This is a genomic window from Aquibaculum sediminis (assembly GCF_040712085.1).
GTDB lineage: Bacteria > Pseudomonadota > Alphaproteobacteria > Kiloniellales > DSM-21159 > Aquibaculum > Aquibaculum sediminis.
Genome location: NZ_JBFCVK010000001.1, coordinates 56,109 through 113,256 on the forward strand (window position 1 = coordinate 56,109; position 57,148 = coordinate 113,256).

Consider the following 57,148-nt stretch of genomic DNA (forward strand, 5'->3'; position numbering starts at 1 on the left):
TTGTAGACTGGCACTACAACCGAAATCAGGGGTTGGCTGTCGAAGGATTCGATTGCCTGCTGCGCTGCTTCGGCGGACAGCACCGGATGTGTCTCCAGCCACAGAGCGTAGTTCCCGCCCGCGCTGCGGCGCTCGAAGGTTTCCGCGTAGTGCGCCAGAGCCAGATCACGCCAGTGAACATCCAGCTCCTTGGCTTGGCGCCGCAGCACCGGCAGCACCTCCTGGGGGCACAGGCCGTGCCACTGAGGATGTAGTCTGGCGAGCCGTCGGCTGAGGCGGTCCCGAGCAAACCAAGGCGTCACCCAGACAAGCCGGAAATGGATCAGGCTGAAGCAGCCCTCCCCTTCCATGGGATCGATACGCAATCCCCGCAACCGCGCCGAAAGGAACAGCAGTCGCTTGCCCATTTGCCCGCTGCTCAGACATAGGCTGACGCTCGCCTCTTCACGAAAGCCGCGGCCCGTATCCGGATAGAGTTTAACGACTGCTTTGGGCTGGTCGTGTTCCAAGGCAACTTCGAGCATGTGCCAGCCCCAAAGCCCTTGCCCTGGTGCGAGAAATTGGGGATCCTCCCCGGCCGCTCGCCACTCAAAATCCGCTGCTCCACCCTCTGCGCGATCGAGTTGGTGATGCGGCTGCAAAAGCGGCATCGGCAGAAGCACCAGCGGTGTCCTGTCCAACCAGCGGGATCTTCTGACGAGCCGGATGTAATTCTGCGCGTTCATCCCGCCTCTTGCCTGGGAAGTGTCCGCGGCTTCCAAGGGAAGCGCTGGCCGGTCTGCGCCACCCGGCACTGTACTCGGTCATCTGCGGAAAGCGTCACCGCCAGTTCGAAGCCAACGTAGCCACCGCGGGGGGGCTGCTGCCGACGGAGTGGAGGGCGCAGATCGACGGCGAGAAGCGCGGCAACCTGCTCGTCGTTGATCGACACCTCCACCTCCACTGGCTCCTCGCTGTTACCCGCCCACCAAGCACAGCCGGAGATTCGGTCGGGCTTAAGCGCGTCGAGGCGAGCATGCGCCCAGGGCTTGTCCTCTTTGAAAAAGTGATAGCGGCTATCGAAAAGCGTCACTGCCTGAGCATAGAGGGCGAGGTCGCGCCGGTTCAGGCGCTTGAGCTCCGCCTCGTCCCTTGGCGAGAACTCATGCACCGCTTGAAGGCTTTGTTTGCCGCGATTGTCGGCGCGCAACGCAATCTCGGTGCCGAAATGCGCGTTGAGCAGTTCCAGACTTCTAGCGTAGCGCTCAGTCAGGCCCGCAAAACCGATCGTCTCGATTTCGATTCCCTGCAAAAGCTTGCTCTGGCGATTCTGCATCGTAGGGCGTGAGTAGAAATCCTCGAAACTGCCCTTATAGTCGAAATGACGGACAAAATGGCCGTACTCCGAGGCGATCCTTTGTAATGGTTCGCGCAAAAAGGTGAGAGTTCGACCAGCCCCGAAAAGAGCAAGAAAGCGACCGACCCCGACATGTCCGCCGATCATCGCGGTGTCGCGCTGATGGCAGGCTAGCTTGAAGCCCCAGAAGTCCTTCGTCTCGCCGTAGAGGAGGTCCTTAACGAGTGGGTCCGTCACTGAGGAGTCTGGACCGTAGTCGTAGACGATGCGCTCTCGACCGAAAAACTCTTCCGCCCCCAACCGAAAGCTAGTCCCGGCAGTTTTCGGCACGTGAACAAAGAAAATCGGTGACATCAGGTCCATTGCTCCAAATGAGGCACAATTTCTTCACTTATCAATTCTGGCGGTTTGGTGAATTGCCGGTTTCAATCTCTTTACTTGAATTCCTGTAATGACAGCGGCATCTGTCATGGGGTTGTCATCCCTTGCCGAAGAGACTGAAGCGACCATTCTTCCAGGCTTTCCGGCCCCCCTTGTTTCCGTCGAGCGCGTCAGAAGCGTTCAGAGAGTTCACTGACTTTTTCTTGGTCGCAACCTGTTCCGCAATGACATCAAGTTGCTCCGAAGTAAAAGTGTAGGCCCCGTCCGGGATGCTGTCCTGGGTCGGGCGAATATCACGCTCCCTGCTGTACTGCACGGCCTGGGGCAGTCGCTCGTTCACGGCGGCTATGTCGTCACTCAACCGATTCCAGAGAGCAATCTGGGCTTCGAGGGGGGGGCGCATGTCATCGGACTTGATGTCGGGGCAATTGTTGCAGAGGGCGTCGGCAAGCGCGTTGCCAGCCCCACTTCCAATCTGCTTGTTGATCGCTAGAAGCAAGGCAATCTCAGATCTTGTCATGGAGCGATTGACTCTATCCGCAGGGGGAGTCGACAGCAAAGCTGTATCGATTCCCAGCCATTGAGCAGTCACACCAAGGATGCTCCGCTTTTCCACAGAATAATTGCGGACAGTGACTTCTGCTCCCAATTCTGAACAGAATTCCAAGGCTGACATGACTCGTCTTGGCATATTATAGATGTCTAGGTGCTCAATTAAACTGGTCGCGCTGGACCGCCGCTTTACTGTTTGCTGATAGACTGAGCAGCAGTGCTCCACTGGATCCCGGATGAACAGCAGGATGCATATCTTGTCTGGTGATATTTCGGCGATTCTTTTCTTTATCAAGTCCCTTCCCTGCTTGCGTACGAAGTGACCAAAAAGCCCCTCTCCGCTAAAGAAAAGATTCGTATCGCCTCCCCGCCGATACTCCAGAAAAACCCGTGTGTTACCTGATGATATTTTCCCCTCTGCGGCGGCCTCAGCGTTCTTTGGAAGGGGATAGGTAATGCCCAACGCTCCCAGCGCTTCTGCGCTTCGCGCAAAGGTCGACTGAAGATAGCTGCTTCCGGTCTTTCCGTGACCTATGTGCAGGAACAGTTTTCGCATCGCTGATCCCCCTCCCGTTCATCCCCCAAACCCAAGCCTGCCGCGTGCCCTTTGCCGACGCCATCTCTGCCCTGATCCGGTTCGGCGGCGGCGGTACCGTTGATGGGCTTGAGGCGACGCCAGGCACGGTGCCGGAGCGAGTCCAGCTCGACCCGCTCTCCAGCCCCCCCCTGTTCTGGAGCGGCCGCTTCCTAATCCTTGGAATCAGAGAGACGCAGGCTGATACGCTTGGTCAGAACCGCCTCCCCTCCCTTCTCGCGCTCGACCTGGCGGATCTGGATGCGGCCGAGGCCCGGCATCCGAAGGCGCGCTTCATCACGCTCATTCAACTCCGCGGCGAAGGCTTGCAGCACGCGGCGCGTGAGGACACCCAACTGTCGATCACTCAGCGCCTCGCCGAGATCGGGATGCGCCTGCTTCATGCGTTCAACAAGAGCTTCAGGCTTGAGCACTTCCATCTCGGAAGCCTCGGTGCCGCTGGCATCATCATCACTCATCGTGACCATTCCTTTTCTGAACAGGAGACTTGGGCGGTGGTGCCCACTCTTTGAGGATCTACCTCAAATGACTAATCATAATGGCTTAAGCTTCACGCCTCATTCAACAAATGTCAAACCTACCATCGCAACATCATGACAACTATCATATCATCAACAATCTGCGTACCCGAATATCTCGAAATCCCTTTGGTAAATCTTAAAGAGTCGCCTCCTTATGTTCTCCGTTACAAAGTTCTCGTGACTGAGTGCACCGATATCGAGAAGATTTGCCGGGGTCGCACCGAGGTATTCAGCTACCCCGGTTGCCACAGGTGTTTTGTTTGCGGACGCATCGAGGTATTTTATGCCAGTTTCCTCGCACATTCTTTTCATATCTGCAGGGAAATTCTCCACCTTTGCCACGACATCATAACTGCCTCTCTTTGCTCCCGGCGGCGCCTGAGTGTCCCAGTGCGGGTTTATCTTCTGAAGTTTTCCACTGTCTCGCAAGTGATGTTGCAGCTCTATAGCATCCACAAATTCTTCAAAACTCAGATCGTTGGTTTTCGGGTCGCCACCGAAGTGTGCGCGATGAAACAAGAACAATTCCCGGGAAAAGGATTCCATCGTTTCAAGCGTCACTGCTTTCTTGCGGTGTATGACGAACTTGTTGAGGTACGCGCTGATCGCACGATCGACAGGATGGCGTGTTATTACGACAGTCCGGTAACCCGCTCGTATAAAGGGCCGGCATTTCGCCCAGCGCAAACTGTTTCGGAGATAGTGGCGATTCCCCCTACCGAAGTTGAATGCGAGCGTCCGAAAGAGCGTTGTGCAGGCACACTTTGGTGACCAGAAGTAAATCGTCTTGTTCTCTTCAGAAGGGAAACCGCGTCTCGCCACCCTTACTCTCCCACAACATTTTGCTCCTGTTATCCACCAAACGTCGCCGCATCCCGGAAGGCCATCCCCTGCCCGTCCTTCTCCGACACCCGCGGCGGCTGGCCGCCGACCAGGGGCCAGGCGATGGCGAGGTCGGGGTCGTCCCAGCGGATGCAGTACTCGTCGCCGGGGTTGTAGTAGTCCGTGCACTTGTACTGGAACTCGGCCTCCTCGCTGGTCACATAGAAGGCGTGGGCGAAGCCCGGGGGGACCCAGATCTGTTGCTTGTTCTCGGCGCTGAGCGTCGCACCCACCCAGCGGCCGAATGTGGGGCTGGGGCGGCGCAGGTCCACCGCCACGTCGAAGACCTCCCCGCGCGTCACCCGCACCAGCTTGCCCTGCGGCTTCTCGAGCTGGTAGTGCAGGCCGCGCAGGATGCCGTGGGCGGAGAGGCTGTGGTTGTCCTGCACGAAGGTGTAGGCGCCGCAGTGCGCCTCGAAGTCCGCCTGGCGGAAGGTTTCCATGAAGAAGCCGCGCTCATCGCCGAAGACCTTAGGCGTGAGGAGGACGACGTCGGGGATGGCGAGGGGGGTGAAGTTCATGGGATTCCGATCAGACAAAGAGCATAGGGGATACTAACCTTTAGAGGTATAGGGTCCAAGCCTTCCTATCCCCCTTGCCACACCGGCGCTCGGTCCAGTTCTGCGCCGCACAGAACGATCGCCGATTGCGTTCAGTGGTGTTGCCCGCTTTCTACCCTTTTTCCCTCAGCCGCTGCACAGTGCGATGGGCGCCGCACCACATGCGGTAGTACATGCCGGCCGCCTTGGCCATGGCCTGCTCATGGCGCATGGCTTGCCGGTGCGCGGACAGCGCCTCAAGTCGCGCCTCGTTGGTCTGCGTGTCCTCAATGCGTTCCAGCAGTGCCAACAGCTGCGGGCGCAGGCGATAGCGGGCGCGCTGGGCATCCGGCAGGTCCCGCACAAAGGCGATGCCGTTCTCATAGCCCTGCACCAGTTCCTCGGCGAGTGCATCGGGCGCCAGTTGCGTCCGGGTGCAGCGCCCGGAGTAGTTGAACCAGCGGGCACGCTCCCAGTTCTCGGCATCGAGCCAGCCCGGTCCGCCGAAGTGATCATACACAAAGACCGGTGTGCGCGACGCCAGGCAGTAAGGCACGGTCTTGCCAATCGTCACCACCGCGTCGGCTTCCAGCAGGGCCTTGGGATCGAGGCGACGCCAGTGGTCTCCTCCCCGGCCGTAGTGCGTCACGGCGATGCCCTGCTCGCGCAGAAGCGTGATGGCCGCACCTAGCTCCTCCGGCAGATGGTTGCTGACCACCAGCAGATGCTTGAGTTCCGGGCGATAGTCCCGCTCCGCCCTCCAGAAGCGCGGCGGCGCGGCATTGTCGAACAGGCGGACCTTCTCTTCCGGCAGCCCCTCCGCGGTGAAGTAGGCCCGCGCTTCTTCGGAATGCAGCCAGATCTCATCGGCGAGCAGCGGCTCATGCACCAGGCCGGGCTGCGAAAGCGGGAAATTGAGATCCACGTGCAGGAACACGAAACGGGTTCGCGGCCGCATAGCCTCGCTTGGCTCATAACTCAGCACCGGCGCAATCTGGTTGATCACCATCACCAGATCGAAATCCAGAGCGTTGATCTCGTCGCTGGCCACCACGGTCCGGGCACCAGTGCGCTCGGCGACACCCTGCATAGGCTGGCCGAGGAAGTTGGCGCAGATCTGCACCTCGTGCCCGGCCTGAAGGAAAAACTCGGCAATTTCCTGGATAACCAGTTCGGACCCAGCAATCTCCTGTAAATGGTTGGTGCCCAGCAGTATTCTCACAGGCCCGCCAGCCGCTTCTCCCAGGCCCAAGCGTGACGAATGATGGTCTCCAAGTCGCTGTAGCGGGGCTGCCACCCCAGCTCCCGCTTGGCGCGTGTGGCGTCGGCCACGAGGCGGGCCGGGTCGCCCGGCCGGCGCGGGCCCTCCTTGACCGTCAGGAAAAAGCCGTCCTCCGCCACCACCCGCTGCGCAGTCTCGATCACCTGCTGCACCGAGAATCCTTGCCCGTTTCCCAAGTTGTAGGCATGAGCGCCCTGCTTGTCTCCACTGATCAACGCGTCCAGCGCCAGAGCGTGGGCGGTGCAGAGGTCCTCCACATGAATGTAATCGCGCACGCAGGTGCCGTCCCCCGTAGGGTAATCCCGGCCAAAAACCGTGATCGAATCGCGACGACCGGACGCCGCCTGGAGGATGAGCGGAATGAGGTGAGTTTCCGGGTCATGGCACTCTCCCAGTTCCCCTTCCGGATCGGCGCCACAGGCGTTGAAATAGCGCAAACTTACGGAGTTCAGGCCGTGGGCGGCATGAAAGTCCCGCAGCATGGCTTCCACCATGAGCTTGCTGGCGCCATAGGGATTGATAGGCCGCTGCGGATGCGTCTCGGCTATAGGTACTTGTTCCGGGTTGCCAAAAGTTGCAGCTGTGGACGAGAAAATAATGTTCTGAATCTTATGACGGGTCATCATTTCCAAGAGATTAAGAGTGCTAACTACGTTGTTTTGATAGTATCGGCCGGGATGTTGCATCGACTCACTGACAAGGCTTAACGCTCCAAAATGCATCACGGCGTCGACACAATGCGCACTAAATAGCCGTTGAAGCAACTCACGGTCACCCAAATCGCCAACCACTATCTCGCCGTACCGCGCAATTTTCAAACAACCAGTGGAAAAATTGTCCAGAACCACCGGTAAATGACCAGCGCGGATAAGCCACTTCGCCACGTGGCTACCGATGTAGCCGGCACCCCCGAGCACAAGAACCTTCATCCGCTTAGCGTCCATTTGTTCAACCGCATTCGCGGCTTTTGGCAGTTTGGATCATATCGCTGAGGCGCCTTTATGAGGCTGAATTTTATTAGGCTTAATAGCAAACGGGATTTATCGGAGAGATATAATACTTCGAATGTCTGCTGACGGGTTCCAACCAAAAGGGTTAGCATCGATCAGCGCATTAAGGTCAAGCTTAATTTTCCGTCCATCGAACGAGACAGCCGATACGATATCGGCGCTCGTCAAGTCAGCAGCCCCCATATCAAAGCGAACAGGATGCTTGACCTTATCCACGGATATTAGATAGTCCCAGTACTTAAACGTACCCCCCCAAGGCGACTCAGATTCCAGCCAAGCATTTGGAATGCCATAGGCGTCTGCCAAAATAAGCCCATGCAACGAGGAAGATACTATTCGTTTGCATGAGCAAATATCTTTCACAGTATCTTCAATAGCATCTGTGTTAAGATCTATAACTTTTATGTTTGTTTTTGATAAAGACTTACGCCACTTTTGCTCAGAGTGCCTTATGATCACTCCCACATCGTGTTTTTTCTCTATTTCCGGTTGGTAAAACAAGGGAACAAGTAGTCCTGGATCTCCGTAAATGTCGGGACAATGGCCTCCGGCAGTCAGAATCTTATTACGAGTTAATGGCCCACGTACAGCTAAGTACTTAGCTCTCTTTTCCACACGTTCTTTCTGCTCAGTGCCAAACGAACCTACACCCCAAACAATGGAAGTAGATCTCACGTGACCTAAGATTGACCCCACTACTACATAATGGACGCATGAACGGTTCTCCTTTATAAACGTAACTGGCCTACCCGTCATCCGTTCTACGAGCCACGGGGCTAAAAGATCGCCAAAATTAACGCGCAGGTCCCAATAATGAAGTGGAACACACTCAATCGTTTTAATCATCCAGTCACCACTCTTTCATGGTTTATTTGATGCCCTTGCAGTAGGCAAACACACATCTAGCGGCGCTAAACGAACTAAACGATACGCCGTTCTTAACGAACTAAGGCCTTAAAAGTCGGAAGATCGTCAAGATAGGTGGTTACATAGTCCACCCCATACTCGACCATTTTTTGTAATTGTTGTTCTGGACCATCAAGATCATAATTTGTTCCGCCTTTTAGAATAAACAATAAACATCGAAGATTGTTTTGTTTCAATTTACGCATTGCTTCCGCGTACTTCGCATCCACACTTGGGACTCGCAACATCACCCCGTCCAGCCCCATCTCACTGACTTCATTTAGCAGTTCGTCAGAAACCTCATTGACAGCCACATGGCTTTTCCAGAGGAGCACGCTTCTTGGAAAAAGCTGCACCAAGACCTCTGCAGCTTTTAAGCTGTATACGCAGAACAGAAACCTACTTTCATCTATTCCTGCTCTCTCGATACACCCCTTCAGGTGAATTAACTTTTCAGGCGAAATACGCGGATCAATCAGTACATCCATATGCTCAATAAACGAAAGGGCTTTTTCAAATGTTGAACCAAATATTGCCTCCCCGTCATACAGACCAACTTGAAACTTCTCAATTTCCTCAGCCTTGGACCGAGAAACCACAATTTCACCGCCGGCGCCGCGCAAACGTGCGTCATGTGATAACACGGGAATGTTGTCGGCCGACATTCTAACGTCCAATTCCACAGCATCAAAGCCGCATTCAGCCGCCCGCACTATCATCGGTACAGAGTTTTTCGGAGGTTGATTGTGCTGTCTACCAACACGCTGCCCCCAACCCACAAAGCAGATGCGCTTCAATTGCTTACGCCACTCATTATTTCTTTGGCCAAACGCGGCCCGAGTTTGCGGCAATGGCGACTTAACTCGTACGATAGGCCAATGCCATTCATGGTACGGATCTGGGTACTTCCAGTTGTCTCCGTAACGTTCAGCCAGAAATGCCTCTGGATCGGCTGGCGCCGGAACCTCACAGCCCAGAAGGTGAACATTGCTTCGGGGTAACATAATGCTTAAAGGAATGGAGCGAAACTTGCCCTTTTCCATCATCAAATGCAAATAATCTCCCTCTCTCCAACTTGGAAAAAGGTCGAGAGAAACATGTCCAATCTTCGGATGGAAATTCCATTGTGGTCGTGTGCTAGAGTATATGCCCTGTTCTTCGAGGCACTTAATGATACCTACTTTTCTCTCTAAAGCTTCCACTTTACTCGATGAACCATCAAAATATAAAATATCTACGTCATCATCATGATTAAGAAACTCTTGATTTCGCACAGCGCCAAGCAGCGTGCCGTAACAAATCATCGGGTTAATGTTAAGTTTATCAAGTATAGGCAACAGCTTTCTTAATCCATCCAAATAGTGCGCGCTATTACTTTTCAATTTTGACATGTGCACTTGATGTTTCGAAATGACCCATTTCGGCCTACCTACTTCAGCATTGCCCACATTGCGATTCAGGGTATCTTCAAGTCGCAAAATACGGCTATCACTCTGCAAAATACTACTAAGATCCTTCAATCGTTTCGTCGAAAGCGTTGTAGAACTTCCCCGCAATTTTCGAACTATCTCCGCGCATATAATGAGGTCGTAATCGCTTGGGCACCGTTCCGGCTCGAACATGGGCAATAGCTGAACAAGACGCCTGACACTCCACTCACACGCGCCCGATTCCACTGCTTTAGCCACTCGCACTTTTATATCCAAAAGTGGCAATAATTCAATATCCCCAATATTCAAACCCGCGAACTTCATAAGTTCATTGAGCATGCTAATCAGTCGTGAATCGGTCACATTCCTATACTGGTACACAGATTCGGATCTGCGGTCGCAAACCATGTGCAGATGCCGCGCTCGAACCGCCAATGGACCCTGCCGGTTAAGAATTTCTATCCGTGCTATGTTCTCGGGCGACTTCAATTGAATATCAAGGGCAGGTCTAATAGAACGTGCTGAATGCAGCATTTTCCCGCTGATAAATCTTTCGAACTGCGCGTTGTTTGTTTCATGCCCATACGCGGGGTAAATAGAAAAAGAACTTATTTGATCGCGAGGGCACTCTTTCCCATCCTCACGGTATATAACAATTCGCCCAATATTTAAAAATTCCGGCTGATTGGAATCGATGCGTATCCTAATTCGATCTATACTATCATTTATATTACATACTAAAGAAAAATCCTCACTGCTTCCAAAATAACCAAAACCCGGCAGAAAACTCCTCTGCCATTTCTCTGCTAACGCCCTAATAGATTCTTTTTTCAATGCTATTAATCCTTTTTCAACCCAGACTACTAATAGCTTTCTGCTAACGATTTACTGCGTTGTTGTTATTACCTAAGCAGCGCTTTATCTCTGTAGATGATACCCCCTCGGTACGAGAAAGGTAGATCACCTTGCAGAACTTGTTTAAGTGATTGAACTTTCCGATCCAGTCGTCTCCCATTACAAATATGTCTGCTTCGTACTTTCTTACGTCATCTACCTTCTGGTCCCATGCGCTTTCGGGAAAAACATGGGTGACGCATCTTAAAGCTTTCACAATCTCTGCGCGATCTTCAAAGGGCATTATACTTGTTTTGCCTTTAAGGGCGTTAAACGCATCCGTAGAGATTCCAACATACAACTGATCCCCCAACCTCGAAGCTCTTTCTAGTAAACGTACGTGCCCCACATGAAATAAATCAAATGTGCCATATGTAATTACAGTTCGCATTGTACCACCCCTAGTGATTTATTGTCATCCTTTTCAGGATGCGGTTGCTATTTTTAATCTCTGGTTATATGTTAGAAATTTAGCGCATTTTTCTTGCATTAAGATACTTCGATCGGGGCACTAGAGTCACATTATGAATATAACGCAGCTCGTTTTATATTATGCATTATTCTACTCCACGTACCCCCACTTTTCCATCTCACCACCGCATATACTGTATATTCTTTCTATATCCTTATCACCTAAAGTCGTATACTGTTGTGTTGAGCGCTCGGGGGAGTGTTCATTAAAGTATCTTTCCAGATTACCTGCTATTTTTTCGCCTAGGAACGCAGCGAGAGCGTCGGAAACACGCGAGGGATTGTTAGTTATATCATTTTGATCTACTTCAATGTAACAATTTTCCTCGATTTTTTCTTTAATTCTCCCCCATATTTCCATAACCTCTACCCACTGCTGCGCGTGTTCTTCTAAACTAAGATGCGGAAACTTTGCCAGTCTAGATACTATATTTTTATATGGAGATCTTTTGCAGAAGATAAACTTTGCTTCGGGCCATATCATCCTTATTGTCGGTACCGATAACAACATATTTCGTCCAGGCGTTTTATCTACAAAGTAAGCGCCGGGTTGCCAACTGGCATATAGATCTTTAACTTGCTGCCCTAACTTAATAATCAAAAGCGCAGGGCTTATATCATATATGAATGTGCCGTAATCTTTGCGCGTATGATACGTGGAGAAGAATTTATTTACTGTGTCTTCAATTTGCTTAACTAAAAAAAGAAAGTGATGCTCACCGTAATTCTTGGCACCTAGTGTTGTGCGCAAGGCATTTCCCACTGCGGTTGTTCCAGCCCTCGGCGACCCAACAACGAATAAAGGTTTTGTACGAACTTCATCTTTTAATAAAGCTATATCCCATAAACGTTCTGGCAATTTATTATCCAAAATTAAGACTAGGCGCAAAACATATTCAGTACTTTTCAGAAACGTTAAACGAACAGAGATCGCGTAGCGGGCATTCTCCGCTTGCTCGATAGTGGTAAATCGATCGGATACATCTGGACTTGAGGTAAACGTTATCGGAATACGCTGAAGGATCCTTCCGCCTTGTATGACTTGCAGTTGAAGGTCAATTTTCTGGAATTCTGCACTCGAATCCGGAACAACCCACCCGGACACCTTTAATGTGCTATCAAAAAAGAAATAATCTGCTACTGGTCCCCGGTAAAAATGCTTTCCCGGGAAATCATGTGCATAGTTGAACATGTAAGACCGATAACGAGCGGGCGTATTACTATCAGGACGCGGGCCTTCACTACCTTTAACCATCTAATGCCCCTCGTAAGTTCTTGTATATTGCAGTGTGTCTCTCTGTAATTTGTTCTACACTCGAATATAATGGTATGGTCTGGTAAAGTTCGTTGAATTTATTTGCTGAAGACAAAGCGTTCGTTAAAAGTGCTGCCAGCGACACACTATCGTGATTTCTGTAGTTAAGCCCCCCCTTCCCTGGCTTCACCTTCTCCGCCATTCCACCTATATCGGGCACGATAATCGGCCTCCCAAACTTGAATGCCTCCTGAATCACCAGAGGCGAGTTCTCCCACCAGATCGAGCCCATCACCACCCAGTCCACCTCTGCCATCAGCCGACCCATTTCGTGCGGCTCGTAGGGCCCGTGCAGGTGGACCGTGCCCTTGAGTTTGCTCAAGAGGCCGTAAACCTTCTCCTGGAACTCCGGTGTCTGCTGGTCCAGCGCTGAACCGAAGATATCCAATGTCACCTGCTTGCGCAGCTTCTTGGGCAGGCGGGCGAAGGCCTCGAGGATGATGTCTACGCCCTTGTAGGGATTGATCTGACCGAAATAGGCGAAGCGTGTCCGTTGCTCGCCTTCGGCCAGCTCACGGGGCGGCACCGGCTCGCCCTCGGGCAGGCCATTCTCGATCACGGTGATGCGGTCGGGCTCGATGCCCCAGGCGACGTAGCGCTCCCGCAGGAAGTGGCTGGGCGAGATGAAGAGGTCGACCAAGCCGAAGAAGCTCTTGATCCAGCGCTCGCGCAGGAAGAAGTCCTCCTGGCTCATGTGCGGGAAACAGAGGTGGCACTCCCGCGGGCTGGATTGGTAGCAGAGGCGCCCGTCGGTCTTCACCATCTGGCCGTTGTTCATGCAGATGGCGATGTACTCGTGCAGGGTCACCACGATCCGCGCCCCGGGGCAGACCCGCTTGACCAGCCGGATGGTTTCGATGCCGATGTGCACATAGTGATGAAAGTGTACCACATCCGGCTGAACCCGTTCCAGGAACTGGGCGAGGTCGTTGTCGGGCCCAAGGTCGTTGCTGGACATCAGGTCGGGAATGCCGGCGTTACCGGCCATGAGGTAGTCGCGCTCCCCGATGGCGGCGAGGCTGGAGAACTTGTGCATCACCCGCTGATCGGCACGGCCGATGAACCAGGCCTCGTGCTCCGGGTGCTCGTTGATGCCCTGCCAGAGGTAATAGGCGGCCAGCTCGCCGCCGCCCTTGCTGAAGGTGGGGTGCGCGTGGGCGAAGATGACGACCTTCATGCCGCCGCCTCCCGGCCGACCCGAACCGTCATGGGATCGACGCGTTCGCCGCGGGCGATCTTCTGCTGATAGCGCCAGCCGTTGAAGAGCGTGATCAGCTGGCGCACGCCCGCGACGCTGTTCAGCGTCTGCGACTGCCGCTCCAGATGCCAGAGCCGCGCTTCGGGCACGACGTAGAGCCTGAGGCCGTGGCTGCGCAGACCGAGGCAGAGGTCGGAATCCTCGAAGTCGCCGATCACATAGCCCTCATCAAGGCCGCCAAGCGCCTCGTAGTCGGCCTTTCGCAGCATGAGGCAGGCGGCGGTGAGCAGTGGCTGCTCGTAAGAATCGTTGGGTCCCTCCCAGCGCTGCCCCATGCCCGGGTGGGAATTGAGCAGGAAGCCGGGCAGTTGCGGGTCGCGGCGCGGCTGCATGCCGGCGTGCTGGATGCTGCCGTCGCCGAACTGCAGCAGCGGCCCGACGGCGCCTGCGTCCGTGAGGGTTTCCAGAGCGGTTTCCAGGGTGGAGAGCCAGCCGGCCTGCTGCGGGATCACGTCGGAGTTCAGCAGCAACAGCCGCTCGCCGCGCGCGACACTGGCGCCGGCATTGTTCGCACCGGCGAAGCCCAGATTGCGGCCGTACCACACCACGCGGAAGGGCACGTTGAAGAGCCACTGATAGCGCGCGGCGAGACTGAGCGTCTGCTCCACCAGCGCCGGATCATCCACAACATAGATCAGGTCGCACTGCTGGAAATCGGGATCGTCGGCAAAGTGCGCCAACTGGTGGCGCATGAAGTCGCAGCGGCCGTAGAGCGGCACGATGACGGAGGTGGTGGGCGCCTCGGGTGGCTCTCCGAACTGGCGGCTGTCCAGCGTGTCCTCCACCGGCGCCGCCTCGGCCAGGCGCTGCTGGTTCACCGCTTCCAACGCGGCGCCCAGGCCGCCGTCGAACATTTCATAGAGGTAGTGATTAAGCTGCTCGGGATGCGGGATCATGCCCAGCATCTCCTTGATCAGCGGAATCCCCTGGGTGTCGCGCTGATCGACGGGCAGGCGCAGCCAGAGGTCGCCGCGTTCCGCATAGTGGAAGCAGATGGCCCGGGCATCGCCCGCTTCGGTGGCGAGCGGCACGTGCAGGATGAAGCCGCAGCGCCGCGGCACGCTGGGAAAGCGCTCGCGGTAGGCACTGGCCACGTCCTCGCGCACCAGGGACAGGAAGCTGCGCTTGACCGAGACCTGCTTGCCCCACTCGTCATGCGCGGTGATATCCAGCGGCTCGTGGTGCGGCGCCAGCTTCCAGCCGTAGATCAGCATTCCGGCCTCGCCGAGCGCAAAGACTCGGTCGATCGCCACGATGGACCGTTCCGGGTGCTCGACCTTGGTCGGCAAGGTGCGGCTCACGAAGGGGAAGACCGTCTCCCGCAGCTTGCTGAGACGGGTTGCGAAGACGGCATCCTGCCTCGGGTGACGGCAGGCCCGCCCTAACTGATGCATGCTGCTTGGAAACAGGTTTGGCTGGCGCTGAAGGTAACCATACAATTCCGGCCAGCCGATGCGCGTCACTGCCACTCGACTGCTTTCCCGCTCCCCATTGTGCCAAACGACCCGCAACTCGATTTGCTCGAGCGTTTGGCTGCTGTGGGGTGTGGCAACGATATAGCCCAGGGCCTCGTCGGAAGCTCTGGGAAAGGCCTCCCTAAGGTCCGGTCGCGGGTAGCGTGACAGCTGGCGCGTCAGGTTCGTCGACTGCCCTTCCGCTACCAGCCTGACGCGCTTGATCTCACGCGCCTTTGAACCGATCCAGCCGTTGAGCAGCAACACCTTGCCATCGATCAATAGCGCCTCATCGCAGCTGGCGAGCTGACGGACCTGCTGCACATCCTGGATCAACAGATCACCCACGGTGCGCGTAAGCTCGTGGGTATCGCCCAGCGCACCTTGGAGGCCTGCGTAGAGCAATGGCCCGGCACTCGATATGCATTGCTCCAGGGCGTCTTCAACCTCTAGCTGGGCAGTGACCACATCGCATGGCAGCAAGGCGTAACGCCGATCATCGAGCAGCAGCGCAACCTGATGATCGCTGGGAAACCTTGGTGCAATCAGAACGAATCCGTGCCGGTGGCTTTGATCTGCATCGCCGTGTGCCGCCGTCACGTCGGGGCGCTCTACGGGTAGCCACTGCACTCCGTCGGCGTCGACCGCGTCTGTTGGAAAGTGTCGCGCCGTGCACCCCTTCTCTAGGAGCTCGCCCAATTTCGGCAGAGCAGCAAAACCCTTTACATTACCTTCGGGATCGTAAATCCAACCCGCAACCACGAGGGCGCCGTCCTCGGTCTGCACCGCGGCATCAACATGCGCCTTGAGCGATGCAGCCTCCAACGACAGCACATCGCTGACTACAATACCGTCGTAGGGGACGCCGGAAGGCTCACCGGCTTCAGTCACTTGTAATACCACTTCCGTCATTCCCGCACTCTATGCCTTGGCGCTCTTGTTTATGCGCTTTAACCGCTTGGTTGCTAAAACCATTCAAATAAGGCGCAAGTTATCGTGCCATCCACGAGCGAATCACCTAGCCCATCCTTCGCCGACAGTGCAAGCCGCGCAGGATGGCGAGAGCAGAACTATGTCGGGAATGTAGAGGGTGAAAGTCCAAAGCGAATCAGCTCCCAGTCACCCGCAGCAGATAGCGCCCATAGCCCGTCTTCTTCAAGGCCCCGGCGCAGGCTTTCACCTGCTCGGCCGTGATCCACCCCTGCTGCCAGGCGATCTCCTCCAGGCAGGCGATCTTGAGGCCCTGGCGGTGCTCGATGGTCTGGACGTACTGCGCGGCCTCCAGGAGGCTGTCGTGGGTGCCGGTGTCGAGCCAGGCGAAGCCGCGGCCCAGGCGCTCCACGCGCAGGTCGCCGCGCTCCAGGTAGGCCTGATTGACGCTGGTGATCTCCAGCTCGCCGCGGTGGCTGGGTTCGACCCGCTTGGCGATCTCCACCACGTCGTTGTCGTAGAAATAGAGCCCGGTGACGGCATAGGGGGATTTCGGCGCCTTGGGCTTCTCCTCGATGGAAATCGCCCGGCCGGCGGCGTCGAACTCCACCACGCCGAAACGCTCCGGGTCCTTCACCAGATAGCCGAAGACCGTGGCGCCGCGCGGCTGCGCGCAGGCGCGCCGGAGCTGCTCGCTGAAGTGCTGGCCGTGGAAGATGTTGTCGCCCAGCACGAGGCAGACCGGGTCGTCGCCGATGAAGTCCTCCCCGATGAGGAAGGCCTGGGCCAGGCCGTCGGGGCTGGGCTGCTCGGCATAGGCAAAGCGCACCCCGAAATCCTCCCCGGAGCCCAGCAGGCTGCGGTAGGCCGGCAGGTCCTCGGGCGTGGAGATCACCAGGATGTCGCGGATCCCGGCCAGCATGAGCACCGAGATGGGGTAGTAGATCATCGGCTTGTCGTAGACCGGCAGGAGCTGCTTGGAAACGCCGCGGGTCACGGGGTGCAGCCGGGTGCCGGAGCCGCCGGCGAGGATGATGCCCTTACGGCGTACCTCTGGCCTGGCCTCGGCTGCCTTTTCGGTGAGGGGGCGGGTGGCGAGGCTCATGGCTGGCAGAGCTCCTGCAGGGTCAAGGCCAGCTGCGCCCGCCAGTCCGGCAGGGTGATGCCCAGTGCCTGCTCCAGCTTGGCGCAGGCAAGGCGCGAGTTCAGCGGCCTTTGCGCCGGCGTGGGATAGTCGGCGGTGGGAATGGGCGCGACGCCCTCGGGCGCGATGGCGAGGCCCTGCCCTGCCGCGGCGGCCTGGCGGAAGATCTCGCGCGCGAAGCCGCACCAGCTCGTCTCGCCGCGCGGCGCCAGGTGATAGAGGCCGGGGGCGAGCGCGGCCTCGCTGCCCTGTGGCCCCAGCAGGCGGTGCAGCGCCAGGGCGGAGACCTGGGCGATGAGCCGCGCCGGGGTCGGCGCGCCGACCTGATCGTCCACCACCGTGAGGCTGTCGCGCTCTTGCCCCAGGCGCAGCATGGTGCGCAGGAAGTTGTGGCCGCGGGCGCTGTAGACCCAGCTGGTGCGGAAGATCAGTTGCGGGCAGCCGCTCTGCTCCACCGCGAGGTCGCCGGCCAGCTTGCTCTCGCCATAGACACCGAGCGGGCCGGCGGCGTCCCCCTCCTGCCACGGCCGCTCGCCGCTGCCGGGATAGACGTAGTCGCTGGAATAGTGCAGCAGCCACTGGCCGCGCGCCGCGCTGTAGGCTGCGAGCTGCGCCGGCAACTCGGCATTCAGGCGATGGGCCAGCTCCGGCTCCGCCTCGGCCTTGTCCACCGCGGTGTAGGCGGCGGCGTTGACGATGAGATCCGGCTGATGCCGGGCCAGCCAGCCCTCCACCGCCTGCGGGTTCGACAGGTCCAGCTCGGCGCGCGACGGCGCCAGCACCTCGCCGAACAGGCAAAGCTGCCGCCGCAGCTCGAAGCCGACCTGACCACTGCCTCCCGAAAGAAAAAGCTTCATCACCTAACCGAAAAACTCCTGGAGCAAGACGCCGGAACAGCGAGCCTGCCCCAACCTGCGACCGAAGGCCCCCTGCGCTTGGAGGGGGCGCTCGGCCGGAAGGCACCCCTTGCCACAGACGTCATTGCGAGGAGGCCGGCAGGCCGACGCGGCAATCCAGGGCGGTTCGCCCGTGGCCCTGGATTGCCGCGCTCCCGCTGGTCGCTCGCAATGACGGGGGAGAGGGCGGGGTCGCTCGCAATGACGGTGGGCGGCTGGACGCTCGCAATGACCGTGGAGAGACTGTTGGTCACCATGTACCTCGGAAACCCCTCAGGCAGCGCGCCGCCCGGTGAGCCCCAGCCGCTCGCCCCGATAGCTGCCGTCGCGCACCCGCTGCCACCAGTCGCGGTTCTCGAGATACCAGGCGACCGTCTTGCGCAGACCGCTCTCGAAGCTCTCCTGCGGCCGCCAGCCCAGCTCGCGCTCGATCTTGCCGGCGTCGATGGCATAGCGCCGGTCATGCCCCGGCCGGTCGGCAACGAACTTGATGAGGTCCCGGCGGGACATCGGGGTCGTCATCTCATCCACGAGGTCGCAGATCGTATGCACGACCTCAAGGTTCGCCTTCTCGTTGTGGCCGCCGATATTGTAGGTCTCCCCCACCCGGCCTTCGCTGGCGACCTTGATCAGGGCGCGCGCATGGTCCTCCACGAAGAGCCAGTCGCGCACCTGCTGCCCGTCGCCATAGACCGGCAGCTTCTCGCCCTCCAGTGCGTTGAGGATCATCAGCGGGATCAGCTTCTCGGGGAAGTGATAGGGGCCGTAGTTGTTCGAGCAGTTGGTCACCAGCGTCGGCAGCCCGAAGGTGCGCCGCCAGGCACGCACCAGGTGGTCGGAGCCCGCCTTGCTGGCGGAATAGGGCGAACTGGGGTCGTAGGGCGTGATCTCGGTGAAGAGCCCCTCCGGCCCGTCGAGGTCGCCGTACACCTCGTCGGTTGAGATGTGATGGAAACGGAAGCCCTCGGCTTTCTGCGGCGCGCTCTCCTTGAGCGCCTGCCAGTAGCCCCGCGCCGCCTCGAGCAGGACCGAGGTGCCGACAATGTTGGTCTGGATGAAGTCGGCCGGCCCGTCGATCGAGCGATCCACATGGCTCTCGGCCGCCAGATGCATCACCACGTCGGGCCTGTGCTCGGCAAAGGCCCTTTGCATGGCCCGCACGTCGCACACATCTGCCTGCAGGAAGGTGTAGCGGGCATTGCCGGCCACGCTGTCCACAGAGTCCAGGTTTCCTGCGTAAGTCAGCTTGTCGATATTGACCACGCGGTGGCCGGTCTGGCCGATCAGTTCGCGCACCACGGCCGAGCCGATGAACCCGGCGCCGCCGGTAATCAGAAAGGTTTTCGACATTGTCCCCACGCTGCGAAGTTTGGCGACTGGGCAGTGCGTCCAGCCTCGGCTGTTCGCACTCACGCTGCATAGCAAGCCCTGAGCCTACCGCATTCAGTGTCGGCGTCTAGTCCAAAAGTGGTAGCCGATACAACTTTTGCGCACGCGTAAAGCCAGTGGTGCGCCTGCCGGCACCACTGATGGTATGAAGCGAAATAAAAGCGAAGAACCGGACCTCACGCTCCCTCCACCCAAGCGGGCAGATCGCTGAGCACCTGCTGCTGCGCTCTTCGCGCTGCATTCGCGGCCATTGCCCTGGCTTCACCTGGATGGTCGAGCAACCATTCCAGAGCGCGCTGCCAGCAGGCGGGATCGTCATCGACCAGCAGTCCGTTCACGCCGTCCTGAACGATGCCCTCATAGGGAGACTGCCTCGAGTACACCCCGACACCGCCCATCGCGGCGATGTCGAGAAACTTGATGGTCGATTTGCTGCGATTGAAGGGCGTATCCAAATGCGGCACCAAGCCGATATGCACGCGGCGGTTTGCGCGATAGGCCCGGAACCTGTCCCAGCGCAGCGGCACCGGACACTTCACCCGCGGCAGTTCCGCCAAGCAGTGCGGCGCGCGCTCGCCCAGCATGACCTCCAGTTCGGTGTCCTGCCTGATTCCGTGGACCGCCTCCAATGCCGGAGCGATGTGGCAAAGGTCGGCCAGATGCGCGCGGCTACCATGAAAGCCGATGAGCCAAGGCGACTCAGGGGACGGCCCCCTGTCGAAATGCGAGATGTCGTGGAGCGGAGCGATCAACTGCGGGCCCATGACATGCAGGTTGCGATGCCGCTCAGCGAACTGATGGGCCAGCACGGCGCTGCAGGTCACAACCGTGTCGGCCAAGGCCAGTAGCTTGGGCTGCAACGCCGCCGCGCGCGCCATGCGCCGGCGGTAGCTCTGCGGCAGCCTGCTATCCTCCGCCGCTGCCGCGAGGTCGTCATCAATCAGATAGACGATCCGGCCGAAGCGCCCTGTCGCCTGTTCCAGCCAGCGCAGCACCCGTCGTGGCAAGGTGCGGCACAGCACCAGATTTGCCCCCTCCTGCTTCGCCAAGAAACGCTGGACGAGCGGCCAACGCCACCCGCGGACGTCAAGCCGGTCAACCTCGTGATTCTGCGCACGAAGCAAGGGCGCTACTGAGTCGAGAAAGTAGACATCCTCAGTCGGCCGTACCCCATCGCTCAGCAACAACCAGCGCCGACTACTCACCTTGCCTCACCGCTCTTCCGAACCTGTTCGAACCATTATCATCGCAGATGCGAACTTTTACTCACCGGCAGCGAACCACTCCTCACCCGTCAGCAGTGCCGGAATGCATTGAGAACAAGCATTCGCAACAACCCCTTTTATTTTGTAAAACCGTCTAAAAATGTGTTATTACTTTAGCAGCTCTTGGGCGGGCACTTCACTGCTGTTTTAGTACTTACAATCACAAGAAACCGCCTTTCCCGCCCGAAAGAGGTAAATGATGGATCAAGGGCTGCAACCTGTCCACCGCCCTCCCACTGTCCCTACCGTGTGAAGACCCAAGCGGCCCCGTTCGTTTGGAGGGGGGCGCACCCATTCTCCTGTCATCGTCCTGGCGATTGCACCGGCTGTCATAGGGTCGCCCAGTGGCCGCTTGAGTCTCTCGGACACATTGTTGACACAGCCGTATGGTGCGATCGTGCGCCTTGTCAACACTTTGTTCCTTTTCTGGTTGCACTGCGACCGCAGCGTGTTCCATATTACCACCCGCATTGGACGCGAAGCGCAACATAGGCGCGCGCTTTACGATGCAAGAAGAGCCCTATCGATACATGATCTCTTCAGGGGGGTTGGCATGAGGGATGGAAACGGAGGGCCGCGCGACGGCTGCGATGCAGAGCGGGTGAGCCGCGCCGAAGCGGAAGCGGGCCTGCGCGAGCTCGGCTTCACCGCACAGGAAGCCGCCGACCTGGTGCACGCGCTGCAAGAGATCGAAGCCAGCAGCGACGACGCCGCCGAGCCGGATTAGCAAGGCGGGCGCCATTGGGGGCTGCCAGGCTCACTGGGCAACACCTCATAGCGCAGCGCTCGCCCGGCGAAGACAGGGCGTGCCAGGCCCACTCTGCCCGACGGCGGCCTATCCGCCGTGCCTCGCCCAGGGCGCGGCGAAAGCTGCCCCCCCCCTACCCCAACCACCCACCACCGCCGACACCACACCCGCGTCCCACAGCCCCTCACCATTCCCCACTCACCGCGCCCTGCAGGTCGTCGAGAAACTCCGATCCGGGTTCCACGCCGCTGACCAGTAGGCGGTCGCGGGCGCGGGTGCAGGCGACGTAGAGCAGGTGGCGTTCGGTTTCCTGCAGCGCCTCCAGGTCGGCGAGGTCGCCCACGGCTTGCAGGCGGTCCGGGTCCGGCAGCACGTCTTCGTCCACGGCCATCACCGCGCAGGCGCGGTATTCCAGGCCCTTGGCGTCGTGCATCAGGATGAGCGGGATGTCGCGGCTGGCCAGCTTTGCAGCCGCTCGAGCCCGTGGGATCTGGCCCGGGGCGCGCACGATCACCGCCAGTTCCGCCGGGGCCACGCCCTCGGCCAGGCGGGCGTTCAGCCAGGCGCCGACGGCGGCTGTCTCGGCCTCCGGGTCCTCGTGCAGCACCAGTTTCGGCTCCGGCCCCTCGAAGACCGAGACGGTGCCGCGGCGGCTTTCCACGGTGCCGTCCTGGTCGGCGATCTCGGGCGCGAGCAGGCGGTCGGCGGCGCTGCGGATCTGGTGCGAGGTGCGGTAGCAGACCTTGAGCACCGGGGCGCGGCCGCGGATGTCCAGCCCCAGCTTCAGCCAGGAAAACGGCAGATGGAAGATGCGCTGACCCAGGTCGCCGGTGAAGAACAGCGCCTCCTCCCGCTTCCCGCCGGCGGCGGCGAGAAAGCGGGCCTGGGCAACCGAGAGGTCCTGCGCCTCGTCGACGACGAAGTGGGTGTAGGGCAGCGCCAGGCCCGCTTTGACGGCGGTGGTCAGGCGGCCATAGAGGTCGGCGCGGGTGATCAGCTTGCGCGCGGCCAGCCAGTCGCGCAGGAACGCGAAGACCGCCCAGGCCGAGGCGCGCTGTTTCGGCCCCAGCCGCAGGTTGCGGCCGATGCGGGGCACGCCGGCATAGGCCTTTTCCTCTTGCAGGCCCCAGGCGTCGACCACCTCCTCCCACTCCTCGAAGAGGAATTCGGCCGAGTGCTCGCCGCCCAGTCCCTCCTTCTTGGCAGCGGCGATTGCCGCGCGGAGCTGCGCCGACTTGGCCAGGTTCGGCTGGCCGAACTGCGCGGCATAGAGCTCATAGGCGGCCTGATCAATGGCGCGCACCTGAAGGCGTGCGTGCAGATCCGGGTGGGCGGCCGTCAGCAGTTCGGCCTTGGCGCCCATGTTTTCGGCCAGGCGCTTGGAAAAGGTGGTGAGCAGCACCCGCGCCGCCTCATCCTCGGCCAGGCGCACCGCGCGGTGCAGGGCGACGATGGTCTTGCCGGTGCCGGCGCAGCCGGAGATGCGCGCCGGCCCGCGCCAGGCCCGCTCGACCGAGGCCCGCTCGACCGAGGCGCGCTGCACCGGGTGGAGGAAGACCGCCCACTTCTCGAAGGGGGCGTCGAGCGCGGCCTTCAACTCCTCCACGCCCTCCACGACACGGAAGCGGCGCTGGGCGTCGGGATGGGCGAAAGGGTCGCTGCCCGGCGCCGCCGGCTGCACGATGTGGTTTTCCAGCCGGCCGCCGGTGGCGAAGTCCAGCAGCGCCTCCGCCGCCTCGGCCGGCAGCTGCTCGCAGAGGGCGTCGATCTCGCTCATCGCGGTCTCGCGCACCGTCTCCAGCCAGGCGCTCGGCACACCGACATCGAGCAGCTGGTCGTCGGTGAGTGCGCGGAAGGGATGATGCCCCACTTCAGCCGGCGCTGGCGGCTGCGCCGTTTCGGCCGTGGCCCTCTCGGCGGGCGTTACCGGCACCTCGACGAACTGCATCGCGCCGGTCCGCTCATGCGGGATCAGGCGCTTGCGCTCGGCCCAGCGGTAGGCGGCGTCGTGGTGGTCCACATAGGCGAGCAGGATGCGCTCGCCCGCCTTGTGCAGGATGATGCGCAGGTCGAGGTTCACGCGGATCGACCAGAAGCCCTCGGCCTTGTCGATCCGGTGCATCTGCAGCGCCTTGCTCGTCGGATCGAGCTGCAGGTCGAAGGCGGTCAGCTTGACTTGCTTCTGCTCCTGGTTCGAAAGCCGGGCCAGCGCGTCGGTGAAGGTGGAGGCGTAGAGCAGCATTACGGACGCAACCTCATCTTACCCAGGCCGTCATTACGAGGAGGCCGCACGCCCCCCTCCCGCGCCATTGCGGGGAGGTCGCAAGCCCCCTCCCTCGTCATTGCGAGGAGGCGAAGCCGACGCGGCAATCCAGGGCCACAGGCAAACTGCCCTGGATTGCCGCGCTCCCGTCGGTCGCTCGCAATGACGAGGGAGGAAGGTTGGTCGCTCAAAGTGACGAGAGTGGAGCGTTGGCCGCTTGCAACGACGAAGGCCTGGGCTTTGCCGGCGCTGCATTGGGGCCACCCCCTCCCTCGTTTCATTACGAGGAGGCCGCAACCCCCTTCCCTCGTCATTGCGAGGAGGCGAAGCCGACGCGGCAATCCAGGGCCACAGGCAAACGGCCCTGGATTGCCGCGCTCCCGTTGGTCGCTCGCAATGACGAGGGCGGAGGGTTGGTCGCTCACAGTGATGCTGGTTGAGGCATTGCCGACGCTGCCTGGAAGACGGCAAAGCGCGGCGCATTGGCCCAGCGTTCTCACGCTCCGCCACCCTCACACCTCCATCACCTTCATCACTCCATCCCCCTGGTGGTTGATCACCTTCACCGCCACGCGCCCACTTTCGGCGTGTAGGAAGGGCGCGAGCGGCTGCTACACCCGCTCGATATTCCGCTCCAGACTGATCTTGAGCCGCGAGCCCGTCGCGGCGGCGTAGCGCTGCAAGGCCTTCATGGAGGGGCTGACCTGGCCGCCTTCCAGCTTGGCAACATAGGATTGCGAGGTGCGCATCTTGTCGGCCACTTCGCTCTGCGTCATGTGGGCTTCGGTGCGGGCGCGGATCAGCGCCTCCATGATCGAGAATTCGTCGGCGAGGGCTTCGTACCCGGCGCGCACGTCGGCGCACTGCATCAGGTCTTGCTTCAGCTCGTCCAGCTTCATCTCACATCCTCCACCACCCTCACACCTCGATCACCTTCATCACTTCATCCCCCAGGTGGTTGATCACCTTCACCGCCACGCGGCCGCTTACCGGCCGCGGGAAGGGGCGCGAGCGGGTGCGGTTGAGGCTGGACCAGGATTCCTCGTCGATCTCGGCTTTCAGCGTGGCCTTCAGCGCCTTGTAGGGGTCGTTGGCGCCGGGGAAGTAGGCGTGGCGCACCCGGAAATTTTCGTAGTCGTAGTCGGTGTCGAGGAACCAGACGGCGATGTCGTCGGCCTCGCCGCTTTCGATCTGCCCGCCCTTGTACATGTCCACGCCCAGCACCTCGAGCGAGAGGCAGTCGTCATCCTCCTCGTGCAGCGCGATGTCCGGCTCGCCGAAGACGGTGAAGAGGTTGCCCGCACCCGTGTTGGCGAGGTCGGACATGTGCAAGTCGGGGTTGATGCGCGCCTGCAGCACGGTCAACGGCCCCATGCGGTCGAACTCGCCGGCATGGGCATCGTAGTTGAAGGCGGCGGCGATCAGGAGGTCGAAGCCGGCCTCCGCCGCCTCGCGCGCCCCGGCGACGAGATCGGAGCGAGAGAGCGTGCCGTACTCGGGCCCGACCAGGATTGCTGCGCGGCGGGTGGGGCCAGAGCTCCAGGCTCTCGAAGACGAGGCGGTCCGCCTTGTGTGCCTGCTGCACGCCGGCCTTCTCGAGGTTTTCCAGGATCATCTGGACGAAGTCGGCGGTCTCGCCGCTGCCGTCCTTCTGCCGCCTGCCCTCTGCCGCCTCCAGCTCGTCGTAGAGGCTGTCGTCCACGTCCACTGCCGGCACGCGGTGGGGCGAGAGGCTCTCCACCGTGAAGGGCCCGGCCACGCGCACGCGCGTGTTGTCCTCGTAGGGCTGGTCGTAGAGGTATTCGTGATCGGCCTTGGCGGCGATCGATTTGTCGATCTCCAGCTGCCGCGCGATGCGCAGGCGCCACCACGCGGCGTGCAGTTCCTCGGTTTCCGGGTCGTCCCAGGGGTCGACGGCCTGCTCGGGCAGGGTCACAGATGGATCGAGTAGCTAGCCAAGAAAAACATTGTCTTGGTGCCACCGGATATTCTCAAGCGACGGCCTTAAAGACGATGATTTCGGAATTCGCAATTTGTGCCCCTTCAGTCGAAGGTATTCGTTTCCATTGTTGAACTCCGATTTAACGCGATCACTGACGACCATCCTCAGATCATCGTCGAATGTCGCATAGCCGGCGTCAAAAACACTGTGGATATCCTTCCGGAGCAGAATACCGTTGTTCAGCGCATGATTGCCCCCTTCTCCGAATGCCCTGATGTGCGCCGCATCAAGTGCAGGGAGCACCCGCCCTCCGGACAGGGCACATTCCCGACCATAGGCTTCAATAACTGCAACCCTAAAAGCACCTTGACCGAGCCTGGGGGCTATTCTCACCGGCGTCCCAAAATGAGATTCCCCAAAATTATAAGCCAGCGGTGCATCATCCATCTCCTTCTTCAGCGGATGCAGCGAAGCGGAAGCAGCTTGCAGCGCATCCCAGAGTTCTAAGCCATCGGGTTCGGAAGCATCAAAAATCTTGCCTACGACGATGGAATTCGACCAGGAACTTGGCTGCGGAATCCAGAGGTTCTCAGGAAAGAAAACAGGATTCACAACAATACGGCAGCCAATCGAATAATCTCGGCGTGGATCAGTGTCTTTGCGAAAGCGACCAATCCGCTGCCGCATTTCGCTATAGCTGGCGACACCATTCTTATATCCGAACGCTTCCCAAGCCAACGATACCGGTAGGATCGAAGCTTCGGCAAACACGCCGTAGCCCCCAATAGCGTTATGCGGACTTTTCAATTTGAACAAAAATAAATCCCCAGCCTCGACAGCGCGAAAATTAAACTTTCCGCTAGGCTGCCAGAAATTTACTTCATCTACATTGGGGAACTGATATAAGTAATCAAACCAATCAAAGTCCGTATTGGCTACCCAGAGTTTGAGCATCAACATTCCTCTTCCGGAGCAAACCGGTCGGCGCTCGCCACCTCGGTCAGCCAGATCACCGTCTCCACCGCCTCGATCTGGCAGAAGAAGGGCTTCTGGTTCGCGAAGGGATGGCTGCGCCAGTGACGCAGCAGCCGCGCGGTGGTGGGCGTGACCTGCCACTGGCTCTCCGGCAGTTCGCGCCAGCTTTCCACCGCAGAGCGGATGCCGTTGATGACCTCCGTGGGATTGTAGATCTCACCCGCCTCATCCGCGAGGAGGTCGGCCTGGGAGGATGTGCCGCCGCGCCGCGCCCGCGGCTTGGGAATGGGCGAGGTCAGCGCGCTGCGCCGGCGCCCCATCTCGACAATGCCCGTGGGCTGCCCCTGCTCATCGAGCTGCCAGTGCCGGGCGGGACGCTCGTAGGGCGAGTTCAAAATCGGCCCGGCAAAAAACTCGCTGCTCATCACGCCCCCCACCGCCGCCAGCCACAGCCAGGCGGTACTTTCTTATAGGACCTCTATACCCAATTCAGCAAAGACCATGCAACCAGATGCCGATGCAGCGCCCAATAACTCGCCCGGCGGATGCCCGGTGAAAGGGGGCTTGCAGGGAAGCCGGCAAGCGGCACCCTTGTGACACAACAAGCCCCATGCAATCAGAATTTGGCTGCGAACACGGGAGTTCGTGCCGTACAGTGATCAACTTTCAGGCGTAGGGCGCTGCCACAGAGCGAAAGCCAGTAAATGATCAAGATTCTCCACACGGCGGACGTCCACCTCGACTCGCCCCTGAAGTCGCTCGCATTGCGGGACGAGGAACTGCGCAGCCGGGTGCAGACGGCAACGCGCGCCGCTTTCTCGCGCATCGTGGATGCTGCGCTTGCCGAGGATGTTGCGGCGCTTCTGATCGCGGGCGACCTGTTCGACGGCGCCGAGCGCAGCGCGCGCACTGCAGCCTTCCTGACCGCTGAGCTTGATCGGCTGCGGGCACGCGGCATTCAGGTATTCTACGTCAAGGGAAACCACGACGCCGAGAACCCGATAACCGGGGAACTCAGCTTGCCCGACAACGTGCATGTCTTCGACGGGCGCGGGGGCAAGGTCCAGCTTGCGGATGATGTCTGGATACACGGCGTCAGCTTTGCCGGACGCCAGGCAATGGACAGCCTGCTGCCAAAGTATCCGGCGCCAGTCGCAGGTGCCGTGAATATCGGCGTGCTCCACACCTCACTGACAGGCGCGAAGGGTCACGACCCCTATGCGCCCTGCTCGGTGGGTGACCTGCGAGCTCACGGTTTCGACTACTGGGCGCTGGGCCATGTGCACCGCCGTCAGATCCATTCGGAAGCCCCCTGGATCGTTATGCCTGGAACGCCCCAAGGCCGGGATATCGGCGATGCTGGACCGAAATCCGCCACGCTCATAACCATCGATCAGCAGATAAGGATTGAGGAAGTCCCAACCTCTGTCATCGAATTCGTTGAAGTCGAGCTTTCGGCATCGGAAGCCGATGCCGATGACGCGCTCCGCGATCTGATGCGCGCGCGACTGCGCGAACTCAGCGAAAGCGTGACCTCTGATCTCGGCATAGTGCGCCTGGTGCTCACCGGAGACACGGAACGCCGTTGGCAGATATTGCGCGATCGGGATGTCTGGACCGAAACCGCCGCTCGGATCGCCCGCGAAACCGACCGGCTCTGGCTGGACAAGCTCGTGATCGACTTGTCTGACAGCAAAGCTCCAAGCCAGGGCGCAACCGACGAACTGGCCCGGATCATGGCAGCCATCCGGCAAGAGCCCGGATTTGCCCAGTGGTGCAGCGGAACCCTGGAAGAGGTGCTCGGAGAGCTCCCGCCACAGCAGCGCAAAGCGCTGGCGCCAGACGAACAGGCGCTGACGACGCTGAGCGAACGTCTTTCCGAGAACGGCGCGAAGCGGGTGCTGGCTCGCATGAAAGGCAGTGCCGACTGATGCGAATAAACGAGCTTTCTTTCGACCTCTTTGGACATTTCTCCGCCAAGTCCTTTGATTTCGGTAAAGGCGGACAATCGGATTTTCACATCATCCACGGCCCGAACGAGTCCGGCAAAACGACAACCATGGAGGGTTTTCTTCGGCTACTCTATGGTTTCCCGCTTCGCGAGCCATACGACTTCAAGCACCAACGCAAGAACCTTTGCGTAAGTGGCGTCCTGGAAATGGAGGGCCAGGCAACACGCTTCAAACGCCTGTCGACGCGCGCTGCCAATCTCTTGGATGCGTCGGGCAAGCCAGTTCCGGAGCAGGCGCTTGCTGCGCACCTCGGGGGCCTCTCTGAGGAGGATTACCGCAGTCTTCTCTGCCTTGACGACGACACCATCGAAAAGGGCGGCGAGGATATAGCCAATGCCCGCGGTGACATCGGGCGCTTGTTGTTCTCTGCAGCGGCCGGCATCTCCGATCTCAACGCGGTGCTCGAGCAGATTCGAGACGAGACCCAGGCCCTCTACCGCAAGCGAGCAAGCACCACCCGCCTCGCCGAACTGAAGCGGGAGCTGCGCGCGGTCGAGGAGCGGATTAGAGACACGGATGTGTCAGCCAGCGCCTTGCGCAAGCTGAAGCTCGCCTTTCAAGCGGCGGAACGTGACGAAGCGGCTGCGAGAAAGGAGCGCGACACGCTGCGCCGCCAGAGAGCGGAGGTCGCCGCCCTCAGCCGATCTCTGCCACTCCTTACAGAGCATGACCGCCTGGCGGAGGAAATCGCGGGCTACACCGATTATCCGGAACGGATCGACATCAATCCCGAGGATCTCATCACGCTGAAGACGGATCAGGTGAAACTCGAGGCAGAGATTGCCCGACTGAAGAGCGAGGTTCACGCAGCAGAGACGGAGTTCGCGGAGATCGAGGTGGACGCCGAACAACTGTCGCTCGGTGACGAGTTGGACCGGCTCGATGAACTGCGCAGCCGCATGACCACGGCGGGCCTGGATCTTCCGCGCCGCAGACGGACACTCGAAGAGGCCCAATCGGACATGATCCGGACCGCGCGGGAGCTGGGCACGAGCGATGACGCCTGCCTGAGCGGCCTTGTGCGAACCGCCGTCGATATCGAGACGCTTGAGGAAGCCCGGGACGCCATGCGCGACGCCGCCTCGGCACGCGAGGCGGAGCAGCGCGAAGTCGCCGCCTTGCAGCAGCAGGTCGAAGATGCGCGGAAAGCATGTGACGCGCTAACGTCCAAGGCACCGCGACAAACCGGTCTGATCGAGCTGCTCGCCCGATACGAAGTCGATAGCTTGGCGGCGGCCGTTGCGAAAGCACATGCCTCGCTGGCGGGCGCCGAAGAACAGCTCGAGGAAGCGCTGGCAGCGCTCTCCACTCCAGACGGGGCTTTCACACGAGTGCCTGCCTGCCCGATGGATCCGGCCACAGCGCAGGAGCTCGCCGAGGAGCATACCCGTCTGACGGAAGAAGCGAACCGGGCCAGCGATGCCCTGACGCGCTATCGCGAAGAGGAAAAGGTCAAATCCAGTCAGATCGCCGAACTCGAGGCGAGCATGGGCGTTGCCGGCGAGGAAGATGCCGAGGCGGCGCGGAATCTGCGCGACTCCCTGTGGCGAGCCCATCGCGAAACCCTCACCATCGAAAGTGCGGACGCCTTTGAACCGGCGATGGCAAGGGTCGACGACATCGCAGCGTCTCGGTTCGGGCATGCACGCGAGCTCGGCCAACTGCGGCAGTTGAAGCAGGCTCACATAGAGGCCGAAACGCGCGTTGCAAGCGCAGGTGAACATTTGAATGACCTCAAGGCACGCTTGGGTGGACTTGAGGAACGCGCAGCGGAGGTCGCCGAGCCCGTCGGCCTGCGGAACATGACGCCTTCCAACCTGGCGCTGTGGACCGAGAAGCACCGCACAGCGCAAGAAGCCCAGCGAAAGCTCGATCGCCTGACCCGACAACACCGGCCCGTGCTGGACAAGGCCGATGGGCTGCTGAAGGCACTGGGTCCTTTGCTCGAACTGGAGGCGCCCTCCTTCGACAGTGCCGTGGCCGCCGCGCGGCGTTTGGCGGAAGAGGAGCGCAAACATCGCGAGGACGTCCGATCGGCCTCGGACAAGTTGACCGGTCTGGAAAGCGATCTGGAGCGCCGCCAGGCCGCGCTTGCACGTCTGACTGCCGCTGCACGCCAGGCTGCCACGGCCTGGGCAGAGGCGGTCGAAAGCATGTTCGACGGCGCACTCAATCCCGACGTGCTGAGCAACGCGCTTGGAAAGCTGCGCGATCTGCGCGAGCAGGATGAGCGGCGACGGCAGGCGGAGCGGCAGGTGTCAGCCATGGAGGCCGATCAACGCCAGTTCACCGAAGCCATGGAGGAACTGGGCGGCAAGCACGGCATTGCGTGTGATGACCCGCTGGAGACCTTCGCCCAACTGCAAGGCATTGCGGCACGGGCCGCGAGCGACCGGGACCGCTCGGCCCAGCTTGCCGAGAAGTTCGCAACCGAGTCCAAGCGGCTGCAGCAAGCGCAACGTCAGCGAGAGGACATCGATCGGCACGTTCGCGAATACGGCGCGCTGTTTCCCGACAGCGTCCACACCAGCACGCTGGATGCCCTGCGCGTAGCTGTCGGAAAGGCGGTCGAGGTCATAGAGGCGCGCAAACACACGGCCAGCCTCGGCAATCAGATCCTGTCAGAGCTCTCCGTCGCCGACATGGATGCGGCCCGCGAACGCCTCCAGGACACGACCCTTGCGGAACTGAAGGGGCGGGCCGCTTCACTCGACACGGATCTGGAACGCGCAGAGACACACCTTTCCGAAACGACGGTGGCACGCGCGACCGCAGCGCATGAACTGGCAGCGGTCACCGGCGACGCGGACGTGGCCGCCCTCGTCGAGCGCAAAGCAACGCTGCAGCTGCAGATCGAAGAGACGGCCCTTGAGTATCTCGAGCTCGACCTCGGTCTTACCCTCGCGGAGGAGGCCATTCGCCGTTACCGCGACAAGCATCGCAGCAAAATGATGGAGGCAACCGAGCGTGCATTCTCCGAACTCACCAACGGCGCCTATGAGCGTCTGACGACGCAGCCCAAAGACGCTTCGGAAATCCTGCTCGCGATGGATGCAAGCGGCACGGCCAAACAGGTCGGCGACATGTCAAAGGGCACGCGGTTTCAGCTCTATCTCGCGCTGCGTGCCGCGGCCTACGAACAAATGGTGTCCCAGGGCACTCGCCTGCCCTTCTTCTGCGACGACGTGTTCGAAACCTTCGACGAGGACAGGACCCGCGCTGCTTGCATCTTGATGGAACGGATCGGCCGCTCCGGCCAGGCCATCTACCTGACCCACCATCGTCACGTCGTCGAAATTGCGCGGGAGGTTTGCACCGTCCAACCGACCGTGCACACGCTGTAGCTCTCAGCGAGCCTACAGGCAGCGCCCCGCACGCCCTTCACCCATGCCTCATATACTGCCACTCCGGCGGCGTGCGGTGATTGTGGAAGTGGTTGCCGAGCAGGTCCCACTCCCACTCCTAGCGGCAGCTTTTGGAGAAGGGAGGCGTGCCTTTCTTGTAGAAGATCGACAAGCGCTCGAGGTCGGTTCATCACCTCAAGGAAGCCAACGCGATGGCCGAGGCAGATGGACGCAATGCGCGCGACTTTCTCGAATGGCGCGACCTGCGCAATCTCAGCCTCGCGCTTCGCCTTGAGGGCAAACGGGCGAAGTGGCTGCTGCGCTACAAACGCCAACCGCAACACTCTCTCTGGCGCAACCCAGCTTTCGAGCAGGTCAATGACACCCACCTCATTGACCTGAAGCGGGCCGACATCGAGCGAGTGCGCGATCACATCCTGACGCACAGCGGTGGAACGCGCTCAAATCGTGCGGTGGCCTATATTCGCAGCGCCTTCAACTGGGCGTCGCGCCATCACTCGGCCCGGAGCGGGTTGAGGGACACGGCTCCATGGTGGACGATGGTTGGCGAGATTCACCACGAGCAGCCGCGAGAGACCTATCTGACGATCAAGCAGGTGGGGCGCCTGCTCGCGGTTGCGGAAGCCAATCCCAGACAGGGTCGTGCGCTTCAATGCGAAAGGGCCCGCGGGACTGCTGGACTGCAATGCGCCCGGCGCTGGTCGAGCGGCTCAATGATGAGCAGCGTCGCGCGCTGCCTCTACGAAAGGTTCGGTGTTGAGGTGGGCGAATCACCGTGAGACGCGAACTTGGAACCATGAGGTTCAACCGTTTGGAAACCGGGGCAGCCATCTGCTTATCTGGCTCTGACGCCTGCCCCGGTTCTTTGTATTCGTGCGCGGAGGTACTATCCGCTGTTGGCTCATGACTAGCTGAGTATTAGGCGAGCTTCGGAAGGAAACCTCTGTAAAGCTCGGCTATGCGGAAGCAAGAAGCCTTACAAACCGGCAGCTTCAGCGGCCTCGCCGAAGGATTCGTGCTTGTTCTGAAGCCAGTCGCCGAATTCCTCACCGAACAATGCATAGATTTCCGTGCCGGTTCTTTTCATGTGATCAATGAAATCGGGATCCTCGGTCGTTCTGCGGCAAGCATCCACCAGCACGTTCATCGCTTCCGCTGAGGTACCCTTAGGTGCTCCGATTCCACGGAACGAGCCGATATCAACCCTGTAGTCTTCGTCAGTGGCCAGTGGCACCCCGTCGAGTCCTGCTTTCGGATCGTCGGTAAAGACAGTCAGCACATCCAGGCGACCATCCTTGTGCCAGGGCGTGACCTCTGCCTTGTCGGCGATGGCGACGTCGATGTGTTTGCCGTAGGCGGCGGTCAGCGCCGGACCAGAACCTTTGTGCGGCATAAAGCGAATATCGATGTCCGCCTGAGTGGCGAAGGCAGCGCCAGTCAGATGAGTGTTGCTGCCAGGTCCGGCAGTGCCGAACACCAATTCACCTGGTTCGGCCTTTGCCTTTTCAACAAGAGCGGCCAGAGAGTCGATGCCACTTTCTGGATGAACTGCAAAAACCGCCGGCGGGGCGGAGAGCAGGCAGATCGGCTTGAAGTCTTCGTAGCTGACGGGATAGCCATCAATGGTATGCGGTCCGGCGGCCAGCGTCGTCACGATCATGGTAATGAAATGCCCGTCGGCGTCGGCGTTCGCACCGTAGGAGAAGCCTACGGCGCCGCTTCCCCCCGTACGATTGCTGACGAATATGTCGGCCCCCAAATGGGGTTCGGCATACTCCGCAAAGATTCGGCCGACTTGGTCGGTGCCACCGCCCTGTGCGAAGGGAATGACGAGTTCGACGGGCTTTGAAGGGAAACCTTCCGCATTGGCAGCTGTGGCAGCAAGGCTGCCGACAATACCAAAGCCGAGGGCCGCCAGCGCGGCTACGTAGTTGCTGTGCGTCTTGTACATGAATGTCATTGGATTCCTCCCTATTTTAAGACGTCTTGACGGATTTCAGGCGCCGAAGGCCCTTGATCGCCAGGGGGGCGACAAACGGCGCGATGGCCAACAGCCATATGACGCTGCTGATCGGGGTTAAGAGTGCCCACCAATCGTTGCCCACGATGATAAGTGAGCGGGCGAGCTCTCCCTCCACCATCGGGCCGAGGATGAGGCCGATGATGAGCGGGGCACGCGGGATTCCGGTCTTGACCATGATGTAGCCGACCATGCCCGCGGCGAACATAATCAGCACATCCACGGGGTTGTTGCGCATGGCATAGGCGCCCACCACACACAGCAGCAGTATCGTTGGCGTAAGGATGCTCTCGGGAACCTGCAAAACCCTGGCGAATAGCTTCGCCCCGGATAGGCCGAACGCCAACAGCAGGAGGTTAGCAATGAAGACCCCGGCAAAGATCTGGTAGACCAGCGGCGCGTTGCTGTGCAGCAGAAGAGGGCCGGGCTGCAGCCCGTGTGTCATGAACGTGCCCAGCATGATAGCCGTCACCGCGCCGCCCGGAATGCCCAGCGTCAGCAGCGGGATGAGCGAACCGCCAGTACCCGCATTGTTCGCCGATTCGGCGCAGGCAATGCCTTCTGCGGAGCCGGTGCCAAACCTCTTGGGGTTACGCGACATGTGTTTGCCTTGGCTGTAGCCGACGATGGCGGCAATATCGCTGCCAGCCCCCGGAACTGCGCCAACAATGGTGCCGATGACGCCAGAGCGGAGCTGCGCTGGCAGGATGCTGGCGAGTACGCTGCGCCCGGGAATGATCCGGTTGACGCGCAGAACCCGACGCGGCGCGCGACCAATGCGCTCGATGCTCAGCAAGGTCTCGGGAACTGCGAACAGCCCAATAGTAATGGGAATGAAGGAGATTCCCCCCATCAGCAGCACATAGCCGAAATGATAGCGCGAGACACCGTAGGTCTCGTCGATACCGATACTGGCCAGAAACAGGCCGATGAAGCCGGCGAAAAGTCCCTTCAGGAAAGATCCGCCTGACAGCGCTGCCATTGCCGTTAACGCGAACACCACCAGGGCCAGGTACTCGCGCGGCCCAAACGCCAGCGCGAACTCAGCGATTGGATAGGACAACAGCATGAGGGCAGTGGCGCTAAGCACACCACCAAGAAAGGAGGAGAGCGTCGCTATGCCAAGCGCAATGCCTGGTTTTCCTTGGCGTGACATAGCGTAGCCGTCAAGTGTCGTCGCCACTGCTCCTGGTGTGCCGGGGATGCCCAGGAGGATGGCTGACAGCGATCCGCCGTAGACTGCGCCACAATAAACGCCAATGAGACTGAGTATGCCGCTCAGAGGCTCCATCGTGAAGGTCAACGGGCTCAAAAGGGCCACGCCCATGGTGGCTGAAATTCCCGGCATCGCACCTGCGACAATACCGAGCGCCACAGCGCCCGACAGCAGCAGCAGTAGCCGAATCTCCAGGACGATGGAGAAACCTTCCATCAGCAGGCTCACGGCAGGAGTCCCCCCAGCAAGCTGGATGTTGGCAAGACGACGCTGAAAACCTTGCTGAACAGCAGATAGATTCCGATGCTGAGAAAGGCGGACACTGCGACAGAGAGTGCCGCCTTTGCCGGTGTAAGCTTTGGCCACAGCAGCAGTGTGAGCGTAGCTACATAGAGAATGGCAGACACGACAAAACCCAATTTCGACAGCGCGACGGGAAAGATCGCGAGCCCAGCGATTGCCATGACGAGGCCGACAAGCTTGCCGCCGGGCCGGCTGTCTCGGACGCCTGCCTTAAAGCCGATCTGTTGGAGACAGCTCTGTTGTGTCTCGACGATGCCCTTCATGTCTTCACGAGACAAGAAACACCAAGGGCGGGCTGACATGTCGGAGTGATCGGGGTGCAACAATGCGTCGCTCGCTTCCGCGAACGCCATGGCGAGGCGAGTTTTCTTCCCGCTGGCCATGTCGGCCGGAACCATTAACGCCGCCCAGTGACCGGACACGATCGGCCCGCCGCATTCGGAGACGGAAGAAAAATCAGAAGTGCCGGCCGGCTTCCACTGCGGTTCGGAGAAGATACCGATGCAACGCACCTGCCCGGTGGAAATCGCCTGTCGCACCCGCGAATAGCAGAGCACGGCGGCATCGATGTCCCCGCTCACCAACGCGGCGACCAGGGCCGAAACGTCAGCGCGGTAGCTTGGCTGGAACTCCAGCCCCTGGGCGTTGGCCAGCCAAGTATCAACGGAATGGTCGATATCCTGATGATGACCAAAGCCTAGCCTGACAGGCCGGTCCTCGTGCTGCATATCTCCCGGCTTCTGCCAGAGGCTACCGTGACGGACTACGAGAACATCGGGGTCAAAGAACAAGCCACCTACCGGCTCCATTCGCCCTTCGCAAAAGGCGGCGGCATGAAAGTTTGGCAGAGTGGTCATATCGGACGAGACCACAGTGAGCGCATCACCGCGTCGTCCGGCGCGCATCCCCTTCCAGAGCGCAGAGAAGCGCCCTTCCCCATCCTTTGTGACCACGCAGATCCGGATGCCCAGCTTGTGCGCCATAAAAGCAGCGACCTGGCGCAGCCGCAGGTCCTCCTGCAAACCGGGCTGGAAGGGCGCGTAAAGCGGAAGTTCCCGGACCGCCAGCGCCTTGACGATCAATACCGAAGCTATGGCCAGCAACCCGATGAGAGCGAAGACCGGATAGGCGCCGGGACCGATGGTGTCGCCCCGCCAAATATCCAGCGACAAGCCGTGCCATAGCAGCCCGGCTGTCACCACCCAGACCATTCCCAGGAAAATCAGCTCAAGCCCGATCCGGCCGCGCTCCAGCTCAAACGGGAAATCGTCATGCTCCCGCCGCACCGCGCCCTCCTCTTCCCCCTTCGTGACTGCATAGGTCGCGGGCATGCCCTGTTCCGTCAGCTCGACCTCCTCGAGGGTTCTGCAACGGCGTAGCTCTGCTTCCGGGGGACTGTTCTCTGTCATCTTAGTTCGTCCCGAAGGGCTCCTGTCGCCCTTTCCTGCCGGCGGTGCCTACTGCCCTGACGGATCATGGCTTCTCCGCATGGGCTGGTGGTGTCGCAGCCCGGAAGGGGACATTCTCCCATCTCAGTCAGGCGCATCCGCAAAAACGGCCACTGCAGCTGTGGCGAGATCCCCCCACTCACCACTTCAGGAGACAGCTGCAACCGCCCGATCCATCGCGGCTCGATCCCCACCAGTTTGCAGCCTCTCGAACGGACGTCCGGTCTCTTCCTCCCCTTCCAGGGAGCAGCGAAACATCACGCGAGGTTGGGTCTGGTCGAAATCGCCCAGCGCGACATGGCTTGTGCAGCGGTTGTCCCACATCACCACGTCGCCCAGGCGCCAGCGATGGCGAAAGACAAATTCTGGGCAGGTCGCGTGCTCGTTCAGCATGTCGATCAAATAGCGGCTCTCTTCGTCGCTCATGTCGACAAAGCCGCGCACCCGCTCGCCAACCAGGTAGGATTTTCGCTTCGTCTCCGGATGAATGCGGATGACCGGATGGATCATTGGCGGATTGCGGCGCTTCATCTCGGCGATGACGTCAGGTGAACGCTGTTCCAGCCCGCGGATCAGCGTCACGTCGTGAATTACTTCCAGTCCTTCCAGCAGTTGCTGGATACGCGGACTCAAAGTTTCGTAAGCGAGATAGAGGTTCGCCCACATGGTATCGCCACCCACCATAGGCTTTTCCTTGCAGTGCAAGATGGCGCCCTTCGCAGGACGTGGGGTATAGGTGAGGTCGGTGTGCCAGTTCCGGCCTGAATTATGAGTTCCGGATTTCTTGCCGCGCACCACCTTGTTCGACAGTACCAGGATCTCCCGGTGATCGGGATGCAGCGTAGCGGGCGCTTGCGATTCCTGCGGATCAAGCTTTCCGAAGTTTCGCGAGAAGGCGATCTGTTCCTCGGGTGACAGATCCTGGTCTGGAAACACCAGTACCAGATGCTTCAGCCAAGCCTCCTGCACGGTGGCCAGTTCGTCCGGATCCAGCGGCTTGCTGAGATCTAGACCACGCACTTCCGCGCCTGCGGCAAACCCGAGGGGAATGATCTCAATTAGGCTCATTTCCACCCTTCCATCCGTGTGCTGTTATGCTTGAAAAAAGGTAATCGATTGTCGTTTGTCTGACAATCGGAAACAGGTACCCTATCTGGGATGAGCGCTCTCTCTTGCGCTATCTCCCTGAAAAAAGTACATATTAGTTGAGTGACAGTGGTAACATCGATGAAAACCACTGCAGTAACGGACTAAGCCTCCAGTGAAGCGAATCCGAAACTGAACGTAGTGCTGGTGCAGGAAAACAGCCCCTGCGCCAAGCGAGGCACAACAGGCATGGACGAGACCGACATGGATCAAGCTGAGAGCATGCCGCTCGGAAAGCTGGCGAAATCGCTCCCCACTCAGCTTGCCGACCTCCTGCTGGCCGAGGTCATGACGGGGCGCCTCAAGCCCGGCGACCGGCTGAAGGAGGGAGCCCTCGCTCAGCAGCACGCCGTGAGCCGCGCCACCGTACGCGAAGCCTTGATTGCGCTGGAAGAGCAGGGCTATGTGGTGCGCATTCCGCGATCCGGAGCGCGCATCGCCGAGTATTCGCAGGAGGATGTCAGCTACATCTTCGAGATTCGAGCTGCCCTCCTGGCTGTAGCGGCCAGACGTTTCGCGGAGTTGAAGGATATGACGCTCACGGCCAAGCTGCTGGAGATGGTCGACGGGCTGGAAAGAATCGCTGCCGACGATTCCGCCACCCCGCAAGCCTTCGCTAAAGAGTCGGTGCGCGCGCAGCTATTCCTGGTCCAGAACTCGGGAAACCAGCGCTTACCAGAATTCTACGAACGGTTGGCTGGCATGGGTACGTGGCAGCTGATCCGTGGCCGTTCCATGAGCTTCCTTACACCAGAGGACAGGAAGCAGTCGGCCGCCGACTGGCGCCAGTTGGCAACGGTCATCGCACTCGGCAGGCCAGCAGTTGCCGAGCGTGCCGCTCGGCAACTGCTAGAGCATTCTGCCTTGCGCGTCCGTTCGAACCTCGCAAGCATTGGCCCCGCCAAACAACTTAGCTGACCTGAGGACTGCCATGCCCCTGACCGTAACCAACGCTGCACTCAGTGCTCAATCAGCTATCGTGTTAAAGCTCCCCGCACGACCGCGGACGCAGTTACCCGTCACGCCGGGTCGGGGAGCGTCGTGACTGGCGGACCTCCGTTGCATCAAGGCTTGAGCAAGAGCTCCAACGTATGGACCGCCATCATGTGCCGCTCCGCCATGTGCGTGATTTGGCATGGCGCCGCAATGAATCGCCGGAGTGAAGCGCTAATGCATCACAATCCCCCCACAGTGGTGTCCTCACTCGCCGCCAACTATCGCTTTCGGCAATGTGATCCAGTCTGATCACGGTCGGCCCCGCACCGTTATTATCGCTTTTTAGCTGAGGTACATATGCCAAAGAACTCTTTCAAGACAGCACTTCGCAAAGGCCGAACCCAGTTCGGTCTGTGGAGTACGCTGTCCTCTCCCTTCGCGACCGAGGTGGTCGCCGGTTCCGGCTATGATTGGCTGCTGCTCGACACGGAACATTCACCTGGCGATCCGCTCACAGTCCTACCGCAGCTACAGGTCTTGGCAGGCTACCCCACGGTGTCCCCCGTCGTCAGGCCAGCGGCCAACGATACCGTCTTGATCAAGCGCTTTCTCGACGCCGGAGCCCAAACATTACTCATCCCGTATGTGCAGACTAAGACGGAAGCGGAAGCCGCCGTGCGCGCCACGCGCTATCCGCCCGACGGGGTGCGCGGCGTCTCGGCGCTGACCCGCGCGACCCGCTTCGGGCGCGAGGAGGAGTACTTCGCGAGAGCCGCCGAGGATATCTGCGTGATCGTGCAGATAGAAACGCAGGCCGCACTGGACGGCCTCGAGGCGATTGCGGCGGTTCCGGGCATCGATGCGCTCTTCGTCGGCCCGGCCGATCTTGCCGCGAGCCTCGGGTACGGCGCCAACCAGGCCCATCCCGACATGCGCGCCACGGTGATCGAAACGATCAACCGCATCCGGGCCGCAGGCAAGCCGGCGGGACTGCTCACGGCCGATCCTGTGCTGCAGAAGGCCGCGCTTGAGGCAGGTGTGGATTTCCTCGCCATCGGCGTCGACGCCGGCATTCTTGCCCGCTCCACCGAGACGCTGCTGGCGAACTGCAAGGACGCGCAGTAGACCCACAGCAGGTGCTGTGGGGGTTCGGGCGGTGATCGACAATGCCAAGGTGGGCCGAGATTACTCGACCAACCGGCCCAAGTCGCAACGCGGCTGCTGAACGACTAACACTACTTTGGCATACTTTTGCGAACGCGGATTTTCTGCGAATCCCATGACGGGCTTTCGATGATTCAGAGGAGCTCTGCTTTTCAAGGGGCCGGCCATGGACTGGAATTGGCTAGCAGATCTGGAGCGCTGGCTGACGCCGTTTTCCGCAGCGCTGAGACACAAGATGCGAGCGCGGATGTGCGCCGCCTATGGTGCGGGGCTTATCGGCCTTGGGATCGCAAGAGCATCCAGCCGATGGCGGCACGCACCGATACCGTGAGCTATGACCAGTTGAATCATTTCATCGGCAGCGGCGTTCGGGATGCAGCCCGCTCGGACCGGTGATGGTGGGACTGCGATTGTTCCTGCCGGAGACCTGGGCAGACGATCCCGAACGCATGGTCCAGGCCCGGCGTGCCGAAGGATCGGCAGATCGCCCTGACAAAGCCAGAAATCCCCATCGAGGAGATCGACCGCATCATCGCCCCTAGCGTGCGTGCGATACTTTCTAGTCTAACCAACGTTAGCGAGAAAATCGCGCAATCTTTCGCTCTCGGGAGCTCCGAGAACGCGCTTGGGAGCACCAGTCTCAACAACTAAGCCGCCATCCATAAAGACGATCCTATTAGCCACGTCGCGGGCGAAATTCATTTCGTGTGTAACCACCACCATCGTCATGCCGTTTCGCGCCAGGTCGCGCATAACCTCCAGAACCTCGCCGACCAGCTCTGGATCCAAAGCCGAGGTGGGTTCATCGAACAGCAGCAGCTTCGGTTCCATGGCCATGGCACGTGCGATCGCCACTCGCTGTTGCTGTCCACCGGAAAGCTGGCTGGGATAGGCATTCGCTTTCTCCTTAAGCCCAACCTTTTCGAGCAGCATTTCCGCAAGTTCCCGTGCGGCAAACTTGGTCATCCCGCGAACTGCGACCGGCCCTTCCATTACGTTCCTTATGGCCGTCTTGTGGGCGAAGAGGTTGAAGTGCTGGAAGACCATCCCGATCTGAGCGCGCCTGGACGCGACTTCGCGTTCACGCAGTTCGATCAGGTGGTTGCCTTCCTGTCTATAGCCCACCAGCTCGCCATCTACGGAAAGCCATCCAGAAGTTATGGTTTCTAGGTTGTTTATGCAGCGAAGGAAGGTGGACTTCCCCGAGCCCGAGGGGCCGATAAGGCAAACCACTTCTCCTCGGCCAACCTGCAGATCGATGCCCTTGAGGACCTCGAGCTTACCGAAGCTCTTGGTCACGCCTTCGGCTAGCACCATCGTTTCCCCGCTCACCTAGAACCCCCTTCCAAGTCTACGCTCTAGAAAGTACTGCAGGATGGACAGGACCGAGCACATGAGCAGGTACCAGAGGCTCGCAACGATCAGCAGCGGGATCACCTCAAATGTTCTGGCGTAGATGTTCTGCACGGAATAGAGCAGTTCCGGCAGCGCGATGACGCTTACCAGGGACGTCGTCTTCAGCATCAGGATCACTTGATTGCCGGTCGCCGGTACGATCAGACGTAGCGCCTGCGGCAGGGTAATGCGCCAGAACGCCTTGAGCTTGGTCATACCCAGCGAAACTGCGGCCTCGCTCTGCCCCCGACCCACAGCCAGAATGCCGCCTCGGACAATCTCCGCCATATAGGCGCCTTCGTGCAAAGCGAGACCGAGAAACGCAGCCATAAATGGGGTTATCGCATTGCCGGAAAAGGAGAAGAGGTAGGGCCCGCCGGGAAGGCCGATTGCTATCTGCGGATAGAGTGCGGAGATATTAAACCAGAAAATCAGCTGCACCAGCAGGGGGGTTCCGCGGAAAAGCCATATGTAAGCCGCTGCGAATGCCGACAGCAGCTTGCCGTTCGCCAGCAAGAACAGGGACACGATGACGCCGATCATGCTGCCTGCGATCATGGCAAGGACGGTCAGCATCAGGGTCGTCTTCAATCCTGAAAGTACGGCCGGATGGAAGAAGTACTTCCCTACCACATCCCACTGAAAGTTCGGGTTCATGACGCTCAGCCAAGCCAGAGCGCCGACGAAAAGCACAATTGCCGCGTCTACCGTCCACCGGCCGTAGTTCGGCCGGCGGACGATCTTCCACTCTGCTTTGCCCGGTCGCCCCGCCGCATCGTGCGGCGGGGCATTCCTCTGGCTCGACAACCTCATGGCTCCCCGTTAAGCAGCGGCGCATCCAGCGCCGTTTCAGCCATGTTCCAATCTTCCAGAATTTGCATGTAGCTACCGTCTTCCATCAATGCACCAAGAGCTTCCTTGAACGCTAGGGCCATAGGGTCACCCTTTTTAAAGGCAAAGCCAGAGTAGCCGGTGAGATAGGGCGTTGGAGTTGTTGCGAAGACACCGTCGGTCTGCTTGATGATGTAGCCGACAGAGGGGGCATCGCCCAGCCACGCCTGGGCCCGCCCAGTACGAACAGCAAGGCTGCCCTCATTCAGACCGGAGAAGGCCAACTCTTCAATGGGAGGCTGATCTTGCTCTGCGCATTCCTCCTGCAGCATCGGCATCAACTCAAGTTGCTGGTGAGCGCCGGCAGTGACTCCAACGACATGACCGCAAAGTTCGTGAAGGTCGATATCATCCGGGTTGCCAGCCTGAACCATCACCACAGTTCCAGTCTGGTGAACATCGACGAAGTCCATCCTCTCGCGACGTTCCGGCGTGTCATGAAAATAGGAGGTGTGGTACCGGCCACCCAGAATTCCCGGGATAATGCCGGCGAACTTGGCCTGTTCCGCGCGGCTTTCAACACCCAGCTTGGCTGCCATCTGTTCTTGGAAGTCAAGCACATAGCCAACCATCTTGCCATCTTCGTCGATGAAGTAGCTCGGCGGGTACTGGGGATCGTAGACGCTAACAAGTCCATCCTTATACTCATCCGGCACCATCACCGCGAGGTCTTGAACAACATCATCATTGGCAGATGCAGCGGCCCCATAAGTGAAAAGGGGAAAAAGCAAAGAAGTTGCAGCCAGGGCGCGACAGCTACGCTGCAAGAAGATACAGGGCATGGTGGGTTTCCTCCATTTGAAAGTTACCACTGATCCCTCGTGTCAGTTTGTTGCAAACGACACTTCGGACCGGTGAGTGCGAGGGCAATGGTCGGTAAGGTTGAGGAGGTACCTCAACCGGCTCTATTCAGATCCTTGAGAATTTCGCCGTAGCTCAGCTCAAACTCTGCCCGAATCTTTTCGGCGCCGAGAACTTCAAGCGGGCCTAGTTCGAACAAAGGATCCATGTTCGGCACTCCGCCAAGCGCCACCTGTGCGGTGCCACTGACCGTTTCGAGCAGGCTCCAACTGCTAAGCTTGTTCTGAATGACCTGATGGACGTCGTATCCATTACCGTCCGCGCTCGGGATGCGCTTGATTTGCAGTCGAGGCTGCAGAACCGGCTTGTCGTAGGTGCAGGACCCCTGGGTGAACTCGAGGTCAATTAGTGAACTACCACGGCGAAGGGTTCTGGACGAGATGGTGTTACCTTCGTGCTTCCAATCAACTTCAGCCATCTTCTTTGGGTAGCCCCAGATCTCGCGTCCAGGCGCCATGGCGTCGTCGGTGGTGACATACTCATACGCCACGTGACCGCCTTGTGCGCTTTCAAAGGCAGCCTGGAGCGCGATGCCGCTTTCGATGTAGCTGCGCGGCCCCGCCTCAGGCGCCGAAAGGTCGTGCACCTCCGGGCATCTGTAGACGAACACCTCGATGATATCCGAGACGTAGGCCAGAGGATGGGGCAAGGCGCGCTTGACCCCTTCTTCGGGGGCGCGGCAGATGACACTAATCTTCTCAAACTTAGCGTAAAGCCTCGGAAGGGGCTTATACAAGGGACTGCGGTGCGGGATTGTCTCTAGAACCGGTTGGGACATGGAACGCTACTTTCACAATGAATCTGCGCAAGCAATTCGTGCGGGAACGGCGGTGAACTTCTCGATCGCGCGATCAGAAGAACGGATTGATCGCCGCCATTTCGATTGGATTAGACCAGGGAATCGATGACTCGGGCGCGACCATTCTCGCGAGTGGAGGCGAAGTTTCCCACGGCGTACTCTCCGCCCAATACTTCTACGATCGTCAAATTTTGGCCACCGATTCCGATGGCGCCGGAGAACTCTACGGAGGCCCTACCAATCCTTGTCTCCAGGAGTTCGTAATCCTTGCTGGTGTCGCGGCTTATTATGTCGAACTGACTGAACGACGGCCCGTAGATTTCCGAGATAGCGCGGGCTTGCAGATGCGGGTAGGTCTTGTAGCCCTGCCAGGCGCCCTTGTCTGTCTGCTCGTCAAAGTCGACTGCGACCCGGAAGATCGTTTCGCCGCCCAGCGTAACACTCCCCCGTGCGCCACCGGCATCGTCATCCAGGCTGATATGAGCGAACTGTTTGGGGTAGCCCCACTTTTCGCGCCCAGACGCAACGGTCTGATGGTCGTCTTCGTACTCGAAGTAGTAAGTGCTGCCTTCCACCTCGCCGAAGCGCACGGGTAGGAGAACGGCCGCATCGAAGAAGGAAAAATGCGACTGGTTTCGGAAGTCGGCAATCGAAACCACGAAGCGGTCGTCATTCAAGACGAACGGTGTAGGTTCAAGCAGCTGGTCGAGCTGCTTTCGATCACCGCGAACATAAACCGTCAGAGTTCTCATGTTCTTACATATCGGAGTGTAGTCCGACGGGTAATACCCAAGGAACTTGAAATACTCGTTTATGTTGTAATTTTTCTTCACGCTTCCTCCCGCTGAATGCAGCTTATATCTGGGGTTGATTCCTTATGCGCTCCGTCCGACGGCTACCCCTTATTTTACCATCGCACTAACATTTCAGCACAATGTAATCGCAATTGGCCCTTGCCTGTCAAGAGCTCCTGGCGGAAAGAGATGAAGTGGAGGAAGGTGGTTCGGCAGCAGTCGTTTCACGAATGGTACCGGATCGCCACTCCAGGATGTTACAGGGAGGCGAGGAGTGAGCTGGGCGCACTCTCGGCTTCTGTCTCGAATAGGATGTATGAATGAACGAAACAACAATAGGAACGAGTGGGCGGCGGTTGAGCGATCAAGCCTATATCCGGCTGCGTGATGCGTTGGTGACGCTGGAGTTCGAGCCCATGCAGCCCCTCAACGAACGCATACTCAGTGCACAACTCGGCATGGGGCTCGCCCCAATCCGTGAGGCGCTACGACGGCTTGAGCACGAACGCTTAGTAACGATCTACCCTCGCCGGGGAATCTTCGCGGCAGAGATCGTCATCACCGATCAACAGGCAATTAAGGAAGTAAGATACGAGTTGGAGGGACTTGCTGCTGCGCTAGCGGCTGAACGCGCGACGAAGGAAGAAAGCGACGCCCTAATTCAGATAGCGGATAGGCTTGTCCTTGAAACTACATCACATGGGAAAATCACGGGCGATGCGGAGTTCCGGATGCTGGTTTACAATATGGCGAGGAACTCCTTCCTGCAGCCCATTCTGGAAACCCATCTCAATCTTGCTCGGCGCCTCTGGTATTTCTGTCGCCGCCAGAAGAGCCGAACCGCCATCGGGCCAATTGATCTCCGGCCGGTGGCTGAGGCAATTGCTGCGGGAGATGCATTGGAAGCTCGGCAGCTCTTGAGCAGCGCGGTTGCCGAGCATTCCGATATGCTTCGCGAAATGCTGTCATAACTGTTCATTAAGAGTGCCCATATCGTATCGCTGTGCGGCTGTCCATTTGCGAGCAATGTTGGGCTCCAGCCAATCGCACACCACCGGCAACTCCAAAAAACCGAAGCCTTCTGCGTGCGCTGCTGCCTGTGGGCATGATACAGTCACGCGCCTGACCTGCCCGAGTTTTCGCCGATGGTACTCTTGCAACCAGTGCACCTTCACACCCGCAGCGGAATGGGCAAGCTTTTCCATGACCATTGACGCGCCGCCTCCCCGGCCCCAACGCCGTTCACTTTCAGAAAGGGCCTACCAGGAGCTCCGCCGCCGCATCTTGGACAATGAAATGCCGGTCGGAACCGTCTTGCTGGAGCAGGAACTCGCTCGGATGCTCGGCATGAGTCGGACGCCAATCCATTCGGCCCTGATCCGCCTCTCAAAGGAAGGCATCGTGGAGGTCCGCCCGCGTCATGGCATGCGGGTATTGCCCATATCTGCCGATGACATGGAAGAGATCTACGAGATACTCACTGCGCTAGAATCGTCCACTGCCGCACGAATTGCGCGGGAGGGCTTGTCCGAGAAAACCCTCAGATCTCTGCGAAAATCTGTTGCAGACATGGACCAGGCTCTTGGCGATGATGACCTGATGGCTTGGGCCCGAGCTGATGAGCGTTTTCACGAGACGCTGCTAAATGCTTCGTCGAACAAGCGTCTGCGTGATTTGGTTCTGAGATACTGGGATCAAACCTATCGGGTGCGCATGCAAACGCTACATCTTCGCCCCAAGCCGGTGGACTCTAATAGAGACCATCTTGCGCTCGTTGAGGCGATCGAGGAGGGCAAGCCTGAAGAGGCTGCACGCATTCATACCGAGCACCGCATCAGGGCCGGCCGGATGCTCGTCTCTCTGCTGCGCGGCGGGCCGCAGCCTTTCTAACTCGCCGCGTTGGCGGGCCGGCACGCGCCACTCTGAGCCACAGGGCGTCAAAATTAACGCGTGAATCCGATCCGGATCAACCTGCCGTTCTTGTTAACAGGGAGCGGCGCTGACCTGCTTTATGCGGAGCCCGCCTCAGTCGATCGCGGCATGAGGCGGGTTGAGTGGGCGCAACTCGACTACCCTTTTGTCTGTGACGATGGACTTCACGGCCTGATCGAACTTGGCAAAGTGAGGGGAGGCCTTGTGGCTCTCGAAAGCTGCCTTGTCCTTGTAGACCTCGTAGAGCATGAAGGCGTACTCGCTTCCTTCGTTGTGCAGCACATCGAATACGAGACAGCCAGGCTCGTCCCTTTTTGACGATTCGGCATTCTCGACTACATACTTCTCGAAAGCCTCGTCTTGGCCGGTCTGAACGGAAAACTCCACAAGTATGACAAAGCAGGTAATCAGGTCTTTCCCCCAACTCATATTCTTTATTGTTTGCGCTCGATTTCGTCGATTACGGCGCGCACGATTGCCTCTGTGCCGTCGGGACCGCCGAACTCGGCCGGCAGCACGGCGTTTGCATAGGCGGCGTCGACAGATTCCTCAAGCACCACCGCTGCTTCACAGAGCCTTTCCTCGGAATGGCGCTCGCCCAGCCAGTCGAGCATCATGGCGGTTGAGAGCAGCATCGCGGTCGGGTTGGCTTTGCCCCTGCCGACGATGTCCGGCGCACTTCCATGTGCCGGCTGAAACAGTGCATGGTCCGAGCCGATCTCGGCACATGGCGCCAAGCCCATACCGCCCACGATACCACCGGCTAGATCCGAGATAATGTCACCGAACATATTCTCCATGACGAGAACATCGAACTCCCAAGGCTTGCGGATCAGATCGAGGGCCGTGGCATCCACATAATGGCAATCGACCGCTACGTCTGGAAAGTGCCGGGCCCGTTCCTGAAAGATCTTCCGGAAGAAAGCCATGGCAACAAAGACGTTCGACTTATCGACGCAGGTGACCCGCGGGGCACGCTGGCGCCGCGCCTGGCGGCGCTCAGCCAGCTTGAAGGCGAAATCGAACAATTTCTCGGAGGTGGCGCGAGAAATCATCAGGGTTTCATAGGCCCGCTGATCCTCTTCCACGTATCCTTTTCCGCGAGAGTAGAAGAGCCCCTCGGTCGATTCACGAATCACAACGAAGTCGACGTTCGCGGAGCGCTCGTCTGCCAGCACCGTCGGGGTCCGTGGCAGGCGGCGAACAGGACGCACACCGGCGTAGAGTCCGAATTCTCGCCGCATATCGAGGTGCGGCGCAATCTCGGTGCCATCCTCGTAGCGCACATCCGGTAACCCCATGGCACCGAACAGAATCGTGCCGTTTTCTCGGCATGCCTCAAACGCGCCTTCCTCAAGCACCTGTCCGGTCTCTCGGTAGTAGGCGGCGCCCCCATTGTACTGGTGCCGAACGGTCTTGAAGCCAAATCGCCGCTCTACTGCATCGAGCACCGTGAGAGCGCCCTTCATCACCTCGATTCCGATGCCATCGCCCGGCAACACAACCACTTCCAAATCGTTCATACTCACCTCTCAGCACCTCACTGCTCATGCCTGCGTTACGTATGCATTGACGCATGCATAGACAGCATTCTCAAGCTAAAATGCCGCTACTCTGGAGGCCATACGATTGACATTGATGAACTCTTGTGCGCGCATTAATGCATACAAAGTTTCCCAAGGGAGGACAGCTGTGAGACACCTAACCAAGACCGCAGCGCTGATTGGCGCCATCGGCATGCTGGCAACGCCTGCGCTCGCCATCGAAGCCAAGCTCGGGCATCTGGCGCCGCCTGAAGACCCTCGTCATGAGTCGCTCGAACTCTTCGCCGAGCGGGTTGCCGAAGGCACCGACGGCGAGATATCCGTTTCCATCTACCCGAACTCTACCCTCGGGGGTGAGCGAGAACTCGTTGAGCAGGCACAAGCAGGCATTACGGAACTGGCGCTGGTTGGATCCATCGTAGCAAACTTCTACCCTGCATGGTCGATCATCGACATGCCGTTTCTCTGGAATGACGAAGAGCACTTGTCAGCTTTCATCGAGAGCGATCGTGCTCAAGGATGGGCAGCGGAAATGGCGGAGGAACTCGGCTTCGAAATGCTCGGCTTCTTTCAGCGCAACCCGCGGATTTTGACCACCCGAAACCAGCCCGTGAATAGCATCGAAGATTTGAGCGGCTTGAAGGTGCGTGTGCCAGATATTCAGGTCTACACCGATACGTGGCGCGCCTATAACGTTGAACCGGCGCCGATGCCTGCCGCTGACTTCTACATGGCATTGCGGCTGGGCATGATCGACGGGATGGAGAACCCAGTTGAGGTCATGTACCACTGGAAGATTCACGAAGTTGCTGACTACTTGTCTTTGACCAATCATATGCGCTCGGGCTTCTTCTTTGTTGCATCAAAGAACTTTATGGACTCGCTGACGGACGAGCAGCGAGCGGTGGTGCAGGAAGCCGCCAAGGAAGCGCAAGACTATCTAGCCCAGAAGAATGCCGAAGGCGCCGCGGAACTCCTCGATAAGCTGCGCGCGGAAGGTATGGAAATCATCGAGAACCCAGACATTTCGGGCTTCGTGGAAGCCTCTCGCGGGGTACATGAGCAGTACATGGATGTCTTCGGCCGCGACGCCTATGACGAGGCGGTTGCGCTCGGATCACGTTGACCTCAGCCACGCGCGGGATAAAGCGCATGCGCGCGCCTTATCCCGCGCCAGCCCGCCCTCAATCAGTTCCATTATTCAACGTCAGGTGATCGATGCTGCTGATTGCTCGGTATTTTGAGACCTTCTCTCGATGGATCGTGATTGGGGCCGCTGTCATTATGGTCGTTGCGGCCATTGCTCAGGTCCTGTTTCGATACTTTTTTAACTACCCTCTTGGCTGGACCGAAGAACTCGCGCGCATAATGATGGTTTGGTGGGCATTCCTGGCTGTCGGAATCCTCGCCTCTCAGCGCAAACTTCTATCGGTGGACGCTTTGCTTTTGATTCTTCCAAGCAGGGGCGTCCATATGCTTTCTGGCTTAGCAAATTTCCTTTCCGGAGTAATGCTAGTGTGGCTGGCAAAGCTTGGCATTGACCTCGTCTTGCTAGCTGGAACCCAAACATCTTCGGCGCTACAGATTCCATATGCTTTGATCTATCTCAGTCTTCCAGTTGGCACTGCACTCGCTGGTGCATCAATGATTATGAATTCCTTAATTGATTTCGACCGCTTCAAGCGAAATGAGCCTGCCAACACCTCAGTGATCAGCGAGGACGCAGCGTGACTTACTTTGCCGCATTACTGGCCATGATCTCGCTGACGATTCCTATTGGCGTTGCGATGGTGGCGGTTGGGCTGATCTATCTGGCAGTGACCGGTCGCGTCGACCAGATCATCGCGGCTCAGCGCGTTGCAACCGGCATCGACAACTTTGCCTTGATGGCCATCCCGTTCTTCCTCCTCGCCGCGGAACTCATGAACCGCACGGGCATCACGGACAGAATCTTCCGACTTGCCAACTGTCTCGTCGGCCACCTGACCGGCGGCCTGGGTCACGTGAACGTTGTCTCGAGCATGCTTTTTGCCTCAATGTCCGGTTCAGCCGTGGCAGACGCCGTGGGGCTTGGTCGCATTGAAATAAGGGCGATGAAGCAGGCGGGATACGACGTGCCCTTCTCTGCTGCAGTGACGGCTGCTTCGACCACGGTGGCTCCCATACTGCCCCCGTCGATCTCGTTGGTAATTTTCGGCGTCACGTCCGGCGCGTCCATCGGCGCCCTGTTTGTCGCCGGAGTGCTGCCGGGGGTCATCATGGGACTTGCCATGATGATCGTGGTCTATGTGATCTCGAAGCGACGCGGATACGGTGGGGGAGATAGAGCCCAGCTGCGAGCGACCCTTCGAGCGGCAGCCGATGCGTTTCTACCGCTTCTAACGCCCATCATCATTGTGGGCGGCATCTGGGGAGGTATTTTCACACCCACGGAGGCTGGTGCCTTCGCTGTGCTATATGCACTGGTCCTGGGTCTCGTGGTGTATCGTTCGATAAAGTTGAAGGATGTCGCGCAGGTACTCTATGAGAGCATGCTTGGGGCTGCCAATATTCTTTTTATCATTGCCGTTTCCGCGTTCATCGGCTGGCTGCTGACTATGGAGCAGGTTCCGATGCACCTGGCCGCAATGATCATTGATTGGACGCCGAGCCCCATCGCTTTCTTGCTGGCACTGAACGTTGTGCTGCTCATCCTCGGCTGCTTCATGGCAGCACCGGCAGTCATCATCATGCTGACGCCGATCCTGATGCCGATCACCATGGCAATGGGGATCGATCCGGTTCACCTAGGGATCGTTATGGTGCTCAATCTGATGCTGGGGTTGATCACGCCACCGGTCGGTCTTTGCCTATTTGCGGTCAGTGAAGTGGCGAGGATATCGCCGATCGTCTTGATGCGGGCCCTGGTGCCCTTCTTCATGGTGCTGGTGACAGTGCTGCTGCTCATTACTGTGGTGCCGGAGGTCTCGCTCTTCCTCCCGAAAGCCTTTGGGTTCATGGGCTAAGAGGCGCAGCTGCGACCACGTGAGCGAAGGGGAAAGCCTTCGCAAAGTAGTGCCCTACGCTGACGATCGGCATTTGAGTGGACACCACCACGCATCCAGCCCGCACCGCACAGGCGTTCACCTCCAGCAGGCAGGGACTGCCAGTTTTGATGTTTACCACGCGGCTATGCTCAAAGATGCGCACATTGTCGGCCAGAGTGCGATCCGCAGGCCGGCATTCTTAAGGGCCCAAGCACAATGCAAGCAAGCACAATGCAAGCAAGCCATTCCCGCGCTGACAATGGCAACGTCCACTGATATGGTGTCTGTCAAGACGGCGTGACTGCGGGACGCAACGCTGTTCAGCCAAAAGACATTGGCGTTCTGCACTTGCGCTTGCTCCATCGTCCGTCTTGCTCCTGCTTGATCTCAGGTGCTCGGGCAACAAGCACATTGAATGCACGTTCAATGCCCGTGCCACCTCACTCCCTGGCTAACCAGTCCGAAACCCGTTATGCAGCCAGACTGTTCATGGTTGACGGTGGCTACACAAAAGGCTTCGACCGATAGACTGACGCCAGCTTCGAAGGCTTTGCACCATCCGCCTATCAACGCCTGTCGACTTCACGCGCGGCAAATCCGCCAGCCGCCAGTCCGGCTCCCATCGCAAGAATTGCGATCGCCACATGCCGTGCCTCGAGCGACAATTCCCACCCGGGCCGAAGGCGCTTAGGCACGAATAGATAGTCCACGCCTCCTGCAATCGACGATGTGATCAAAGCGGAACCAACAATCTCGGCTCCGCTGGGTTTTGACCGGTTCAACGTGCCGAGCGCACATATTGCGCCCCAAAAGTAACCAGATCCTACGTTGATCAGGAGGCCAGCGAGAGTGTGCCTCTTATCACGCCAACTGCGTGCCGCGGCTTGCGGGCCCCAGAGAACATGGCTGGTGGCATTGATAGGTTGCAGGGGATCGCGACCTTCGTAGCGCGCCAGTAAGGCAATGGTACAAAGCGACGCAAACGCCGCACCCGTGCCGCAGTATGCCGCCTTCTTCAGGTAGCTCATGAAGAAATTTCCGCTTCGCCTGTAAATGCTTCCAACTCCTCCTCCCCCGCTTCCGATTGGTGCAGTTGAAAGGCCCTGATTCGTCTCGTCTCAGCCAAACTCTTGCTGGATGAAGGGGTTCCGGATTGGTATCGACCGAAGCCGCCTGCCGGCCAGCTTTCCGCTTACCAACCGACACTTGGTTGCAGAGCACAAGCTCCCTAGCCGCTGCCCGCACTAGAATGCACTGGGCTGTGGCTGCGCTGTTGGCACAACTAAAGCCGTCCTAGTGGCGCAAGGATGAACCTCCTCTGCGACTTGAATACATCGATCCAGAAGCGCTTTTCGAAGCAATCAATACGCCCTTCGGTAGAATGAGGGCGTTATCTTCACCGTCGTGTCAGATCGGCTATCTGGACCAAACCGACCCCAAGCATGCACTCGCCGTTGATGCTCACCCTCATTGGCTCGGAACAAAGTGGACGAGCCTCTGATTACCATGACCGAGCAGCGTCATATTTGAAGGGAGATCAGCATGACCTTCAATCCCTTGCAAGAGCGCGGCATTCCACTGGAGAAGCAGCTGCGCAACTGGTCCGAGCTCAACGTCAAGCCCTACGACAAGGAGGCCGTTCATCCCTATAGCCGCTGTCGCGGCATCGTCATGAACGGCATCGAGGTCGAAGCCGTCATGTTCTCGCACATGATGGCACGCAACATATTGGATCCACAGATCAAGCAGAAACTCGCGCTCGTGCGGCGGGCCGAAGCACAGCAGCAGAAAGCCATCAACTGGCTCATCCCGGGCGAGGAAAGCACGCTGGAGGTGACGCTGGGCTATGAGCAGGTGGCGGTCGACCTGACGGCCTGGATCGCCCAGCACGAACCAGATCCCCACCTGCGCCAGGTCTACGAGTTCGGCGTGCTGGAGGACTTCGATCACCTCTACCGCTACGCCAATCTCTACGACCTCTACGACAGCAAGAAGGCGGAAAGGATCGTCGGTGGCCTGACCGAAATCACGCCGGGCAGGCCCACCATCTTCGAGCACCGCCACCCCTTTGACGAGATCCGCCGGCCGATGACGGCTCTGGCCGCCGACCCGCAGTCGATCCTGAACGCGCTGACGGTCATGTCGGCCGAGCAGCAGACGATGAACTTCTACATGACCATCGGCAACCGCTTCATGGAGCCGCTGGCTCGCGCCACCTATCTGGAAATTGCACAGATCGAGGAGCAGCACGTCACCCACTACGAAAGCATCCTCGACCCCACGGTGAGCTGGTTCGAAAACCTGCTGTTCCACGAGTACAACGAGTGCTGGCTCTACTATTCCTTCATGGAGGAAGAGCCGGACCCGCGGGTCAAGGCGCTCTACGAGCTCCACCTGAACATGGAAATCGAGCACCTGCGCGTTGCCTGCGAGCTCATGCGTGAGGTGGAGAAGCGCGATCCGGAGGCGCTGCTGCCCAAGGCCATAGAGCAGCCCATGAGCTTCCGTGAGAACAAGACCTGGGTGCGCCAGATCCTTGAGCAGCAGGTCGAACTCACCGCGAAGGATTCCGAGTTCGTGCCGATTGGCGATCTGCCCGACGACGACCGCTACTTCGCCTATCAGCGCGCCGTCAACGGCGACTGGAGCCCCACCGAGGCCGCGATTGCCGAAACGATCTCAAAGAAGGGCCAGGAGTACAGGCTGGAGACAGAAGGCCCCAATCCGGTGGAAGGGCTGCGCCCAGCGGCGGATCGCGGTGATAAGAGCACCGAGTACGCGCAACGCGTTGCCTGATGGAGGACAACCATGAGAACCGCTCCCTGGATGGCTGCCGATCGAGGCATGGGCGAACCTATCTCTTTGGGCGCAATGCTGATTGCCGGAAAGAAGCCACCACCTGATGCAACGAACTTCCTCATGCAGGATCATGAGGCGGCCTTCGGGTTCTCCGACTGGTACGAAGCCAGCACTGATCCAGCCGTAAAGGCTGCCGTGGCTCGACGCCTTTGCGCCGCACTGCGGGCGCATCAGCAGATCGAGGAAGAAATCCTTTATCCCGCCGCGCGAGATGCAACAGGCGAAGAAGATCTGGTCGATCAGGCAGAAAAAGAGCATGCGCAGGCACGCAAGCTGGTGAGTGAAATCGAACAGATGCTCGCGCGCAACGAACCGCCCGACAAAGCCATGCTCAAGCTTCGGACCATGCTCCAGGAGCATGTCGAAGAGGAAGAGGGAAGCCTCTTTCCTGCGTTGCGCGCAAGCAGTTGCGATCTCTATGCCCTGGGCGCGCAGATGTTGGCCCGTCGCCTCGATCTGCTGTGGACATTCACCGGGCGCGCCGAAGCGGGCCCGAACCTGAAGGAGAGCGGCAAGATGGCTATAGACCGGGATGAAGCAAGAGACCTTTTCATAGCGGGCTTGAAGGACATGCACGCAACTGCAGGTCAGGGCCGAGAAATGTTGGAGAAACAAATTGATCGGCTAGAGAACTATCCTCAGGTGGAGCAGCGACTGCGAGATCATCTCGCAGACAAAAACAGCGAAATAGCCACGGTCGAGCGCCTGCTTGACGGTCTCGGCGAAAGCGCATCTGGGCTGAAAGCCTTTGCTATGAAAACGGCAGGCAATATCTCAGCCATGATGAGCGGCGGCGCCAGTGACGAAATTCACAAGAACAGCTTGGCTTTATCGGGCCTGACCCAGTTCAGCATCGCCTCTCTTGAATCCCTCATCACCTTGGGAACCGCTGCAGATGAGCCAGGAGCTGTGAAAGAATTGCAAAAGTGCCTCGCATCCGAGCGCAGCATGGCTGCCTGGCTGTCGGCCAACCTGCGCGGCCTCGTGATCCTTCACCTGCAGCGCCGCAGCGAAGGCCAGCGCGCTGATCGCTGACGTTCCAAGCAAGATGGGCAACTGCAATCACCGCAAGTACGTGCCGCAATTGATCACCCTGATACGTAGCGGCGTGATCGAGCCACTGGGCGGCCTCACGCAGCGGGAGCCTGCGGGCAGTGCCATAGGGCTTTCGATCAGCGCCAGCGTGGCTGGGTTATCGTCGTGCTGATACGGCAGTTGTCATGAGCGACCAGCAACTGCAGGGATCTGTAGAGGCACTTGCCCCGCCCGAGATGGCCGACGCGGCTGTCGCTCAGGGCGTGCAAAAGGCCAGCTTGGGTACAGGCAGCCTGCTGATCCTGGGCATGCTGGCCGGCCTCTATGTCGCCTTGGGCGGCCTGTTCGCGCTGGTCGTTCTGGCCGGCATGGCCGAGGTCGCGCACGGAGCAGCACAAGTTCTGGCCGGCGTCGTCTTCACCCTGGGCCTGATACTGGTGATACTGGGGGGCGCCGAGCTCTTCACTGGCAATATGCTTCTCTCGATCGCTTGGGCGCAGCGTGAGGTGCCGGGCGACCGCCTGCTGCGGGCCTGGGGGGTGGCCTATCTCGCGAACTTCCTGGGCTCGCTGCTGCTGGCCTTCCTCGCTTTCTTCGCCGGCGTCCACCAAGGAGGCGAAGGCGCCGTGGGCGTCGCGGCTCTGGAGTTGGCCGAAGAGAAGGCCGCCCTGCCCTTCTGGACTGCACTGTTCAGCGGCATCCTCGGAAACCTGCTGGTCTGCCTCGCTGTCTGGCTGACATTCGCGGCGCGCAGTTTTACGGACAAGTTTCTGGCCATTGTCCCGCCGATTGCCGCCTTCGTCGCCGCTGGCTTAGAGCATTCGGTGGCGAACATGTTTCTCATCCCCTTCGGGCTCGTCATCAAGGCACTCGCGCCGGCCGCCTTCTGGGCGGAGGTTGATTTGCAGGCAACAGCCTTCCCGGCACTGACCCTGGGCGGATTTCTTGCGAACCTGGTTCCAGTCACGCTCGGCAACATGATCGGCGGCCTGCTGGTAGCTGCATCTTACTGGACGGTCTACCTGCGCGGACGGTGAGGCCCCTCGGCCTCCGGAGAAACTTCGGATAGCAGTTGCCTCAGTTCGTCCCTGACCATGCAGACGCGCTCCCAGCGCAGACCGACCAGGGGATATTCGGCGCTGGCGGCCAGGCTGAGGAGGGAATTGACCTGCGCCAGGCATTCGGAATCCGACCCCCCTCGACGCTCTTCAGCGATGAGTTGGTCGCGCAGCCGGATCACACAGCGCACCGCCTCGGCGATCCGATCGTATGCCTCCTCCGGATCGTGCTCCTGCAGCAGAGCCTCGACTGCTTCCAGGGCGGCAGCGGCCAGGCACTCCTTCTCCGCGCATTTCACGGTTGGACTAGCCATGCTCTCGTTCCGACCGGGCGAAGCGGAAGTAGTCGCGCGGGCGCCGCGTCGAATCGGCGCCGCCCTGCAGCAGCGCCTCACGCGTCAGGTAGCCGCCCACCAGGATCGAGAGGCCGCCGACCACCGAAAGGGTCTCCGAGTGACGGCTGCTCAGTCGCTGCGCAGCATAGCAGGCCAGAGGGACGACGTGCCCCAGGACCAGGGCGCCTCGCTCGAGTTGCGCCGCCTGGCCACTTTCCACCGCGCTGGCAACGCCTCGTTGGCGCCAGCGGCGCTCTAGCAACAGCGAAAGCCCCAGCCCGACGCCGCTTGCCAGGCAAGCGATGCGGTCCAGTCCGCGGCGGCGCAGCCTCCCCTCTTCCCCCGCGCATTGTTCGCCGAGCGATAGCGCCGCCGCACCGGCGGCGATCGAAGAGGCCGCCAGACGCGCTGCCAGCAGGCGGGGGGCGGCGGCCCAGAGCGGCGTGCTGGTGGACGAGAGCAACGCCCCGGTGTAGCAACTCATGCCGGCCCCGAAGGCCGCCGCCGGCCACTGCAGGAGCGCGGCGAGACGACCGCCCAAGGCCAGACCGCGCGCGCCCAGAAACTGGCCGAAGGCGGTAAGGCCGCTGAAGAGGCCGAAACCGGTCAGGATGTAGCTGCCAAAGGACAT

52 protein-coding genes and 1 pseudogene (2 of these 53 only partly in view) are annotated in these 57,148 nt (G+C 59.5%); 16 read left to right on the forward strand and 37 right to left on the reverse strand.

Annotated features, from left to right (window positions below):
* The 3 genes from ABZ720_RS00270 to ABZ720_RS00280 all read right to left on the reverse strand — a co-directional run.
* On the reverse strand, positions 1-407 hold the 5' portion of the coding sequence (locus ABZ720_RS00270; protein WP_366552606.1) for a glycosyltransferase family 2 protein. The gene continues 1,570 nt to the left of window position 1, outside the view; the window shows 407 of its 1,977 coding nt (coding positions 1-407); it begins with the start codon at positions 405-407; the stop codon falls past the left edge of the window.
* Positions 408-721: 314 nt separating this feature from the next.
* Entirely contained in the window at positions 722-1,699 is a 978-nt protein-coding gene (locus ABZ720_RS00275; protein WP_366552608.1) for a hypothetical protein, read from the reverse strand.
* 115 nt (positions 1,700-1,814) lie between these two features.
* Positions 1,815-2,825 carry a hypothetical protein gene (locus tag ABZ720_RS00280; protein ID WP_366552610.1) on the reverse strand — a complete coding sequence of 337 codons (1,011 nt, stop codon included), beginning with the start codon at positions 2,823-2,825 and terminating at the stop codon, positions 1,815-1,817.
* Between the two features lie 44 nt (positions 2,826-2,869).
* Here ABZ720_RS00280 and ABZ720_RS00285 point away from each other — a divergent pair, with 44 nt between their 5' ends.
* Positions 2,870-3,376, forward strand: a complete 507-nt coding sequence (locus ABZ720_RS00285) for a hypothetical protein (protein WP_366552612.1) — start codon at positions 2,870-2,872, stop codon at positions 3,374-3,376.
* Positions 3,377-3,475: 99 nt separating this feature from the next.
* Here the strand turns inward: ABZ720_RS00285 and ABZ720_RS00290 are convergent, their stop codons facing one another.
* From ABZ720_RS00290 to ABZ720_RS00355, 14 genes are all read right to left on the reverse strand, one after another.
* A complete protein-coding gene (locus ABZ720_RS00290) occupies positions 3,476-4,207 on the reverse strand; it encodes a sulfotransferase family 2 domain-containing protein (protein WP_366552614.1) in 732 nt (243 codons plus the stop codon).
* Positions 4,208-4,236: 29 nt separating this feature from the next.
* The gene (gene rfbC / locus ABZ720_RS00295; RefSeq protein WP_366552616.1) at positions 4,237-4,788 is read right to left on the reverse strand and encodes a dTDP-4-dehydrorhamnose 3,5-epimerase; all 552 of its coding nucleotides are present in this window, start codon (positions 4,786-4,788) and stop codon (positions 4,237-4,239) included.
* 151 nt (positions 4,789-4,939) lie between these two features.
* A complete protein-coding gene (locus ABZ720_RS00300; RefSeq protein WP_366552618.1) occupies positions 4,940-6,028 on the reverse strand; it encodes a hypothetical protein in 1,089 nt (362 codons plus the stop codon).
* Positions 6,025-7,017, reverse strand: coding sequence for a UDP-glucose 4-epimerase GalE (galE, locus tag ABZ720_RS00305; protein WP_366552620.1), 993 nt, complete (start codon positions 7,015-7,017; stop codon positions 6,025-6,027). Before galE ends, ABZ720_RS00300 begins: the two co-directional genes overlap by 4 nt.
* Before the next feature lie 111 nt (positions 7,018-7,128).
* Entirely contained in the window at positions 7,129-7,944 is an 816-nt protein-coding gene (locus tag ABZ720_RS00310) for a polysaccharide pyruvyl transferase family protein (protein WP_366552622.1), read from the reverse strand.
* A 92-nt stretch (positions 7,945-8,036) separates the two neighbouring features.
* Entirely contained in the window at positions 8,037-10,268 is a 2,232-nt protein-coding gene (locus ABZ720_RS00315; protein ID WP_366552624.1) for a glycerophosphodiester phosphodiesterase, read from the reverse strand.
* 43 nt (positions 10,269-10,311) lie between these two features.
* Complete coding sequence (locus ABZ720_RS00320) at positions 10,312-10,719, reverse strand: FAD synthase family protein (protein WP_366552626.1); 408 nt, start codon at positions 10,717-10,719, stop codon at positions 10,312-10,314.
* Between the two features lie 171 nt (positions 10,720-10,890).
* Complete coding sequence (locus ABZ720_RS00325; RefSeq protein ID WP_366552628.1) at positions 10,891-12,054, reverse strand: sulfotransferase; 1,164 nt, start codon at positions 12,052-12,054, stop codon at positions 10,891-10,893.
* A complete protein-coding gene (locus tag ABZ720_RS00330; RefSeq protein WP_366552630.1) occupies positions 12,047-13,291 on the reverse strand; it encodes a glycosyltransferase family 4 protein in 1,245 nt (414 codons plus the stop codon). The genes ABZ720_RS00325 and ABZ720_RS00330 overlap by 8 nt, the downstream gene beginning before the upstream one ends.
* A complete protein-coding gene (locus ABZ720_RS00335) occupies positions 13,288-15,717 on the reverse strand; it encodes a glycosyltransferase family 2 protein (RefSeq protein WP_366552632.1) in 2,430 nt (809 codons plus the stop codon). Before ABZ720_RS00335 ends, ABZ720_RS00330 begins: the two co-directional genes overlap by 4 nt.
* Before the next feature lie 217 nt (positions 15,718-15,934).
* The gene (gene rfbA / locus ABZ720_RS00340) at positions 15,935-16,861 is read right to left on the reverse strand and encodes a glucose-1-phosphate thymidylyltransferase RfbA (protein WP_366552634.1); all 927 of its coding nucleotides are present in this window, start codon (positions 16,859-16,861) and stop codon (positions 15,935-15,937) included.
* Positions 16,858-17,757 (reverse strand): dTDP-4-dehydrorhamnose reductase, encoded by a 900-nt coding sequence (gene rfbD / locus ABZ720_RS00345; RefSeq protein WP_366553519.1) that lies wholly within the window; start codon positions 17,755-17,757, stop codon positions 16,858-16,860. Before rfbD ends, rfbA begins: the two co-directional genes overlap by 4 nt.
* A 312-nt stretch (positions 17,758-18,069) precedes the next feature.
* Positions 18,070-19,146 (reverse strand): dTDP-glucose 4,6-dehydratase, encoded by a 1,077-nt coding sequence (gene rfbB / locus ABZ720_RS00350; protein WP_366552636.1) that lies wholly within the window; start codon positions 19,144-19,146, stop codon positions 18,070-18,072.
* Positions 19,147-19,361: 215 nt separating this feature from the next.
* Positions 19,362-20,369, reverse strand: a complete 1,008-nt coding sequence (locus tag ABZ720_RS00355; RefSeq protein ID WP_366552638.1) for a glycosyltransferase family protein — start codon at positions 20,367-20,369, stop codon at positions 19,362-19,364.
* Positions 20,370-21,003: 634 nt separating this feature from the next.
* Here ABZ720_RS00355 and ABZ720_RS00360 point away from each other — a divergent pair.
* Positions 21,004-21,177 carry a hypothetical protein gene (locus tag ABZ720_RS00360; RefSeq protein ID WP_366552640.1) on the forward strand — a complete coding sequence of 58 codons (174 nt, stop codon included), beginning with the start codon at positions 21,004-21,006 and terminating at the stop codon, positions 21,175-21,177.
* 205 nt (positions 21,178-21,382) lie between these two features.
* Here ABZ720_RS00360 and ABZ720_RS00365 read toward each other — a convergent pair whose 3' ends face one another.
* The 3 genes from ABZ720_RS00365 to ABZ720_RS00375 all read right to left on the reverse strand — a co-directional run bounded on the left by ABZ720_RS00365 (position 21,383) and on the right by ABZ720_RS00375 (position 24,835).
* A complete protein-coding gene (locus ABZ720_RS00365; RefSeq protein ID WP_366552642.1) occupies positions 21,383-23,440 on the reverse strand; it encodes a UvrD-helicase domain-containing protein in 2,058 nt (685 codons plus the stop codon).
* 632 nt (positions 23,441-24,072) lie between these two features.
* The gene (locus ABZ720_RS00370; protein ID WP_366552644.1) at positions 24,073-24,360 is read right to left on the reverse strand and encodes a helix-turn-helix domain-containing protein; all 288 of its coding nucleotides are present in this window, start codon (positions 24,358-24,360) and stop codon (positions 24,073-24,075) included.
* Positions 24,361-24,379: 19 nt separating this feature from the next.
* Positions 24,380-24,835, reverse strand: coding sequence for a hypothetical protein (locus ABZ720_RS00375; RefSeq protein WP_366552646.1), 456 nt, complete (start codon positions 24,833-24,835; stop codon positions 24,380-24,382).
* A 151-nt stretch (positions 24,836-24,986) separates the two neighbouring features.
* On the opposite strand from ABZ720_RS00375, the gene ABZ720_RS00380 reads away from it, so the two are divergent.
* Positions 24,987-25,412, forward strand: a complete 426-nt coding sequence (locus ABZ720_RS00380; RefSeq protein WP_366552648.1) for a hypothetical protein — start codon at positions 24,987-24,989, stop codon at positions 25,410-25,412.
* Here ABZ720_RS00380 and ABZ720_RS00385 read toward each other — a convergent pair whose 3' ends face one another.
* Positions 25,413-26,357 (reverse strand): HNH endonuclease, encoded by a 945-nt coding sequence (locus ABZ720_RS00385; protein ID WP_366552650.1) that lies wholly within the window; start codon positions 26,355-26,357, stop codon positions 25,413-25,415.
* Between the two features lie 35 nt (positions 26,358-26,392).
* Positions 26,393-26,803, reverse strand: a pseudogene (locus ABZ720_RS00390) (BPTD_3080 family restriction endonuclease); the annotation flags it as partial.
* A gap of 279 nt (positions 26,804-27,082) precedes the next feature.
* Here ABZ720_RS00390 and ABZ720_RS00395 point away from each other — a divergent pair.
* The 3 genes from ABZ720_RS00395 (at position 27,083) to ABZ720_RS00405 (ending at position 32,534) form a co-directional block, all read left to right on the forward strand.
* Positions 27,083-28,309, forward strand: coding sequence for a metallophosphoesterase family protein (locus tag ABZ720_RS00395; protein WP_366552654.1), 1,227 nt, complete (start codon positions 27,083-27,085; stop codon positions 28,307-28,309).
* A complete protein-coding gene (locus ABZ720_RS00400) occupies positions 28,309-31,734 on the forward strand; it encodes an AAA family ATPase (protein WP_366552656.1) in 3,426 nt (1,141 codons plus the stop codon). Before ABZ720_RS00395 ends, ABZ720_RS00400 begins: the two co-directional genes overlap by 1 nt.
* Positions 31,735-31,946: 212 nt before the next feature.
* A complete protein-coding gene (locus tag ABZ720_RS00405) occupies positions 31,947-32,534 on the forward strand; it encodes a site-specific integrase (RefSeq protein ID WP_366552658.1) in 588 nt (195 codons plus the stop codon).
* Between the two features lie 197 nt (positions 32,535-32,731).
* Here the strand turns inward: ABZ720_RS00405 and ABZ720_RS00410 are convergent, their stop codons facing one another.
* From ABZ720_RS00410 to ABZ720_RS00425, 4 genes are all read right to left on the reverse strand, one after another.
* Positions 32,732-33,715, reverse strand: coding sequence for a Bug family tripartite tricarboxylate transporter substrate binding protein (locus ABZ720_RS00410; RefSeq protein ID WP_366552660.1), 984 nt, complete (start codon positions 33,713-33,715; stop codon positions 32,732-32,734).
* Positions 33,716-33,731: 16 nt separating this feature from the next.
* On the reverse strand, positions 33,732-35,219 hold the full coding sequence (locus tag ABZ720_RS00415; protein ID WP_366552662.1) for a tripartite tricarboxylate transporter permease: 1,488 nt from the start codon (positions 35,217-35,219) through the stop codon (positions 33,732-33,734).
* Positions 35,216-36,625, reverse strand: a complete 1,410-nt coding sequence (locus ABZ720_RS00420) for a tripartite tricarboxylate transporter TctB family protein (protein ID WP_366552664.1) — start codon at positions 36,623-36,625, stop codon at positions 35,216-35,218. Before ABZ720_RS00420 ends, ABZ720_RS00415 begins: the two co-directional genes overlap by 4 nt.
* Before the next feature lie 264 nt (positions 36,626-36,889).
* Positions 36,890-37,810, reverse strand: a complete 921-nt coding sequence (locus ABZ720_RS00425; protein ID WP_366552666.1) for a TauD/TfdA dioxygenase family protein — start codon at positions 37,808-37,810, stop codon at positions 36,890-36,892.
* A gap of 267 nt (positions 37,811-38,077) precedes the next feature.
* On the opposite strand from ABZ720_RS00425, the gene ABZ720_RS00430 reads away from it, so the two are divergent.
* Positions 38,078-38,806 carry a GntR family transcriptional regulator gene (locus ABZ720_RS00430; RefSeq protein ID WP_366552668.1) on the forward strand — a complete coding sequence of 243 codons (729 nt, stop codon included), beginning with the start codon at positions 38,078-38,080 and terminating at the stop codon, positions 38,804-38,806.
* Between the two features lie 375 nt (positions 38,807-39,181).
* Entirely contained in the window at positions 39,182-39,949 is a 768-nt protein-coding gene (locus ABZ720_RS00435) for an HpcH/HpaI aldolase family protein (protein WP_366552670.1), read from the forward strand.
* Between the two features lie 603 nt (positions 39,950-40,552).
* On the opposite strand, the gene ABZ720_RS00445 is transcribed toward ABZ720_RS00435, so the two are convergent.
* From ABZ720_RS00445 to ABZ720_RS00465, 5 genes are all read right to left on the reverse strand, one after another.
* Positions 40,553-41,320: an amino acid ABC transporter ATP-binding protein gene (locus tag ABZ720_RS00445; protein ID WP_438264059.1), complete on the reverse strand. Its 768-nt coding sequence runs from the start codon at positions 41,318-41,320 to the stop codon at positions 40,553-40,555.
* Complete coding sequence (locus tag ABZ720_RS00450) at positions 41,321-42,190, reverse strand: amino acid ABC transporter permease (RefSeq protein WP_366552673.1); 870 nt, start codon at positions 42,188-42,190, stop codon at positions 41,321-41,323.
* A gap of 2 nt (positions 42,191-42,192) precedes the next feature.
* Positions 42,193-43,056 (reverse strand): transporter substrate-binding domain-containing protein, encoded by an 864-nt coding sequence (locus tag ABZ720_RS00455; protein WP_366552675.1) that lies wholly within the window; start codon positions 43,054-43,056, stop codon positions 42,193-42,195.
* A 113-nt stretch (positions 43,057-43,169) separates the two neighbouring features.
* Positions 43,170-43,913 carry an acetoacetate decarboxylase family protein gene (locus ABZ720_RS00460; RefSeq protein WP_366552677.1) on the reverse strand — a complete coding sequence of 248 codons (744 nt, stop codon included), beginning with the start codon at positions 43,911-43,913 and terminating at the stop codon, positions 43,170-43,172.
* A gap of 110 nt (positions 43,914-44,023) precedes the next feature.
* Positions 44,024-44,767 (reverse strand): acetoacetate decarboxylase family protein, encoded by a 744-nt coding sequence (locus ABZ720_RS00465; protein ID WP_366552679.1) that lies wholly within the window; start codon positions 44,765-44,767, stop codon positions 44,024-44,026.
* Positions 44,768-45,048: 281 nt separating this feature from the next.
* Here ABZ720_RS00465 and ABZ720_RS00470 point away from each other — a divergent pair, with 281 nt between their 5' ends.
* Positions 45,049-45,699, forward strand: coding sequence for a GntR family transcriptional regulator (locus ABZ720_RS00470; protein WP_366552681.1), 651 nt, complete (start codon positions 45,049-45,051; stop codon positions 45,697-45,699).
* On the opposite strand, the gene ABZ720_RS00475 is transcribed toward ABZ720_RS00470, so the two are convergent.
* The gene (locus ABZ720_RS00475) at positions 45,694-45,939 is read right to left on the reverse strand and encodes a hypothetical protein (RefSeq protein WP_366552683.1); all 246 of its coding nucleotides are present in this window, start codon (positions 45,937-45,939) and stop codon (positions 45,694-45,696) included. The genes ABZ720_RS00470 and ABZ720_RS00475 overlap by 6 nt on opposite strands.
* Between ABZ720_RS00475 and ABZ720_RS00480 the strand changes: the two genes are divergently transcribed.
* Entirely contained in the window at positions 45,932-46,618 is a 687-nt protein-coding gene (locus ABZ720_RS00480; RefSeq protein WP_366552684.1) for a GntR family transcriptional regulator, read from the forward strand. The two genes, ABZ720_RS00475 and ABZ720_RS00480, sit on opposite strands and share 8 nt — an antisense overlap.
* A 135-nt stretch (positions 46,619-46,753) precedes the next feature.
* Here the strand turns inward: ABZ720_RS00480 and ABZ720_RS00485 are convergent, their stop codons facing one another.
* Positions 46,754-47,089: a putative quinol monooxygenase gene (locus tag ABZ720_RS00485; protein ID WP_366552686.1), complete on the reverse strand. Its 336-nt coding sequence runs from the start codon at positions 47,087-47,089 to the stop codon at positions 46,754-46,756.
* A gap of 5 nt (positions 47,090-47,094) precedes the next feature.
* Positions 47,095-48,183 (reverse strand): isocitrate/isopropylmalate dehydrogenase family protein, encoded by a 1,089-nt coding sequence (locus tag ABZ720_RS00490; protein ID WP_366552688.1) that lies wholly within the window; start codon positions 48,181-48,183, stop codon positions 47,095-47,097.
* 169 nt (positions 48,184-48,352) lie between these two features.
* Here ABZ720_RS00490 and ABZ720_RS00495 point away from each other — a divergent pair, with 169 nt between their 5' ends.
* From ABZ720_RS00495 to ABZ720_RS00505, 3 genes are all read left to right on the forward strand, one after another.
* Positions 48,353-49,330, forward strand: coding sequence for a TRAP transporter substrate-binding protein (locus ABZ720_RS00495; protein ID WP_366552690.1), 978 nt, complete (start codon positions 48,353-48,355; stop codon positions 49,328-49,330).
* 92 nt (positions 49,331-49,422) lie between these two features.
* Positions 49,423-49,935, forward strand: a complete 513-nt coding sequence (locus ABZ720_RS00500) for a TRAP transporter small permease (RefSeq protein ID WP_366552692.1) — start codon at positions 49,423-49,425, stop codon at positions 49,933-49,935.
* Positions 49,932-51,209: a TRAP transporter large permease gene (locus ABZ720_RS00505; RefSeq protein ID WP_366552694.1), complete on the forward strand. Its 1,278-nt coding sequence runs from the start codon at positions 49,932-49,934 to the stop codon at positions 51,207-51,209. Before ABZ720_RS00500 ends, ABZ720_RS00505 begins: the two co-directional genes overlap by 4 nt.
* 587 nt (positions 51,210-51,796) lie before the next feature.
* On the opposite strand, the gene ABZ720_RS00510 is transcribed toward ABZ720_RS00505, so the two are convergent.
* Complete coding sequence (locus ABZ720_RS00510; RefSeq protein WP_366552697.1) at positions 51,797-52,258, reverse strand: hypothetical protein; 462 nt, start codon at positions 52,256-52,258, stop codon at positions 51,797-51,799.
* 514 nt (positions 52,259-52,772) lie between these two features.
* Between ABZ720_RS00510 and ABZ720_RS00515 the strand changes: the two genes are divergently transcribed.
* From ABZ720_RS00515 to ABZ720_RS00525, 3 genes are all read left to right on the forward strand, one after another.
* Complete coding sequence (locus tag ABZ720_RS00515; protein WP_366552699.1) at positions 52,773-54,026, forward strand: hypothetical protein; 1,254 nt, start codon at positions 52,773-52,775, stop codon at positions 54,024-54,026.
* Positions 54,027-54,038: 12 nt separating this feature from the next.
* Positions 54,039-55,124 carry a DUF892 family protein gene (locus ABZ720_RS00520; protein WP_366552701.1) on the forward strand — a complete coding sequence of 362 codons (1,086 nt, stop codon included), beginning with the start codon at positions 54,039-54,041 and terminating at the stop codon, positions 55,122-55,124.
* Positions 55,125-55,309: 185 nt separating this feature from the next.
* Positions 55,310-56,161 (forward strand): formate/nitrite transporter family protein, encoded by an 852-nt coding sequence (locus ABZ720_RS00525; protein ID WP_366552703.1) that lies wholly within the window; start codon positions 55,310-55,312, stop codon positions 56,159-56,161.
* Here the strand turns inward: ABZ720_RS00525 and ABZ720_RS00530 are convergent.
* Entirely contained in the window at positions 56,143-56,496 is a 354-nt protein-coding gene (locus ABZ720_RS00530; protein WP_366552705.1) for a hypothetical protein, read from the reverse strand. The two genes, ABZ720_RS00525 and ABZ720_RS00530, sit on opposite strands and share 19 nt — an antisense overlap.
* On the reverse strand, positions 56,489-57,148 hold the 3' portion of the coding sequence (gene nrfD, locus ABZ720_RS00535; RefSeq protein ID WP_366552707.1) for an NrfD/PsrC family molybdoenzyme membrane anchor subunit. It continues 291 nt past the right edge of the window; the window shows 660 of its 951 coding nt (coding positions 292-951); its start codon lies off the right edge, out of view — the gene reads right to left on this strand; it ends in the stop codon at positions 56,489-56,491. Before nrfD ends, ABZ720_RS00530 begins: the two co-directional genes overlap by 8 nt.

Coding starts and splice junctions, on each gene's coding strand:
- ABZ720_RS00275 (WP_366552608.1), bottom strand. CDS start 1,699: ATGGACCTGATGTCACCGATTTTCTTTGTTCACGTGCCGAAAACTGCC.
- ABZ720_RS00280 (WP_366552610.1), bottom strand. CDS start 2,825: ATGCGAAAACTGTTCCTGCACATAGGTCACGGAAAGACCGGAAGCAGC.
- rfbC (WP_366552616.1), bottom strand. CDS start 4,788: ATGAACTTCACCCCCCTCGCCATCCCCGACGTCGTCCTCCTCACGCCT.
- galE (WP_366552620.1), bottom strand. CDS start 7,017: ATGAAGGTTCTTGTGCTCGGGGGTGCCGGCTACATCGGTAGCCACGTG.
- ABZ720_RS00310 (WP_366552622.1), bottom strand. CDS start 7,944: ATGATTAAAACGATTGAGTGTGTTCCACTTCATTATTGGGACCTGCGC.
- ABZ720_RS00320 (WP_366552626.1), bottom strand. CDS start 10,719: ATGCGAACTGTAATTACATATGGCACATTTGATTTATTTCATGTGGGG.
- ABZ720_RS00325 (WP_366552628.1), bottom strand. CDS start 12,054: ATGGTTAAAGGTAGTGAAGGCCCGCGTCCTGATAGTAATACGCCCGCT.
- ABZ720_RS00330 (WP_366552630.1), bottom strand. CDS start 13,291: ATGAAGGTCGTCATCTTCGCCCACGCGCACCCCACCTTCAGCAAGGGC.
- rfbA (WP_366552634.1), bottom strand. CDS start 16,861: ATGAGCCTCGCCACCCGCCCCCTCACCGAAAAGGCAGCCGAGGCCAGG.
- rfbD (WP_366553519.1), bottom strand. CDS start 17,757: ATGAAGCTTTTTCTTTCGGGAGGCAGTGGTCAGGTCGGCTTCGAGCTG.
- rfbB (WP_366552636.1), bottom strand. CDS start 19,146: ATGTCGAAAACCTTTCTGATTACCGGCGGCGCCGGGTTCATCGGCTCG.
- ABZ720_RS00360 (WP_366552640.1), top strand. CDS start 21,004: ATGAGGGATGGAAACGGAGGGCCGCGCGACGGCTGCGATGCAGAGCGG.
- ABZ720_RS00365 (WP_366552642.1), bottom strand. CDS start 23,440: ATGCTGCTCTACGCCTCCACCTTCACCGACGCGCTGGCCCGGCTTTCG.
- ABZ720_RS00370 (WP_366552644.1), bottom strand. CDS start 24,360: ATGAAGCTGGACGAGCTGAAGCAAGACCTGATGCAGTGCGCCGACGTG.
- ABZ720_RS00375 (WP_366552646.1), bottom strand. CDS start 24,835: ATGGGGCCGTTGACCGTGCTGCAGGCGCGCATCAACCCCGACTTGCAC.
- ABZ720_RS00385 (WP_366552650.1), bottom strand. CDS start 26,357: ATGCTCAAACTCTGGGTAGCCAATACGGACTTTGATTGGTTTGATTAC.
- ABZ720_RS00395 (WP_366552654.1), top strand. CDS start 27,083: ATGATCAAGATTCTCCACACGGCGGACGTCCACCTCGACTCGCCCCTG.
- ABZ720_RS00400 (WP_366552656.1), top strand. CDS start 28,309: ATGCGAATAAACGAGCTTTCTTTCGACCTCTTTGGACATTTCTCCGCC.
- ABZ720_RS00405 (WP_366552658.1), top strand. CDS start 31,947: ATGGCCGAGGCAGATGGACGCAATGCGCGCGACTTTCTCGAATGGCGC.
- ABZ720_RS00410 (WP_366552660.1), bottom strand. CDS start 33,715: ATGACATTCATGTACAAGACGCACAGCAACTACGTAGCCGCGCTGGCG.
- ABZ720_RS00420 (WP_366552664.1), bottom strand. CDS start 36,625: ATGCCCGCGACCTATGCAGTCACGAAGGGGGAAGAGGAGGGCGCGGTG.
- ABZ720_RS00425 (WP_366552666.1), bottom strand. CDS start 37,810: ATGAGCCTAATTGAGATCATTCCCCTCGGGTTTGCCGCAGGCGCGGAA.
- ABZ720_RS00430 (WP_366552668.1), top strand. CDS start 38,078: ATGGACGAGACCGACATGGATCAAGCTGAGAGCATGCCGCTCGGAAAG.
- ABZ720_RS00435 (WP_366552670.1), top strand. CDS start 39,182: ATGCCAAAGAACTCTTTCAAGACAGCACTTCGCAAAGGCCGAACCCAG.
- ABZ720_RS00455 (WP_366552675.1), bottom strand. CDS start 43,056: ATGCCCTGTATCTTCTTGCAGCGTAGCTGTCGCGCCCTGGCTGCAACT.
- ABZ720_RS00460 (WP_366552677.1), bottom strand. CDS start 43,913: ATGTCCCAACCGGTTCTAGAGACAATCCCGCACCGCAGTCCCTTGTAT.
- ABZ720_RS00470 (WP_366552681.1), top strand. CDS start 45,049: ATGAACGAAACAACAATAGGAACGAGTGGGCGGCGGTTGAGCGATCAA.
- ABZ720_RS00480 (WP_366552684.1), top strand. CDS start 45,932: ATGACCATTGACGCGCCGCCTCCCCGGCCCCAACGCCGTTCACTTTCA.
- ABZ720_RS00475 (WP_366552683.1), bottom strand. CDS start 45,939: ATGGTCATGGAAAAGCTTGCCCATTCCGCTGCGGGTGTGAAGGTGCAC.
- ABZ720_RS00485 (WP_366552686.1), bottom strand. CDS start 47,089: ATGAGTTGGGGGAAAGACCTGATTACCTGCTTTGTCATACTTGTGGAG.
- ABZ720_RS00490 (WP_366552688.1), bottom strand. CDS start 48,183: ATGAACGATTTGGAAGTGGTTGTGTTGCCGGGCGATGGCATCGGAATC.
- ABZ720_RS00500 (WP_366552692.1), top strand. CDS start 49,423: ATGCTGCTGATTGCTCGGTATTTTGAGACCTTCTCTCGATGGATCGTG.
- ABZ720_RS00510 (WP_366552697.1), bottom strand. CDS start 52,258: ATGAGCTACCTGAAGAAGGCGGCATACTGCGGCACGGGTGCGGCGTTT.
- ABZ720_RS00515 (WP_366552699.1), top strand. CDS start 52,773: ATGACCTTCAATCCCTTGCAAGAGCGCGGCATTCCACTGGAGAAGCAG.
- ABZ720_RS00520 (WP_366552701.1), top strand. CDS start 54,039: ATGAGAACCGCTCCCTGGATGGCTGCCGATCGAGGCATGGGCGAACCT.
- ABZ720_RS00525 (WP_366552703.1), top strand. CDS start 55,310: ATGAGCGACCAGCAACTGCAGGGATCTGTAGAGGCACTTGCCCCGCCC.
- ABZ720_RS00530 (WP_366552705.1), bottom strand. CDS start 56,496: ATGGCTAGTCCAACCGTGAAATGCGCGGAGAAGGAGTGCCTGGCCGCT.